Consider the following 57,671-nt stretch of genomic DNA (forward strand, 5'->3'; position numbering starts at 1 on the left):
GGTACATTTATTTCTGCATTTTTATCTGTTCCGTTTGCCTTTTGGGCGGCAACGAATATGAGTAGTGGAAAATTAACTTCAGGATCTGGGAAATTTGTACTTAGTTTTGTTCGTACGTTTCCTGAATTAGTTATGGCTCTTTTATTTATAAAAGCTGTTGGTCCAGGCTCTTTTGCAGGAGTATTGGCCTTAGGATTACATTCTATTGGAATGTTAGGGAAACTATATTCAGAAGGAATTGAAAACATAGATAATGGACCGACGGAAGCGTTACTAGCAACAGGAGCAAACCGTTTTCAAATACTTTGGTATGCAGTGTTACCACAAGTGTTACCGGATTTTCTATCGTATACGTTATACAGATTTGAAATTAATGTACGATCCGCTGCGATTTTAGGGGTTATTGGAGCAGGAGGGATTGGTACACCTTTAATTTTTGCGCTGAGTTCACGGAATTGGTCTCGTGTTGGGATTATTTTATTAGGTATCATTTTAATGGTAATTATAATTGATTGGATTTCAAGTTCGATTCGGAAAAGGATTGTTTAACTTATTTGAAAAGCATCGAAGTTAGATGCTTTTTTATGTTTTTAAAAACGTAAGTATAGAAGAAAATTGTATAAATATACAGATAATTCCCTTTCTTTTTAAAATAAAAATAATGAAAAAGTATGTCATATTGAATGCCCATACATTCCCGGAAACATTGATTTTTTTATAAAAAATCAAAAAAATATCAACATATTTGTCGATACATGTTGTATAATCTTGCGTGGGAAGCTATCATATAAATGTATAAAACGTTTACTAATATAAGCGAAGGGAAGAATAGCATGTCACATTCAATCGAACAACTTTCTATCAACACGATTCGCACATTATCCATCGATGCGATTGAAAAAGCAAACTCTGGTCACCCAGGAATGCCAATGGGTGCAGCACCAATGGCTTATACATTATGGACTCAATTTATGAAACACAATCCAAATAACCCAACGTGGTTTAACCGTGATCGTTTCGTATTATCTGCAGGTCATGGTTCAATGTTATTATACAGCCTACTTCACCTATCTGGTTATGATGTAACAATGGATGACTTAAAGAACTTCCGTCAATGGGGAAGCAAAACTCCAGGACATCCTGAGTACGGTCATACAGCTGGTGTAGATGCAACGACTGGTCCACTTGGACAAGGTATTGCAACTGCTGTAGGTATGGCAATGGCTGAAAGACATTTAGCTGCTAAATATAACCGTGATGCGTATAATGTAGTAGATCATTATACATACGCTATTTGTGGTGATGGAGATTTAATGGAGGGCGTTTCTGCTGAAGCATCTTCATTAGCTGCTCATTTACAATTAGGTCGTCTTGTTGTGCTTTATGATTCAAACGATATTTCATTAGATGGCGATTTAAATCGTTCATTCTCTGAAAGTGTAGAAGATCGTTACAAAGCATACGGATGGCAAGTAATCCGTGTTGAGGATGGAAACGATATTGAAGCAATCGCGAAAGCAATTGAAGAAGCGAAAGCTGACGAAAAACGCCCAACGCTAATTGAAGTAAGAACGACAATTGGTTTCGGTTCTCCAAACAAATCAGGAAAATCAGCTTCACATGGTTCTCCACTTGGTGTAGAAGAAACAAAATTAACGAAAGAAGCATATGCTTGGACTGCTGAGCAAGACTTCCACGTAGCAGAAGAAGTATATGACAACTTCCGTAAAACAGTACAAGATGTTGGTGAAACTGCGCAAGCTGAGTGGAACACGATGCTAGGTGAATATGCACAAGCATACCCAGAATTAGCAAACGAATTCCAAGCAGCAATGAACGGTCAACTTCCAGAAGGTTGGGAGCAAAACTTACCAACTTATGAATTAGGATCAAAAGCAGCAACTCGTAATTCTTCTGGTGCTGTAATTAATGCAATTGCAGAGTCTGTACCATCATTCTTCGGTGGATCTGCTGACCTTGCTGGTTCTAACAAAACATACATGAATAACGAAAAAGACTTTACAAGAGATGATTACAGCGGTAAAAACATTTGGTACGGTGTACGTGAGTTCGCAATGGGTGCAGCAATGAACGGTATTGCACTACATGGTGGTTTAAAAACTTACGGTGGTACGTTCTTCGTATTCTCTGATTACTTACGTCCAGCAATTCGCCTTGCAGCATTAATGCAATTACCAGTAACGTATGTATTCACACATGACAGTATCGCTGTTGGTGAAGATGGTCCAACACATGAACCAATCGAGCAATTAGCAGCGCTTCGTGCAATGCCAAACGTTTCTGTTATCCGTCCTGCTGATGGTAACGAATCTGTTGCAGCTTGGAGACTAGCTTTAGAATCTACAAACAAACCAACTGCTTTAGTATTAACTCGTCAAGACCTTCCAACATTAGAAGGTGCAAAAGATGATACGTATGAAAAAGTAGCAAAAGGTGCATATGTAGTTTCTGCAAGCAAGAAAGAAACGGCTGACGTAATCTTACTTGCAACTGGATCTGAAGTAAGCCTAGCTGTTGAAGCTCAAAAAGCATTAGCAGTAGACGGCGTTGACGCAGCTGTTGTCAGCATGCCATCTATGGATCGCTTCGAAGCTCAAACTGCAGAGTACAAAGAATCTGTATTACCAAAAGCAGTAACAAAACGTTTCGCAATCGAAATGGGTGCTACATTCGGATGGCACCGTTACGTAGGTCTTGAAGGAGATGTGTTAGGTATCGATTCATTCGGTGCTTCTGCTCCTGGTGAGAAGATTATGGAAGAGTATGGATTTACTGTAGAGAACGTTGTTCGTAAAGTAAAAGAAATGCTTTAATGATTTCAGAAAAATCTCTCCGGCATGGAGAGGTTTTTCTATGTAAATGAGTTTTTTCGACAGAAAAAGTTTTTTATCTCTCCGCAGTCAGACAATCATTGCAAATTTTCTTATATATAATGAAGAGAAAAGGTTGTCCAGATTGGGAGTGGAAAAATGAAAACGTATGAATTGTATTTAATTCAAGAGGATATTGCGAAAGCTTATTTTGGTCGTGAATATTTGTTTTTTGATTTATTTGCTCGATTTTCAGAATCTGGGTCCCTTTCGGAGAAAAAAGTGTTATATAAGCAAATGATGTATATAACGATGCCATTGCAAGTAATGAAAATTCATCATAAATTAGAACAAGCTTTGCGCGTTCTTGGTAAATATGATAGAACACATCATACACATACACTTTATACGGGAGCGGAGTACGGCGAAATAATGGTGAAACCGCACTATATTCGTATGAATACCTCTGGAAATGTCTCTATGGAAACGACATTCTTTGAGGTGTTAAGAAAGTGTGAATTAACATTTTTAGCTATGGATTATGAAAATACAAAGTACGGATGGCTGAATCCTCTAAAACAAGTACGAACATATGTGTAAAAAATGTCGAATTGTATCTTGTCTTATTGAAAAGGTTTTAGTACACTGTAAGGTAGACAACATGAAGGAGGAAAATATATGCCAATTTGGTTAGGTATTCTAGTGGGCGTAGTAGCACTAGTAGCAGGCGTGGCGTTAGGATTTTTCATTGCCCGCAAATATATGATGAATTACTTACAAAAAAATCCACCAATTAACGAACAAATGTTAAAAATGATGATGATGCAAATGGGACAAAAACCTTCCCAAAAGAAAATCAATCAAATGATGAGCGCAATGAACAAGCAACAAATGAAATAAGCGCTAAAAGACACTCGCTAAGAGTGTCTTTCTTTTTTGTTAGTTATAGTTTTTAAAACTTTTAAAAATTCTGTATTTTTGGTAAACTGAAAACATCGCTCATTTTAAGGGAGGAGGAAAAAAATGAAAGTGTTTATGAATTTAGCGTGGTTTTTTAAACAAGAAAAACGAGCGTACATAACTGGAATTATTTTATTGTTTGGCGTTGCACTTTTAGAACTTGTAGCACCAAAAGTAATTGGAATCGTTGTAGATGAAATTAATGATGGAACATTGACGACCAATAAGTTACTAAATTGGGTTGTACTATTAGTAATTGTAGGTATTACGATGTACATATTACGTTACATATGGCGTATTATGATTTTCGGATCTTCATTAAAATTAGCTCGCCAATTACGAAAAAATTTATATGAACATTTTACAAAGATGAGCCCATCTTTCTATCAGTCAAATCGAACAGGTGATTTAATGGCACATGCGACCAATGATATTCAAGCGATCCAGCAAACTGCTGGAGCAGGTGTTTTGACGCTTGTTGACTCATTAGCTGTCGGAGGATGTGTACTCGTAGCGATGGGTTTTACAATTAGTTGGAAGTTAACATTATTAAGTTTAATTCCAATGCCGATTGTAGCTATTTCGACAAATTATTATGGAACTTTATTACATAAAAGGTTTCATAAAGCACAGCAATCGTTTTCGGAAATCAATGATAAAGTGCAAGAGAGTATGAGTGGAATGAAAGTGATTCGCTCGCTTGGACAAGAGAAAGAAGATTTGCAGGCGTTTCGAAGAAAATCAGAAGATGTTGTACATAAAAATGTGTTAGTTGCACGTATTGATTCGTTATTTGATCCGACAATCTCTCTTATCGTTGGATTTTCTTTTTTAATCGCAGTATGTTATGGATCGGTATTAGTTGTAAGAGGTGAATTAACAGTAGGTGATCTCGTTACATTTACGACATATTTAGGTACCCTTGTTTGGCCAATGTTAGCGTTTGGATGGTTATTCAATATTATGGAGCGTGGGCGTGCTTCATATGACCGTGTAGAAAAAATTCTTTCACAAAAATCAGATGTAGTAAATAGCGAAAATGCTGTACATACAATAGCGAGCGGTAATGTTTCGTTTGCCGTTGATTCATTTTCGTATAAGAAAAATGAATTGTTACATTTAAACGATATTCACTTTGATTTGAAGAAGGGTGAAACGCTAGGAGTTGTAGGACGTACAGGCGCAGGGAAAACGACTTTATTAAAATGTTTAATCCGTGAGTATGATCATTTTAATGGTGAATTAAAAATTGGGGAGCGAGATATTCGAGATATAACACTTCATGGTGTCCGTTCTGCCATTTCATACGTGCCGCAAGATCATTTTTTATTTTCAGCAAGTATTGGTGAGAATATTGCCTTTGGAAAGGCGGATGCTACATATAATGAAATTACCCAAGCTGCAGAGATTGCTTGTATTCATAATGACATCCTCCAATTTTCAGAAGGATATGAAACAGTAGTAGGGGAAAGAGGTGTTTCGTTATCTGGTGGTCAAAAACAGCGAATCTCTATTGCTCGTGCTTTATTAACAAATGCTGAAATATTAATTTTGGATGATTGTTTATCAGCAGTAGATGCAAAAACAGAAGAGACGATTTTAAGTGCCTTAAAGAGGGAAAGAGCAGGGAAAACGACGATTATTACTGCACACCGATTAAGTGCAATTCAGCATGCCAATCTTATTCTTGTTGTTGATGAAGGTAGAATTGTACAAAGAGGTACACATGAGGAATTAATGAAGGAAAACGGCTGGTATAAGGAAATGTATGAAAGCCAGCAATTAGAAGCTTTAGTCGAGAAAGGAGGCGTATGATGGTAGAGAAGAAGCGAAGTGATTTAAGTAGATTGCTTTCTTATATGAAGCCATATAAAGGGTTGCTATCTTTAGCATTTATCTTTTTAGTTGGTGCGACAGTAACGGAAATGATGGGGCCTTTTTTAATTAAACAATTCCTCGATGAACACCTAGTACCGCGGGATTTTGAACGATCAGCGCTCGTTACTTTATTTGTAATTTACATAGTTGCTCATTTATTAAAAGTATTATTTACGTATTTAAATCTATTGTACTTTCAGAACATTGCTTTTAAGATTGTTCAAGATATGCGAGTCGAAGTATATGAACATGTTCAAAAGCTGTCATTAAGTTTCTTTGATCGTACGCCAATTGGTACGCTCGTATCTCGTATAACGAATGATACGGAAGCGATTAAAGATTTTTATGTTAGTGTATTATCAACATTTGTGAAAAATGTAGTCTTTTTAGTAGGTATTTTAATAGCGATGTTTTTATTAGATGTAAAATTAGCGCTATTTTCTCTCGTATTAATTCCGATCATGTTTGCGATTATGGTATTATATCGCCGGAAAAGTGCAGCTTTTTATTTAGAAGTACGTAATCAATTAAGCGTGTTAAATGCAAAATTGAACGAGTCCATACAAGGAATGAATATTGTTCAAGTGTTCAGACAAGAAAAACGTATGAGAAAAGAGTTTGAAGAAGTGAATAATAAACATTATAGTGCAGGGCGACGTACTTTGAAGTTAGACGCATTACTTTTACGACCGGCTACGGATTTAGTGCATATTGTAGCTATTGCGTTAGTACTAGGTTTATTTGGGATTGATGCTTTAAAGAGCCCTGTTGAAGTAGGAGTTTTATATGCTTTTGTTAACTATATACATCGTTTTTTCCAACCTGTAAATGAGATGATGATGAAATTGTCCTTTTTCCAACAGGCACTTGTTTCGTCATCACGTGTATTTCATTTAATGGACGAGAAAGATTTAGCACCGGTTCAAAAAGGCAATGAGAATCCTCAAGTTGTGGATGGGGATATTGAATTTAAAAATGTTACTTTTTCATATGATGGAAAGCGTGACGTTTTAAAAAATGTATCATTTCACGTGAAACAAGGGCAAACGGTTGCTTTTGTTGGGCATACTGGTAGCGGAAAAAGTACGATTATGAATTTGTTAATGCGATTTTATAATATTAAGTCAGGAAATATTGTAATAGACGGTGTAGATTTAGAAAAATTTGAAGAACGAGAAATTAGAAAGAAAATAGGACTCGTATTGCAAGATGCATTTTTATTTGCTGGAAATGTAAAGCAAAATATTCGTATGTATAATGAAGAAATTACGGATGAAGAAGTAAAAGAAGCTGCTCGATTTGTGCAAGCGAATACGTTTATTGAAAAGTTACCAAAACAGTATGAAACAGAAGTAGTAGAAAGAGGTGCAGCATTTTCAAGCGGTCAACGACAATTAATTGCTTTTGCTAGAACGATAGCAACGAATCCGAAAGTATTAGTATTAGATGAAGCAACAGCTAATATCGATACAGAAACAGAAGAGGCTATTCAAACAGCGTTGCAACAAATGCGAAAAGGTAGAACGACGATAGCCATTGCGCATAGGTTATCTACAATTCAAGATGCAGATCAAATTTTTGTGATGCATGATGGAGAGATAGTAGAAAGAGGAACACATCAAGAATTACTAAGTGAGCAAGGTTTGTATTATAATATGTACTTGCTACAAAATAAAGTGAGTTTGCAAAAGGCCTTGTAATACAAGGTCTTTTTTATTTTGTATACAAAATATGTTTACTCTTTGTTTCTATAGCATAAATGTTGTGTCCTCTTATGAAACTTGTACATATTGTATGTATACGAAGTAAAAAAAATGATAGGAGATTTTATATGCAAAACAGATCAGGTTCAAATGTTACGTTTATTGATGTGTCTCATTGGGAAGGGAATATTGATTGGAATGCAGTGAAGGCATCTGGAATTCCAGCAGCGTATGCAAAAGCGACAGAAGGTGTAAACTACATTGATCCTACTTTTACTAAGAATGTACAAGCAGCACGAAATGCGAATGTATTAATTGGTGCATACCATTTTGCACGCCCAGAACAAAATGATGCAATTTCAGAGGCGAAATATTTTGTGAGTATATTACAAAATAACCAGACAGACTTAATGCCAGTTCTGGATTTAGAATCACCAACAGATCCGAGCAACAGTAATTTAACTGGTAACGCTATATCGAATTGGGCAAGAAGCTTCATAAATTATGTGAAACAGGCTACTGGAAAAGATGTAATGTTATATACAGGAGTTTGGTATATTAATGAGTTCGGAATTAGCGGATTAAGTGATATACCGCTTTGGATTGCTAAATACTCGAGTACACCGCCTGCTGATGCGGGTGGATGGACAGCGTGGACAGCGTGGCAGTACACAGATTCTGGACAAATTTCAGGCGTAGGAAATTGTGATGTATCAGCTGCAGTTTCATTAGAAGCTTTAAAAGGGAATGGAGCAAGTGGTGGAGGTAATGTTTCCCCGCCTAATAATGCAACTCCAGTGTACGGGGTTGCTATAATTAATGGAGATAATGTGAATTTGAGAAGTGGACCATCTTTGCAGTCTAGTGTAATTCGCCAATTGAATCGTGGCGAAACATATGAAGTTTGGGGAGAACAAGATGGATGGCTTTGTTTAGGGACAAATCAGTGGGTATATAATGATCCGAGTTATATTCAGTATAAACATTATGTGGCGACTATTACTGGTGATAATGTAAATTTGCGTGATGCTCCATCATTAAATGGAAATGTTATAAGACAGTTACATCATGGTGAATCGTATCGAGTATGGAGTAAGCAAGATGGATGGCTTTGCTTAGGGACAAATCAATGGATATACTACGATCCGAGTTATATTCAGTATGGTGTACAATAGAGTGAAAATAAAAGGTGCCCCGTCAGAGGTGCCTTTTATTAAAAATATACAACTTTTACAAAGTCTATATCGAAACCATAGTATACTATAGTAGATATATTTATAAAAAATAATCGAAAATGAAATAAAGGGGTAAAAATATGAATTATGTGCTAATAGGTGCGGTTTTAATATTATTAGCTGTAGTATTTGTGCTGTTTTATAAAAATAAACAGTTAGAATCAGAGAGTCAGCAAGTAGAATTTGAAAAGAAACAAGCGATTGAAACGTATAAAAATGAAATTGCAGCTACGGTGATAGAGCATAAAGAACAACAAAATAATTTAAAAAATATGGAACAGAAAAAATACAATGATTTACAAGTAAGTGCAAATAGAGAAATTGAAAATATGCGTATGATGAAAAATCAATTAGCTGTGCAGCATAGTAAAGAACGTAGTGAAATGCAAAATAAACATAATAACGAAATACATATGTTTCAAAAATTAATTGCAAATTTACGAGAATATACTAAAAACGGTGCTGAAATGAATACGTACGAAACATTACATTATATGAAGCGAGGATTCATAGAGCAAGGCATCATATTAGATGCTGAATTTCAAGTCATGCCGAATGTTTTTATTAAAAACAATAGTGAAATAAACGATAATCGAATCCATCATCTTATCTTGTGCAAAACTGGTATTTATCTACTGGAGACGAAAGAATGGAACGAGAAATTAATTCATGGTTTAACGAAAGAAAATGCTGGTATATATTCATTTATGATTGATGAAATGGGTAAGTATCAACAAGAAGTTGATAAAGAAGAAACATTTGAATATATAGTAGGTAAAGATTCGTCAACTATACAAGTGAAAAATGAAGGGAATCCAGTATATAAGGCGAAGAAACTATCTCAAATTTTATACAATTGTTTGAATGAAATGCAGGCTAATAGTATAAAAGAAAAGGTAAAACCAGTTGTATATTTTTATAATAAAAATGGAAAAGCAATAGTAGACCTTTCTAGTGAGGAAACACCTAGATTAAAAGATCGGGAGCAAATTGTAATGTTCTTTAGAAATGAAATCTTAACAGGGAAAGTAGTATATACAGAGCAAGAATTAGAACAGATTCGAGAAATGATTAGCCTGATGAATTATATTGTGAGTTAAAAGGGGAGAGCTTTCTGAACGCTATGCTACGTGGCATTTTATATGTCTATTTTTGTTTGTATATAGTAATGTACATTGTATTTATATTCGTCATTGATAGGGTCCATATACCCTTAAGTGTAAGGAGCATTTTTGTAGTATTCATACCATTTGTTTTATTAGTTACGATTCAAAGGGTTATTTTATATGTTTCTAAAAATCGTAATGAAGAAAAGAAGCAAATGTTGGGGGTTTTAATAGTAGCACTCATACCATTAATAGTGTGCACTGTACAACTAAGTGTAAATGAATATACATCAAAGTTTAATCAAAATAGATGGTTAAATCATGCAGATAAGCGGGTACATATGGTAGATGATCTATTACAAAAATATAAATTAATAGGGAAATCAAATGAAGAAATTACACAATTGTTAGGAGCCCCAACGGAAACGAGAAGTGGGGAAGAAGGAGTTATCACTTTGTATTATCTTGGGACTGAACGTGGCTTTATTCCAATAGATAGCGAACAGCTTATTTTACAATTTGATAGAGATGGTAAAGTCATGGAATATACGGTGCATAAAGATTAAAGAAACGTAGAGGGAAGCTATATGTTATAGCTTCTTTTTTATTTTTCAATATATCACGGAAGGGGGAGAAGGTTTTTGAGTGGAATAAGGAATGAAAGCGGAGGTGATGCATATATATAGATGCATTGGGTGATTATTCGCCCGATTGGTGAGCGTTAATAATCAATAAGTACGGACAAAAACCCAATGATGAAAGTTTCACTTTATCATATTGTATAAATGAAAAGGAGGTAAGACGGTGAAAGCAATCCCGACTGATGTCCTGAGTAAAGAATTGATGGAAAGAGAAGGAGTTATATCTATTACAGTAAAGGAATTTGAAAAAATAGAAGTAGCTGGAGTAGTAGTAGCTGGTCCAGCGGTTATTTTGATTAATCAAGATTAAGTACATATTATTGAAATAAAAAGCATCCGTCTAGGATGCTTTTTATTTGTATGTAAGGATAAATATGATGGATAATTGTGTTACTGGAGGGAAAGTCTGTGGCAATTATTATAACAATGTTAGTAATGGGTATTTTATTAGGATTTGTTGGAGCTGGAGGAGCTGGGTTTATTATCGCGATACTCACTTTAGTATTTCATATTCCTATTCATGTTGCTCTTGCAACATCTTTAACTGCAATGGCATTTACGACATTATCAGGTGTTGTCAGTCATTACCGTGAAGGCAATGTTGCATTTATTATAGGCGGGATTGTTGGGGGATTTGGCGCAATTGGCTCTTATATTGGTTCTAAATTTGGTTCACTTATACCAGCACATCTTCTTCATTGGTTTACAGCTGGGATGTTATTTTTATCGGCAATTTTTATGTTTATTAAATTAATTATGTTCCAAAACAAAGAACAGTCATCTTTATATAAGCATAAAGAGTTTTCCATGAACTACTTGTTGAAATGTATATGCCTTGGATTAGTTACTGGAATGATGGCTGGTTCATTTGGGATTGGTTCTGCACCGTTTATTCAGCTTGGATTAATGGTTCTATTGGGACTAACGATTCAGCAATCTGTAGGGACAACAATGCTTGTTATATTACCGATTGCAATTGGAGGCGGGCTAGGATATAGTTCGGAAGGATATTTAGATTATATATTGTTATTGCAAGTATTAATTGGGACCATGTTAGGGGCATATATTGGCGCGAAGTTTACAAATTATGCACCGCGAATGCTTTTGAGGTTTTCGATGATTATGACACCGGTTTTAGCTGGATGTATGCTATTGATGGAATAAAGTGAAATTATAATAAGTAGGGGGTTACTGCTTACAAATAGCAGGATAAAATTAATATAGCAAACTATTAATATATTTTACGAATGAATTATGTAGGTAATTCATATTTCCCATATAAAAGGATTTGTTTTAATATTATGAGTGTAAAGTTCGAGTATTCGAAGTACTACTTGAATTATATCCCTATCCCTTTTCTAAAAATGCGAACAAGTTTTGCCCTATTCTATTCAATAGTTAATTGTATAGAAATATATTGTTCGATGACCATTATGGAACGTACATAATGGGAAAATCCCGATCCTTAAAGAGGATGCCCCTAATCTTCATGTGAAAATATGATCGGATATGAAAGCTGACCAATTTATGGTCAGCTTTCTTTTTGTTCGAAAATTATTTCTTCTTTAATTTCTGTTTGCAATAATACAGTTTTTCCGAAGCGACGTTTGCATTCCGCGCGCACTTTTTCAAGGGCTAGTAGCTGAGTAGTCGCGGGAACTGTGACAATAGCTTGGCGAGGCTTTCGATTTTCTTCACAAAAGACACATTCCACAACATAATTAGAAATCATATTTTCATCCTTCCAGTTTTAATTTCTAAGAAGGGATTGCCTATGAAGTTGATGTAATCTTTCGTCATTGTTTTATTTTTTTCCTCTTTTTTTCAAGGGGAAAATAAAAAAGAGGGCGAATTTTAGTAGGGGAGGGATGTTTATGGAGAGATGGATAGGTAGTGCAGCGGTATGTGTAAATGAAAGAAAGGAAGTTTTAATGGTACTGCAGGGCAAAGAGGGAGAAGAAAAAAGGTGGTCTGTCCCAAGTGGAGGACTTGAAAAGGGAGAGACACTAGAAGAATGTTGTATCAGGGAAGTTTGGGAAGAAACAGGTTACAATGTGGAAGTTGTAAATAAAATATATGAAAAAGAGGGTATTACATACGGTGTTCCAGTGTATGTCCATTATTATTTTGTTAAACAAATAGGCGGTAATATGAAAATCCAAGATCCTGATGAGTTAATACATGAAATTGCTTGGAAAGGGATACATGAAGTTGAACAATTGTGTTTAGCTTTTCCAGAGGATTATGAATTGCTGTGCCGATATATAGATAAAGAAGCAAGTATGTAAATACTTGCTTCTTTAATGTATCCAAGACAAGAAAAGCGGAACGATAACTAAACTAGCGCCTGCTGTTAAAAGCATGGATAAACTTGCGATTGTTCCTTCCACAGGACCGATTTCGAATGCTTTTGATGTACCGGTTCCATTTGCGCTCGTTCCTAACATAATACCTTTTGCGATTGCTGTTTTAATACGGCAAATACGTATGAGAGAAGGACCGAGCAATGCTCCTGTTAAGGCAGTTAAAACGACAAATACAGCAGTTAATTGTGACATACCACCAATCATTTCTGAAATAGCCATTGCGATTGGTGTTGTTACGATATGTGGCGCTAAACTATGTTCTAGTGATGAATCAATTTGAAAATAATTTGCTAGTAGTGCTGAAGTAATGACTGATAAAAACGAACCGACAATGACATTAAGTAAGATAGCCATTCCATGTTTCTTTAATAAATCAAAGTATTTATAGATTGGCCATGCAAAAGCAACTGTTGCGGGTTTTAATAATTCAGTTAACCAATGACCACCAGATTCATATGTTTCATAAGGTGTATCTAATCCGAGCAATAAAGCAATTAAAATAATGGGACAGACGAGAAGAGGAGAAAGTAGACTCCAATTCCAGCGTTGATACATTTTTTTTGATAGCCAATATGTGAATAGTGTTAATAGTAAACAAAGAAATCCGATCATTGCGTTGATCCTTTCCGCTTTAGTAGCAATTCTGTTAAAAGTCCTGTAACTAAGGTAACGCAAAGAGTGCTAATCATAATAATTAAAATGAGATCGATTCCATATTGTGTTAGTGTATCTCTGTAACGTATGACAGCGACTGCAGAAGGGATGAAAAATAAAATAAGTTCTTTTAATAAAAAATCTGCTCCGTCCTGTATCCATTCTTTTTTAACTAGGTTAAATTTTAATGAAATTAATAATAAGAAAATACCGATTATACTTCCTGGAACTGGGAGGTGTGCCTGTTTTGCAATCCATTCACCTGTCCAAGCGAAACAAAATAGTAATAAAATTTGTCCGCTTAACTTCCACCATTTCATACAGTAACCACCTCTTTCTTTTGTTACATAAAAATTGTAAAAAAGAATTAACAATTTCTACTATACGTTCATTCAAAATATTTGTCTAATATATAAATTATATGTTATTAATATATAAGACATATTAATCGAAAGTGAAAAGGGTGTCCAAAAATGGAATTACGGCATTTGCAATATTTTGTTGTTGTGGCAGAAGAGTTACACTTTGGACGGGCGGCTGCTCGTTTACAAATGACACAACCACCACTTAGTCAACAAATACAGCAATTAGAAAAAGAAATGGGAGTTACATTATTTTCAAGAACGAAAAGAAAGGTTGAACTAACAGAAGCAGGAGAAATGTTTTTAAAAGAAGTAAAAAAGGCGTTTGAACAAATTGAAAAAGCAGTAGAAGTTGCACAAAGTGCGCAAAGGGGAGAAGTAGGATCACTTTCAATTGGTTTTGTAGGTGCGGCGATATATGATATTTTACCATCAATTGTTAGGGAATATAGAAAGAAATTTCCGAGAGTGTCTGTTGCATTACATGAATTGTCAACACCAGATCAAGTTCATGCACTTCATGATAACCGTATCGATATTGGCTTTTTACGTCCACCAATTCCAACGCAATTATTAGAATTAGAGCCAATTCAAAGGTTATCTTGCACCTTATGTTTACCAAAGGCACATCCACTTGCAGAGAAAGATGAAATACATATAGAAGATTTACGAGATGAGCCGTTTGTATTTATTACGAGACCAGTATGGCCAGCTTTGTATGATACAATTTTATCTCTTTGTAGAGAAGTTGGATTTAGTCCACGTATTGTACAAGAAGCAACAGAGTATCAAACAGTTATGGGGCTTGTAGCAGCAGGGATTGGAATTACAGTAATACCCGTGTCGGCAAATAAGTTATATAAAACAGAAGTTGTATATAAAGAGTTATATGATTCTAATTTTGTTGCAGAAATGTCAGTGGCTTATAAAAAAATGAATAGTAATCCAGAGTTGCTAGAGTTTTTAAAAATTGCAAGAGAGAAGAAAAGAATAGAAGTAGAAGATGAATAATAGTAGTAGCAGAAAATGGATTTAATTCAAATCCATAAAAGTACACCTTATTAAACAATAAAGCGGAAATGCAACTTAAGTTGCATTTCCGCTTTATTGTTCTTTTTTTAGCTCGATACTAAATAGATAAACGTGTTCATTTTCTTTTAAGAGTAGATCAATACCTGTTTCTTCATCAATGGTAGGAACGCTTACAGTTTCTTTACTTGTTTGGATTACAGCAGCTAAAGTTGTTTTTTGATTGTATTTTAAATTTTTTATAGATGGGATTGTAGTAGTTGCGGAGCTATTTACGCTTGGTGGTGCTTCTTCATGAACAAGCGTTGAACCACCATCAATATTCATATACCACTGCCTTTTTTCTTGTATATCTTTATCGAATTGGAAATGTGGTGGTAAAAAAGAAAGCTTTACTTTCTTTTTTGAAAAATGTGATGTAGCTATATTAGCAATTTCTTTTGTTTTTTTACCATTGTTATAATAATCAATCGTAGCATTTATTTCATCTTTCTCATTTTTTAGCGTAACGTTATAAAATATGCTATTTCCTTCTTGAAAAGGAGTCATTTGTAAAATAGAAGCCTGCTCTGTTGTTAATTTGTATGGCTCAACAATGGCAACTTCATTGTTTTTTAGTTGGCTACAACTTGTGAATAATAATAAAGACAAGATTAATAGTAATTTTATACGCATGCAATCTCCTCCTTTTTACAATTATATTCTAAATGTGATTTTTATCATTTCGTTTTCTAGGACTAAAGACTTAGAAGAAATTCCGATTGTAGTGCGATGTTTAAAATGTCATATTTTTATACACTAGTAGTATAGAATGCGTATGTAATAAGGTAGGGGAAGAATTTTATGTCTTTATGTCGGTTAGCGAGAAAAAATATTAGAACATTTGCTACCAAAAGGATGAAGCAATTTATGTGGATTGCTATGAGTACTATGATTTTGTTTTTTATGATATCGTTACAATTTAATGAAGGAGCTATTTTGAAAGTAGGGGATGCATTTGTATTTCAAATGTATTTTTACACACTTTTTATTGTACTAATTTTCATATGTATTTTTACTACATATAAAATGATGTACTCCCTTTTGCATGTGAGGAGGGAGGAGTTTATATCTTATGTAGCAGAAAATATGAAAAGAAAAGAGGTACTATGTGTATTATGTCAGGAGCAATTATTCATTTATGGAGCAGCATTTGTTTTTGGATTAATTAATGGGATGCTATTTTTGAAATTATTCACGGTTATCTTTATGAAAGTCGCAGGGATACAAGGAATAAATAGTGCGCCAATTACAATATATGCAGTTGTAATTATTAGTATAATTATGATGACTGTCGTTTTAATATCGATGATGCAATGTTATCGATTTGTTCGAAGTTTAAAAGATGAAAATTCGTTGCGGTTTAGAGAAAGGGCATGAGAAATCATGCTTTTTTCTATTTTACACATAAAAATAATCATGTTACAGTGAAAAGACCTGACAAAGAATGGGAAGGAAAGGTTGTATAGAATGACAAATGAACAATCAATTGTAAAAGTCGATCGGTTAACGAAGCGAATCGGATCAAAGACACTTGTACAAAATATTAGTTTTGAAGTGAAAAAAGGCGAGGTTGTCGGTTTACTCGGACCAAACGGTGCTGGAAAAACGACTTTAATGAGAATGATGGTTGGTATGATCCGTATGACCGAAGGTGAAGTATGGATTGATGGTCAATCTGTGAAACAGCAATTCGAAAAAACCGCTGCGAAAATTGGAGCGGTAATTGAGACACCTGAATTTTATCCTTTTTTAAGCGGCTATGAAAATTTAACATATTTCGGACGAATGAATGGTAATGTGACCGAAGAACGTATCGATGAAGTAGTGAAATTGTTAGGGATGGGACAAGTAATTGATCGTAAAGTAAAAGCATATTCACTCGGCATGAGACAACGTTTAGGAATCGCTCAGGCGCTTATTCACGATCCAGATGTGCTGATACTAGATGAACCGACAAATGGATTAGACCCTAGTGGAATACATGAAATGAGAATGTACATAAAAAAAATTGCACATGAACAAGGAAAAGCTGTACTTGTATCAAGTCACTTACTTTCAGAAGTTGAATTAATGTGTGACAGAGTTATCATTATTCAGCACGGGCAATATGTGGCTACGCAAAATATTCAGCATAGCCAAAGCGAAGAGATGGAGACGATCCGTATACGTGTAGATGATGCGAATAAAGCAGCAGAAATATTAGGGCATGATGTTTTAGTAAAAGATAATGAATTACTTATTAATGTAAAAGATGAAGAAATCCCAAATGTTATTCGTACATTGCTTGAGAAAAATATTCAAGTGTATCGTGTATATGAAGAAAGAAAAACGTTAGAAGAGCAATTTTTAGAATTAACAGGGGGAAAAGATATTGTTTAATTTAGTATATAACGAACTGTATAAAATATTTAAGCGGAAGCGAACGATTATTCCATTTGCAGTTATTGCAGTATTAATAATCGGATTAGGATGGGTTACGGTAAAGTATTTTGAACCGGAAACAAAAGGATGGAAAGTAGATTATACAGAACGAACTGTAGAAATTGAGAAAAAGCTTGGCATGAAAAAAGAAGCTATTTTAGCAGAAAAATCAGGGGATGAGCTTGTAAAAGAATACCAGCTTAAGATGAAGCATTTAGATACGGATACAGCACCGGCAAGCAGTTCTCCACTTTCTTTCATGAGAGATACAGGTTTTATCGTATTTCCAATTTTGCTCCCATTTATCCTCGTGTATGCAAGTACAATTTTTGCGAATGAATATAGCTGGGGAACATATAAATTTTTAACGATACGACCAGCGAGTCGCTTTAAAATTTTAACAGCAAAATTTTTAGCAATCGTTATATTTGCAGCTTTATTATTTATATTTAATATGATCTTCTCCGCTTTATGTGGACTTGTTATTTATAAATTCCAACAGCCTGCATGGAGTGAGTTTATTTTCCAAGATGGAAATATAATAAAACAAAACATTTTTGTAGAAGCAAGTAAATATTATGTTTTATCGTGGTTACCAACGGTTGTGTACGCATCGTTTGCATGTATGATTTCTGTGTTAACGAGATCTAGTGGAGGTGCAATTGGTATTTCACTATTCCTTGCTTTATCAGGAAATATTGCGCTATTAGCAGCCACTAGATATAACTGGGCGAAATATTTATTGCCAGCAAACACAGATTTATATAGTATTTCAAAGAATGGAAGTTTTATTGATGGAGTAACATTCCCGTTTGCATCATGTATGTTGTTACTTTATTTGTTCGTATTTTTATGTATTTCATATACTGTGTTTTTAAAACGTGATTTAACTTAATAAGAAAAGCCGTTCAGGGTGCTGAGATGCACTTTGAACGGCTTTTTTTATGAGAATTGTTTAAGTGCTCTTTCGGCTAGTAAAGCAAAGTATTCTGCACTTATAGGCAGTGCCTCTTCATTAATTGTAAAAGCAGGATGATGCCATTCATGTGTACCACTCGTTCCCATAAAGACGAATGAACCTGGTATTTCCTGTTGGTAAAATGAGAAATCTTCTCCAGCCATTGACGGACTAGGCGAGATGATATTAAGATTCATCTTTGTGGCAACTTGAGTAGATAAGTCTGTAAGAGCTTTATCGTTGTGAACAGCAGGAGGACCTGAATAAAAACGGAATTTCGTTTTTACACCTAATGCATCAGATACACCTTTAATAATACGCTCCATGAGTGCTGGAATCTTTTCACGTGTTTCAGCTTGGAATGTGCGAATCGTTCCTTCTAACGTAGCTTTTTCAGGAATCACGTTCCACGTATTTCCTGCATGAATATTTGTAACACTAACAACTACATTTTGAGATGAACTTATATTTCGGCTTACAATTGTTTGCAGTGCCATCACAATTTGAGAGGATGCGACAATAGGATCTACTCCAGCATCTGGTACAGCCGCGTGTGTACCAACTCCGTGAATTTCAATTTCAAATCGATCAACTCCGGCCATCAGTGGACCATCTTTAATGCCAATTGTACCTACTGGTAAATCAGGTTTATTATGCATGCCGAAAATCGCTTGCACATTACGTAAATGTCCAGCATCAATAACTTTGCAAGCGCCATTACTACTTTCTTCAGCTGGTTGGAATATGAAGCGAACCGTTCCATTTAGGGAAGATTCTCTTTCTTTTAATAAGAAAGCAGTACCTAAAATAGCAGCTGTATGAAAATCGTGTCCACAAGCATGCATTTTCCCTCGTACTTTAGATGCATAGGACAAATGTGTTTCTTCTTGAATAGGAAGGGCATCAATATCAGCACGAACTGCTACAATTGGTCCGTTTTTATTACCAGACACTTCAGCGATAATTCCTGTTTCTAAATTGGAATCAATGATAGTAATGTTTTTTTCTTCTAACCAATTTTTTATTGCTTTTGTTGTTTCGAACTCTTCATATGATAGTTCTGGATACTCATGTAAATGTCGACGGATGGAAATAAGTTTTTCTTTTAGTTGATTTGAAATAGATACCATGTAGTATGCCTTCTTTCTTCAGCAAAATATTTATCATAAGTATACAACAATAAAAGAGAGGATTCTCAAATGAAAATCCTCTCTCGTTTATCCTGTATTAATGGGCAGTCCGATTGGTTCAACTAATTAAAGTTTCACTTTATGCTGCGACTTTTTTATGCGTATGATGTTTACGATAACGTCCACGCATTGCGTATGCAATTTGCGGGATTGCAATCCCAATTAAAATAAGTGATACACCGAACCATTGTGAAGATAGTACAGCCTCTTTTAAAACGAATACTGACATAATTGTTGTAACTGGTAGTTCCGCTGCACCAAGAATAGTCGCTAAGCCAGAACCGATTTTTGGAATCCCGATTGTAAAGGCAATAGATGGAATAACGATACTAAATGTTCCTAATCCTAAACCGTATTTCCAAAGACCTTGAGAAATGGCACCATTAAAAATAAATGTTGGTGGGAATACAATCATGACTAAAGTTAAAGCACCAGTCATTAAGAGAACACCGCGCGGTAATGAAGGTACTTCAACAGCAACTTTTCCGCTTACGAAAATGTATGTTGCGAATGTAACAGCAGATAATAAACCTAAAATGACCCCAGTCGTATCGAAAGCACCTACTGATTGTTCAAGTAAACCACTTGATAAAAATGTCCCTACAAGTAAGAAAATAACAGAAATAACTTTTTCTCTTGAAGGTAATGTTTTTGTTGCGACTGCTTCAATGATAATTCCGACCCAAACGAATTGGAATAAAAGAATAATTGCAATAGAAGCTGGTACAGTTTTTAATGAAGCATAATAAAAAATTCCGGTAAAACTTGCAGATGTTCCTGCAACGAATAAAAGTAATGCTTGCTTTAAAGGAACGCGATGTCTAGAAAATAGAAGTGTAATAGCAAGCAAAATAATCCAACCGAACAAATATTGGCTGCCAATTACCTCTCCAAGTGAAAATCCTTCTGCATATGCAAGCTTAACAAAAATAGCTAAAATTCCATAACTACACGCTCCTAATAAAACTAAAAGAGAATAACGAAGCATGAAAAATTCCTCCCATCTATATGAAGTTATTCCGTATCGAAAATATATAACTAGAGGGAAGTATACAAAATTAGAAATAAAGGGTCAAATGAAAGAAAAGTATGACATTTTATAGAATAATAATAAAAGTATGATATTTATGCATAATCTTGAAATTTTTAATAGTAGAAGTATTATAAAATAAACTTTGCATTGTATAGAGATAGCATTTGAAAAAAATATTTTTTAAACCAATATGTATATAGACGTACTAGTAACGTGCTAATTATTTGAGAAACTATGTTACCTTTGTTATGGTAATAACAATTAAAGGAGTTTTATAATCCATTTGGTTTTTTTCTATATAATAGAAGGAAATGAAAACGTTTTATTAGAAACTGTGAGGAAGTGCGGTTTTTCTTATTGCCACGTTGTAAAAGTGATTTCACGAATTGTTCATAGTATTTTTATGTGTTTTTGTTACAATATTTAGGGAGAGGAGTGGAATGATGCAAGATATTAGTATTTTTTTAGCGTTTGGCGCCGGGTTCTTATCATTTATTTCCCCATGTTGCTTACCGCTTTACCCGGCATTTTTATCGTACATAACAGGTATGTCGGTTTCTGAATTGAAAGAAGAAAATGCAATGCTTCGCAAAAGAAGTATGATACATACAGCGTTTTTCTTACTTGGATTTTCAATTATATTTATTGCAATTGGATTTGGTACAAGTTTTATTGGAGGAATCTTTACTGACTATAAAGATTTAATCAGACAGTTAGGTGGTATATTTATCATCGTGTTCGGCTTAATTATTGTCGGGGTGTTTAAGCCGAAATTTTTAATGCAAGACCGTAAATTTACATTTAAAAATCGTCCAAGTGGCTATTTTGGATCAGTACTAATAGGATTAGCTTTTGCAGCAGGATGGACGCCATGTACCGGACCAATTCTAGTGTCTGTAATTGGATTAGCAGCAACAAATCCAGAATCAGCAATGATATATATGATTGCTTACATACTTGGATTTGCAATCCCGTTTTTCGTACTGTCATTCTTTATTACGAAAATGTCTTGGATTAAAAGAAATAGTATGGCCTTCATGAAAGTCGGAGGATATATTATGATTGTTATGGGTGTCTTCCTATACTTTAACTGGATGACGAAAATTATCGTATATTTCTCAAGTTTATTTGGTGGTTTTACTGGTTTTTAGTATTATTCTGCGAAAATGTTGGAAATACTAACGGAAAAGCATATAATGAAAGTATATTTTGCATATAGCCACAAAAAAGGATGAGAAAATATGAACATAGTTCTTTTATCAAGTATCGTTGCTGTTTGTATGGCTGTCGGTGCGATGTTTATTCGTTTAAAAGCAGCTAAGAAACCTGCAACATTGAAAAAAATTATACTTCCACCATTTTTTATGAGTACGGGTGCATTGATGTATGTTTTTCCTGAATTTCGATTAACTCCAGCAGAAATGTTAGAAGCAATTGGTGTCGGTTTGATTTTCTCTATTTTTCTTATTAAAACATCTAAATTTGAAATTAGAGGACAAGAGATTTATTTGAAGCGTTCAAAAGCCTTTGTTTTCATATTAATTGGATTACTTGTAGTGCGGATTGTATTTAAAACCTACTTAAGTCAATCTCTTGATTTAGGACAACTTAGTGGCATGTTCTTCTTACTTGCGTTTGCGATGATTGTGTCATGGAGAATTGCAATGTATCGTTCCTTTACGAAATTACAGAAGGAAATGGAAAAAGAAGATGGTTTTTATAATGAAAAAGATATGAAGCTAACTTAAAAACTGTATATGTACCAAATAAAAAGACAGCGTCAAAGGCGCTGTCTTTTTTATCGAAAATAATATGAAGTTACTTTGCGAGTAAAGATCGATAGTTAGAATAATCAATCTTTTTTTCTTGTAGTTTTTTTATTAAAAATTTATGATCACGCTTTGGTGTGGCAATGATATATCCCTTAATAATTAAGTCTTGTGTAATTTGAGAGGCATTTTCTTGTAATGCAAGTTCTCCGATTTTTCCAGCAATCTTTGATTTTGCAACATCACGAAATAGTTCTGGAACAGGACTTACAAGCTCTTCTAACAATTGTTTTTGTTCATCAGCCCATAAATGTCTCGTTTTATTTATGTAGTGTTCTTCCCAATCCAAAATGGACATGCCGTCTTCTTTTGGTAATCGTTTCAGGAATTTTCTGAACATAAAGTATCCACCGATAGACATAAGCCCTAACAAAATAACCGTCCATAATACAATGAACCAACTGAACCATCCTTCGAGCAAGCATATCCCCCCTTAATGATAGCGGTTTTCTTTTATTCATATTATATACAGTGAGATTCATAGAAAGCAAGAACGCTTGGTCATTTTGACCAAGCGTTATAGTTTAAACGAAGTATAGTTGTTCAACACATAAATTATTATTATCGTCTTCAACATACTCAATAATAAGTGTGCCAACTTTACGATCTTTATCTTCAGTTGTGAAAATAGAGTAAGAAGTAAAACGTGTTTTTGATAGGCCGCTTATATGTGTAGGTAAAGAAATGTAGTCGTTATCGCGGAAGAATTCCATCAGTTCAATATCCTCAAATTCTTTTCGGTCAACTTGTTTGTGTGTATAGCGGCGTTGAAGTTGTTTTAAAGATTCATTCCAAGAAATTGCTTTTGTGTCGTATACCATTGTTCTATCTCCTTACTGTATGTAATTGCTAAGAACATACGTTCTAATCTAGTATACTCTTTTTATTAGAAAAGAGAAAGCAAAAAATAATGTAAGCTTGGATTTCCAAGCTTACATTATTGATGCGTCCGTCATAATCTCTATTTTTCATTATAAGTTAGATATGAATAAGAAACAAGATGATATATATAATGTTGAGAGTTTTCAAGATTCTGTATATTATAGGTGTACTAAAGTGTAAGGGAATGAGAGGTGTGGCATACGTAATTTCACTGCAAGGGCCGATGGCTAGCGGAAAAACAACATTAGCAAAAAGGTTAGAAAAGAGAGGGTTTCGAGTTATATATGAAAATCCATATCCAATTGTAGAGAAGCGAAAAAAATTGAATTTAGATATGAATTCAAAAGTAGGGTTTATTATGAATCAAAAAATGTTTATGGAAGCAAAAATAAAGGAGTTTCAAAATGTGAAAGATTCAGTCGTAATTTTTGATCGCGGACCAGAAGACATTGAGTTTTTTACACTCTTTTATCCAACGATTATAGGAGAAGAGTGGGATATAGAAACTGAATTGAAAGATGAATTATATAAATTAAGAGCATGCCGTTCGGATGTAATTTTTTACTTAGATGTTACGAAAAAGAATGTATATGATAGAAAAAATAATGATAGAACAAGAAACAGAAGTACGTTTGAGGAGCAATTTAAATTAGTAGAAACTGAAAAAGACTGGTATAAACAATTTCCTGTAAATTATGTGGACACGAATAGATTAACAGTGGACGATTTAGAGGTATATTTTATGAACTGGTTAAAGGAGAGAGGGCTATGAAAAAAATACTTTTATTTGTATACTCAACATTTGCAGAGTTTGAAATAACAGTAGCGACGGCATTGCTGAAAAATAAATATGAAATCATTACAGCGGGCTTAACTAAAGAATTGGTTATAAGTGAAACTGGATTGCAAGTGCAGCCGCATATAGAAGTAAGTGAAGTGCGTGTAGATGAGTATGAGGGGATACTTATTCCAGGTGGAGAAGAAGTACAGTTGAAAGATGCAAAACCTCTTTTTTCAATCATTCGTCAATTTCATGAACAAGAAAAATTAGTGGCAGCAATTTGTGCTGGACCGTATGCACTAGCAAAAGCAGGGTTATTTAAAGGGATTTCTTATACTGCGACTATAGATTATCAAAAATTCGATTGTTTTCCAGTAGAAAATTTCGTGTATGAAGAAGTTGTGCAACACTCAAATATCATTACAGCACAAGGGCATGCATTTGTACCATTTGGAATAGCAATTGCCTCTTATTTTGGAGTGGCAGACGAACATAATACAGATTTTTATTGTGGTAAAGGCAATGTAGTAATGGAGAAACTTTTACGAGAAAACGTGTAAAAGCTAGCAAATGCTAGCTTTTTTCTTTTTTACACCGATAAATTACTAACGTTTTTGGATCGCGCCATATACCGTTATGGAGAGATAATTCCTTGTTGATTTCTTTTGTTAGCCATTCTTTCATCTCGGCTTGAAGATACATATTATCGGGTATATTTAGCGATGGAAACATGCTGGAAATATAGCTTACTATTGGGGTAGCGTGATGAAAAACGAGCGCATTATGAATAACTGTTTCTTCAACCGTTGGAAAAGCAGATGCTACTATCACTTTACCATTTTCTAAACAAAATGGAGAGACTGCTGGTGATGTTTTCGGTAGATCAAATGCGTCAAGCATGTTGTTACACATTTCAACTATACGAGGTAATGAAACTTTAGAATTTGTTGTAGCTAAAAGTGTTCCGCCAGGACGAATGACTTTATAAAAGCCTTGAACTGTTTTTTCAACATCTTTCACATGGTATAACATATGTCTTGCAATTATTAGGTCATAACAATTTGTTTCGAAAGGAAGTTTACTAGCATCCCCTCGTTTCCATTCTATTAAGTTATTTGTTTTAGCAGCTTCAGCAAGCATAGCTTCGGATTGATCAAACCCGGTTAATGTGCCTTTATGACCATTTGTTTGTAAAAGGGAAAGGGATTTTCCACTAGCGCACCCAACCTCTAATATATTTTCTTCCCCTTGAAGTTGTAAATGTTCAATGAAGATCTTATCTAAATCTACGTGTTTTTCTTCGTAATGTGTATGTGTGTCGATGCGTGTTTGTAAATGGTTGCTAACGTTATACTGACGTTTTACATCATTCATTTTGTCACATTCCACCTTTGTGCAAAATTGTTGGATTGCATGTGTTAATATATCTGTTTTCTTTAAACCTTCGTAATGGAGTGCTGATTCAAACCTTTTAAGTAATTTCTCTTCAATTCGAAAATGAATATCTTTTCGTTTTGTCACTGAAATTTCGCCCCTTTGCATCTGTTAGTGAGACTATAGCATGCTTGGAAATTTTGTGTAAATCATTTGTGTACACAAAATTATGGGGATGAAAAAAATGTTTGAATATGATTTTAAACTATTGACGATTTAAACGTTTTCATATATTCTTAAATTAAGTAATATTCAAATAATTCAAAAGAAATGAGAGAGTCACATGCTTCTTCAAGGAACACATCGAATTGGTCGTATGGCCATGCTGTTGGCACTTGCGGATGAGAATGAAAGTCCTGTATTATCCATTCCAAAAGGTTGGAAGTATTGTACGGGGAAAGTGGGTTCGATGAATTCGCAAAAGGTTGTCGCAGCAATGGAAACAGCGGCTAAAAGCAACCAAGTTATTGAAACAGACGTTTACAGAGAAACACATGCACTTTATCATGCAATTATGGAAGCTTTGTACGGAGTGACGAGAGGTCAAATTCAGTTAGCAGACGTTCTTCGTACAGTAGGACTTCGTTTTGCGATTGTGCGCGGTACACCATACGACGGAAAAAAAGAAGGCGAATGGGTTGCTGTTGCATTATATGGAACGATTGGTGCACCTGTAAAAGGATCTGAGCATGAGGCGATTGGTTTAGGAATTAATCACATATGATTTGCCCATAGTCTATTAGTTAGAAGGGGGCCTTACTTTTTTAGGACAGAAGTCTGTCTTAAAAAGATAAGGTCCCCTTTTGCCTTTTTAAGGAGGAAAAATGATGATTACGTTAACAGGACATACATTGACAGTTGAAGAAATGAAGAAGTTATTAATGGAAGGAGAAGGTGTAACAGCTTGTCCAACTAGTATGCAAAAGGTAGCGGAGTGCCGCGAAGTAGTTGAGAAAATTGTAGAGGACGGAAAAGTCGTTTACGGTATTACAACTGGATTTGGAAAGTTTAGTGATGTGCTTATCCAAAAAGATGATGTAAAGGCACTTCAACATAATTTAATTCAGTCACATGCATGCGGTATTGGTGATCCATTCCCGGAAGAAGTATCACGCGGAATGTTAATTTTACGAGCGAACACGATGCTTAAAGGAGTATCAGGCGTAAGGCCGCTCGTTGTAAATATGCTTCTTGAGTTTGTAAACCGTAAAATTCATCCAGTCGTTCCGCAACAAGGCTCACTTGGTGCGAGTGGAGATTTAGCACCTTTATCTCATCTTGCGCTCGTATTATTAGGCGAAGGTGAAGTGTTCTATAAAGGGAAACGCGTTCATGCAATGGTTGCTCTTACAGAAGAAGGGCTTGAGCCAATTGAACTTGAAGCGAAAGAAGGTCTTGCGTTAATTAATGGTACGCAGGCGATGACAGCACAAGGAGTTCTTTCTTATATAGAAGCAGAAGCAACGGCGTATCAAGCTGAACTAATTGCTTCGATGACAATTGAAGGGTTACAAGGCATTATTGATGCATTTGATGAAAATGTTCATAAAGCACGTGGTTATAAAGAGCAAGTGGAAGTAGCGAGCAGAATTCGTGACATCCTTCACGATAGTAAATTAACAACAAAACAAGGAGAATTACGAGTGCAGGATGCCTATTCACTTCGTTGTATCCCGCAAGTACACGGTGCTTCTTGGCAAGTTTTAAATTATGTAAAAGAAAAATTAGAAATTGAAATGAATGCAGCAACAGATAATCCGCTAATTTTTGATGGCGGAGAAAAAGTAATTTCAGGTGGTAACTTCCATGGTCAACCGATTGCGTTTGCGATGGACTTCTTAAAAGTAGGAATGGCGGAACTTGCAAATATTTCGGAGCGCCGTATTGAGCGTTTAGTAAACCCGCAATTAAATGATTTACCACCATTTTTAAGTCCAGAACCAGGACTACAGTCAGGTGCAATGATTATGCAATATGCTGCAGCGTCGCTTGTTTCTGAAAATAAAACGTTAGCACATCCGGCGAGTGTAGATTCAATTCCGTCTTCTGCTAACCAAGAAGATCATGTAAGTATGGGAACAATTGCTTCACGCCATGCACATCAAATTATTCAAAATGCAAGACGTGTTCTTTCTATTGAGATGATTTGTGCAATGCAAGCAGCAGAATATCGCGGGATTGAAAACATGAGTACAGTGACGAAGAGCTTCTACCACCAAGGTCGTCAGCAGGTGCCATCTATTAAAAATGACCGTATATTCTCAACAGATATTGAAAATATTGCGCATTGGTTAAAAACGAATTATTCGATAAAAGAAAGATTAGATGTAAACGCAGCACTATAAAATGAGAAAAGGGAGAGATTGAAATGGAAAAAGTACAACAAACAATTCGCGCGCCAAGAGGTACAGAGTTACAAACGAAAGGATGGGTGCAAGAAGCTGCACTTCGTATGTTAATGAACAATTTAGATCCTGAAGTTGCTGAAAAACCAGAAGAATTAGTTGTATATGGCGGAATTGGCCGTGCAGCTCGTAACTGGGAAAGCTATCAGGCGATTGTAGATTCATTAAAAACGTTAGAAAGTGATGAAACGTTACTTGTTCAATCAGGAAAACCAGTTGCCATTTTTAAATCACATGAAGATGCACCTCGCGTTCTGTTAGCGAACTCAAACTTAGTACCGAAATGGGCAAACTGGGATCACTTCCGAGAACTAGAGAAAAAAGGTCTTATGATGTACGGACAAATGACAGCTGGTAGCTGGATTTACATTGGAACGCAAGGGATTCTACAAGGAACATATGAAACATTTGGTGAAGCGGCTCGTCAACATTTCGATGGTTCATTAAAAGGTACATTAACACTTACTGCTGGCTTAGGTGGTATGGGTGGTGCACAACCTCTTGCTGTAACGATGAATGGCGGTGTTGTCATTGCTATTGATGTAGATAAGCGTAGTATCGATCGTCGTATTGAAAAGAGATATTGTGACATGTACACAGAATCATTAGAAGAAGCATTAACTGTTGCGAACGAGTATAAAGAGAAGAAAGAACCAATTTCAATTGGCTTGTTAGGAAATGCGGCAGAGATTTTACCAGAACTAGTGAAGCGTAATATTACGCCAGATTTAGTTACGGATCAAACATCTGCTCATGATCCATTAAACGGTTATATTCCAGTAGGTTACACGTTAGAAGAAGCAGCGAAACTTCGTGAAGAAAATCCAGAACGTTACGTACAATTATCAAAAGAAAGTATGACAAAACATGTGGAAGCAATGCTTGCGATGCAAGAAAAAGGCGCAATTACATTTGATTATGGAAATAATATTCGCCAAGTTGCTTTCGATGAAGGTTTGAAAAATGCTTTCGATTTCCCAGGATTCGTTCCTGCATTTATTCGTCCATTATTCTGTGAAGGAAAAGGACCATTCCGCTGGGTGGCACTTTCTGGTGATCCAGAAGATATTTATAAAACAGACGAAGTAATTTTACGTGAGTTCGCTGATAATGAACATTTATGTAACTGGATTCGTATGGCTCGTGAGCAAGTTGAGTTCCAAGGACTTCCATCACGTATTTGTTGGTTAGGTTACGGTGAGCGTGCGAAATTTGGTCGCATCATTAATGAAATGGTTGCAAATGGTGAATTATCAGCACCAATCGTTATCGGTCGTGACCATTTAGATTGTGGATCAGTAGCATCTCCAAACCGTGAAACAGAAGCGATGAAAGACGGTAGTGATGCAGTAGCAGATTGGCCAATTTTAAATGCATTAATTAATAGTGTAAACGGTGCAAGCTGGGTGTCTGTTCACCACGGTGGCGGCGTTGGTATGGGATATTCACTTCACGCTGGAATGGTTATCGTTGCAGATGGAACAGAAGCAGCAGCAAAGCGTATTGAGCGTGTATTAACTTCTGACCCTGGTATGGGTGTTGTTCGTCACGTGGATGCAGGATATGACTTGGCAGTGGAAACTGCGAAAGAAAAAGGCGTTAACATTCCAATGATGAAATAAGGAGGAGAAAACATGCTGGACACTTTACTAATAAATATCGGTCAATTACTAACAATGGATCAAGAAGATGGCTTGTTAAGACGGGAAGCGATGAACACGCTTCCTGTTATCGAAAACGGTGCGGTTGGAATTGAAAATGGTGTAATCACTTTCGTTGGAACAGTGGAAGAAGCGAAAGGACTTCAGGCGAAAGAAGTTATTGATTGCGGCGGGAAAATGGTTTCTCCTGGTCTTGTTGATCCGCATACTCATCTTGTATTTGGTGGATCTCGTGAAAATGAAATCGCACTAAAATTACAAGGAGTTCCGTACTTAGAAATTTTGGAAAAAGGCGGCGGTATTCTTTCAACTGTAAATGCAACGAAACAGGCGTCGAAAGAAGAACTTGTTCAAAAAGCGAAATTCCATTTAGACCGTATGCTATCTTTCGGAGTTACTACTGTAGAAGCGAAGAGTGGTTACGGATTAGATGATGAGACGGAATGGAAACAATTAGAGGCAACAGCACAATTACAAAAAGAGCATCCGATCGATTTAGTTTCAACATTTTTAGGTGCTCATGCAGTTCCGAAAGAGTATAAAGGTAAATCGAAAGAATTTTTACAATGGATGTTAGACCTACTACCAGAAATGAAAGAGAAGCAATTAGCGGAGTTCGTTGATATTTTCTGTGAAACAGGTGTGTTCTCTGTCGAAGAGTCAAAAGAGTTTTTATTAAAAGCGAAAGAGCTTGGCTTTGATGTGAAAATTCATGCAGATGAAATCGACCCTCTTGGTGGTGCGGAAGCAGCGGCAGAAATCGGTGCAGCATCAGCAGACCATTTAGTTGGCGCTTCTGATAAAGGAATTGAAATGCTTGCAAACTCGAGTACAGTAGCCACTTTATTACCAGGAACAACTTTCTATTTAAATAAAGAAAGTTTTGCTCGCGGTCGTAAAATGATTGATGAAGGTGTTGCAGTTGCGTTAGCTACAGACTTTAACCCAGGTAGCTGTCCAACTGAAAATATTCAGCTTATTATGAGCATTGCGATGCTAAAACTGAAAATGACACCAGAAGAAGTTTGGAATGCCGTAACAGTTAACTCATCATATGCCATTAACCGCGGTGATGTAGCTGGGAAAATTAGAGTTGGTCGTAAGGCAGATTTAGTTTTATGGGATGCTTACAATTATGCTTACGTACCGTATCATTACGGCGTAAGTCATGTGAATACAGTATGGAAGAATGGTAATATTGCATATACAAGAGGTGAACAATCGTGGAGCACGGCCACTATTTAAAGAAAAATGCAAAGTTTATTGATCGTGAAGTGACAAAATGGAGTGAGATGATTAAAGATTGGGAGGAAGGCGTAGAAATATTCGGTGCTGCCTTAATTGGAGCACCCCTTTCTAAACCATCTATTAGTCATTCAGGAGCAAGTTTTGCTCCAAAGACAATTCGTGCGATGTTAGATGCATATAGCACATATGCAATTACAGAAGAACACGATATGAAAGAAAGTGTCTTATATGATTGCGGCGATATTACGATGCATGTGACGGATATAAAAGAAAGTCATAAACGAATTGCGAAAACAGTTGGGCATGTAACGAAAGTAAACCCGAACATGATACCAATCGTTCTTGGCGGTGATCACTCGATTAGTTTTCCGAGTATAACAGGTTTTGCAAACAGTAAAGGAAAGGTCGGAATTATTCAATTTGATGCTCATCATGATTTACGTAATTTAGATGATGGAGGCCCGTCAAATGGTACACCATTCCGTAGTTTACTAGAAAATGATGTCATTGCAGGGAAACAACTTGTTCAAATTGGAATTCGTAATTTTTCTAATGCACGTGCGTACCATGAATATGCAATAGAGCATGGTGTAACAGTGTATACAATGAAAGACGTACGAGAGCGAGAAATAAAAGATATTATCACGGAAAGTATTGAAGTATTAAGAAATCAAGGTGTGACTTCTATTTATATTTCTCTTGATATGGATGTGCTAGACCAAGCGTTTGCACCAGGTTGTCCAGCAATTGGGCCTGGTGGAATGGATAGTACGACTTTACTAGATGCGATTGAATTCCTTGGTAAAGAACCGCTCGTTCAAGGGATGGATATAGTAGAGATTGATCCAACTCTTGATTTCAGAGATATGACGAGTAGAGTAGCAGCGCAAGTGATTATGAGTTTTCTTTTAGCGAGGGAAACGGTTAGTAAGCAGGTTAGTATATAGACGGAAAAGTAGATATTTATTTATGCCTTATCAAAAACACATTACTACTGAAATGTAGTGATGTGTTTTTGTGTTAAAGGAGAATGAATGTGTGTGGAACCGTTAATGGAATTGCGATTTTTATAGTGTATTGTGTAAATTTAATTTCTTGCTTCTGAAGTGTTGACGCGTAAAATGATTTTATGATAAAATAAAAATTTTGCCAAAAAACTAAAAGTGTGTTAAACTTGATAAGGTTACCATATATGGAGGTGGATTATTTGTTTCAAATTGGCGATAACATTGTTTATCCAATGCAGGGAGCAGGTATAATTAAAGCCATAGAAGAGAAGGAAATCTCAGGAGAAAAACAACAGTATTATGTTATAAAAATGTCGGCTAGTAATATGGAACTAATGATTCCAACAGGGAGAATATTGAATTCGAATATACGACCAGTTACGGATATAACCGCATTAGCACACATAATGGATATTTTTCAACATGGGGAATCAGATAGATTACTTACGTGGAAACAAAGGTATAAATTGAACACTGATAAAATAAAGACGGGTAAAATGCAAGAAGGTGCTGAAGTTGTGCGTGATTTAATGCGTATACAGAAAGAAAAAGCACTTAATGCAAGCGAAAAGAAGATGTTAGATAACGCATATGAATTTTTGATTAGTGAACTGGGATTAATTGAAGGTATCACAGAAAATCAGATAAAAAGCTTTTGTTAAGGTTCATTACAAATAATGTATTATATCCCAAAAAAGATCTTGAATTTTTTGGGAACATAATTATAGAAAATTTATCATTTCAAAGACATTCAACTCTTTCAAACCACTTTTAGAGCATTACCTCTATTGTTATTACTACAATCAAATCCATTTTTATTTTTTAATTTCATTTATGAATGTTCGAAGTTTAATTGAATACTTCGATAAAATAGTTACTTGATTTTTGCAATCCTGATTCACACTGGCACGGACGAGGAGCCGTAAGGATGAAAGAGAGGTAGGGCTTTCATTGTTTTAGGTATATAAGTTATTATTTTTAGAAGAATACTGAACCATTTTCACTTCTATTGATAAGGTGTTTTTTACTAAAGAGATAAACGAATTGACAGCCATATATGGTCAACAAAAAAGGTTTCCTCCTAAGGAAACCTTTTTAATATTATTTACAGCATTTTATTTTTTGGATATTCGAATTTTTTATTGTAAATTCGTAAAAATTGACGTTACTATCTAAAAGTAAGTATGATGCGATTATAGTAAGATTTTTTAGGGGGGAAGAAAAATGACAAGTTCAAGTAATAAAGCAGCGAGTATTTATGAAGGAACAAATGTAAATGCTGGGGGATTTTTTGAAAACGTTGAAGAAACAAAGTTGTTTGATCCAATTCAAGTTGGAGCTTGGTCTCTTCGTAATCGTATAGTGATGGCGCCGATGACAAGATGCTTTGCAGATAATGAGACTGGAGTAGTTGGTGCTGATGTAGTGGAGTACTACAGAAAACGTGCTGCGGATGGAATTGGACTAATTATTACAGAAGGAATTGTCATTAGTCCGAGAGCAAAAGGAAACCCAGGAGTACCAGGTATTTATACAAAAGAACAAATCGATTCTTGGAAACCTGTTACAGAGGCAGTACATAAAGAAGGCGGGACGATTATTGCTCAAATATGGCATGTTGGGCGTATGAGTCATCATGAAATAATTGGTGGTCAAATGCCACAAGCACCATCGGCTATCGCTGCAGAGGGAAATGTTCCACGCTTTCGTAAACCGTTTGATACGCCAGCAGCAATGACGTTAGAAGAAATACAAGAAGTGATCGGTCAATACGCACAAGCTGCGAAAAATGCGATCGAAGCTGGATTTGATGGAGTAGAAATTCACGGTGCACACGGATATTTAATCGATCAATTTACGTATGAGTTTGCGAATAAGCGAACAGATAAATATGGCGGTGATTTAAAACAAAGGTTAACGTTTATGAAAGAAGTAACGGCGGCTGTAATAGAAGCTGTTGGAGCTAATAAAACACTTCTTCGTTTCTCTGCTTTCAAAGGTGATAATCCTACTTATATGTGGGAAGATCCTGAGTTTGCAATTGAAACGTTCATAAATATGTTTAAAGAGGTTGGGTTAACGATGATCCATCCTTCAACGATGAATTATACGCAAGAGATTGCTGATGGAAAGAATTTTCATCAACTAGTAAGAAAATATTGGGATGGTACGATTGTTGGGGTTGGTAATTTAAATCCGAAAGAGGCCGAAGAAGCGTTGCAAGAAGGAACGATTGATGTAGCGGCATTCGGAAGACCGTTAATTGCTAATCCAGACTTTGTTCATCGAATTAAACACGCTGAAAGTTTAGTTGAATATGACGTGAAAGAGCATCTTGCTACGTTAGTATGAATAAAGATAAAAGGAGAGCACATCGAGTGTTCTCCTTTTATTATGGAATTTCATAGGGGGAAGCGGGATGAGTGAAACGCTACTCGTTATTATTAGTATATTACTATTTTTAATGTTGCTTTTAATCGTCTTTTTTATCATTACATTTTTTATAAAAAAACGAACACACCATTCTATTTTAAAATTACATCCATACTTAGGAAGAATGCGCTACTTACTGGAAAAGATAGGGCCTGAATTTCGACAATATTGGTTTGATCATGATACGGATGGAAAGCCTTTCTCACGTTATGATTTTCAAAGTGTTATGTTTTTAGCGAAATATCGCTCTGAAATACTTGGTTTTGGATCAAAACGAGATTTTGAAGCTTCTGGATATTATATTGCTAATACATTATTTCCGATATTAACTGAGGAATTAAGTGTGAATCTCACGCAAGAGCGGGAAGGTAAAAAGTACGTGATTCATAAAGAAGGGTTATTTTCAAGAAGAGAAAAATTAACAGCGGATACAACGAATCTTTGGCTGTACGAAGAAGATGATGCAATTATAGTCGGTGAGAACCGTAAATATCCGTGGAAGCTACATGGCATGTTTGGTGCATCTGCGACTTCTTACGGTGCGATTGGAGAAAATTATATTTTAGCGAGTGGTTTTGGAGCAAAAATGGCAGGCGGATCGTGGATTAATACGGGTGAAGGTGGCGTTATTCCAGAACATTTACATACAGGAGCGAATATCGTTGCGCAAATTGGTCCAGGGTTATTTGGATACCGTGATGAAGACGGTAATTTTTCAATGGGAAAATTCATGGAGAAAGCGAAAGAAAGTAATATTAGAGCATTCGAATTGAAATTTGGGCAAGGTGCGAAAATACGTGGTGGTCATCTAGAAGGACAAAAAGTAAATGCAAAGATTGCTTTTGTCCGGAATGTACGAGAAGGCAAGACAATTAATTCACCGAATCGATTTTCATTTTTAAATAATGCAGCAGATACACTTTATTTTATTCAGCGTTTGCAAGAAAACGGCGGTAAACCAGTCGGTATGAAAATTGTAATAGGACAGCAAAAGCCGCTAGAAGACTTATTCAAAACGATGCAAGAGTTAAACATCTATCCAGATTTCATTACAATTGATGGTTCAGAAGGTGGATCAGGAGCAACGTATAAATCGATGGCAGATAGTATGGGGATGCCGCTTATTCCAGCGTTACTAACTTGTATTGATACAGCGAATCATTATGGTGTTCGGGACAAATTCAAGGTGTTTGCCTCAGGGAAATTAATTACACCAGATAAGGTGGCGATTGCTTTAGCAATTGGAGCAGATGCCGTAAATTCAGCACGCGGATTTATGATGGCAAGTGGCTGTATTATGGCGCTTCAATGTAATTCGGGGCAATGTCCATCTGGAGTTGCGACGACAAATCCGCATTATCAAAAAGCGCTAGATCCGTATGAGAAGAAATGGCGCGTAATGAATTATGTTGTTAGTATGAGGTACAGTTTATTCTCACTTGCAGCAGCAGCGGGGGTAAAGAGTCCGCGCCATTTCACGAGAGAGCATATTGTGTTTAAAGATGAGGTGGGACGGATCGTTCCTCTTTCACAATTGTTTCCTACTAGTAAATAGAAAATAAGCTATGTTTAATAGATTAAAAGTCATACATTCGTATGGCTTTTTTCTTTAAAAAATTTTTCTGATAAAAGAATGAAAACAAGGTATGAAAAAATGACGTTTTATTTCCTGAATATTTTTACTTTAATTTATTTTAAAACCCGGGTAATCCACTGGGATAAAGGCGTTTATAGAGGTTTTCACATGTAGTGAAAAGGGCTTGTTCACTTGAAAGAACAAAAAATGTTTGGTAAGGTAGGGAACCATAAGCGAAAACAAGAAAATAGAAAAAGTCATTTTTCGAAATTTTGAATGGCTTATGTAACTAAGGGAGAGATTCGGTGAAGATTGAGATTATGGTTTCGCTTGCTATTTATATGGCAGGTATGTTGTATATCGGTTATTGGTCTTATAAGAAGACATCCGATTTATCAGATTATATGTTAGGCGGGAGGGGACTCGGTCCAGCAGTTACAGCTTTATCAGCTGGTGCTTCTGACATGAGTGGTTGGATGTTAATGGGATTACCTGGTGCGATGTATGCAACAGGATTATCAAGTGTATGGATTGCGATAGGTTTATTAATAGGTGCGTATGCAAACTATTTAATCATTGCCCCGCGTTTACGAACGTATACAGAAGTGGCAAATGATTCAATTACGATTCCAGACTTTTTAGAGAATCGGTTTAAAGATCGTACGAAAATACTTCGTTTTGTCTCCGCTGTCGTCATTTTAGTATTTTTCACATTTTATGCGTCGGCTGGTTTAGTTTCGGGTGGACGTTTGTTTGAAAATTCTTTTAACCTTGATTATAAAATTGGTTTATTTGTAACTGTCGGTGTCGTTGTTGCGTATACACTATTTGGTGGCTTTCTAGCCGTAAGTTGGACGGACTTTGTGCAAGGTTGTATTATGTTTATTGCGCTTGTACTAGTGCCAATTGTTGCCTTTACGGATGTCGGTGGTATAACAGAAACATTTAATACCATTAAGCAAGTCGATGCATCGCATTTAGATATGTTTAAAGGAACCACAATACTTGGTATTATTTCATTTTTAGCATGGGGCCTTGGATATTTTGGTCAACCACATATTATTGTCCGCTTTATGGCAATTACCTCTATTAAAGATTTAAAAACTTCTCGTAGAATCGGTATCGGTTGGATGACGATTTCAATTATAGGTGCAATGCTTACTGGTCTAATTGGTATCGCCTATTATGCTAAAAATAATACGACATTACAAGACCCAGAAATGGTCTTTGTAACATTCTCAAATATTTTATTCCATCCGTATATTACAGGATTTTTATTATCAGCTATTTTGGCTTCGATTATGAGTAGTATTTCCTCACAATTACTTGTTATTTCAAGTGCAGTAACGGAAGACTTTTATAAAACATTTTTCCGTCGTAACGCAAGTGACAAAGAACTTGTATTTATCGGTAGATTATCAGTATTAGTAGTAGCTATGATCGCAGTTGTTTTAGCGTATCATCCAAGTGATACAATTTTAACACTTGTCGGTTATGCTTGGGCTGGATTTGGTTCAGCATTCGGACCAGCCATTTTATTAAGTTTATATTGGAAAAGGACAAACAAATGGGGTGTTCTTGCAGGGATGATTGTTGGTGCAGTAGTTGTTATAGCATGGGTACAAATTCCAAGTTTAAAAGCAATTATGTATGAAATGGTACCTGGATTCTTCTGTAGTTTATTAACTGTTATCGTTGTAAGTTTATTAACGAAAGAACCCGTTAAGGCAGTTCATCGTGAATTTAATGAGATGGAAGCAGTACTGGAAGAAGAAAAGAAATGATTTGCAAAAAGAGTAAACGGTGAATAGCGTTTACTCTTTTTACATGTAAAATGAAAGTAAGGACTTATTGACAATAAAAAATAAGTAACTTATAATAAATCTTAAGTTCGAGATAAAGAATGTTCATAATAAAAATTTATTATGGTTATAAATCGAACAAATATTTTTTACGAATTATCTTGAATTCAAGATAATTCAATAGATTAGACACCGATACGTAATTTTGTAATTAATATCTCGAATTCGAGATAAAATTATAATGACGGATTTTACTTTGTAGCATGGACAAAATTAATAATGAATTTAAATGTAAAAGAATTTTTATAATGAAATAAAAAAGGAGTGGAAGAAATGGAAAAGAAAACAATGGGAATCCATCATATTACAGCCATTGTAGGGCATCCACAAGAAAATGTAGATTTTTATGCTGGTGTATTGGGGTTACGTTTAGTGAAACAAACAGTGAATTTTGATGATCCAGGTACGTACCATCTTTATTTTGGAAATGAAGGAGGAAAGCCTGGAACAATTATTACGTTTTTCCCATGGGCAGGTGCTCGTCAAGGTATTATTGGAGATGGTCAAGTAGGAATTACGTCTTACGTTGTACCAAAAGGTGCAATGGAGTTTTGGGAAAATAGATTAGAAAAGTTCGATGTTTCGTATACAAAAATGACTCGTTTTGGAGAGCAGTATTTAGAATTTGATGATCCGCATGGTTTGCATATAGAATTAGTTGAAAGAGAAAAAGGCGAATTAAATAATTGGAGTTTTGGAGAAGTTACACCAGAAGTAGCAATTAAAGGGTTTGGAGGTGCTGTTCTTTTATCTACACAGCCTCAAAAAACAGCTGAATTGTTAGAACATATTATGGGTCTTGAGAAAATTGGAGAAGAGGGTGAATTTGTTCGATTCCGTTCTTCTGCTGACATTGGAAATATTATTGATTTGAAATTATCAACAATCGGTCGTGGCCAAATGGGCGTTGGCACAGTTCATCATATTGCCTGGAGAGCGAGTGACGATGCTGATCAGCTAGACTGGAAAGAGCATGTGTCGCGTTTTGGATATCACGTAACTCCTGTACAAGATCGAAATTATTTTAACGCGATTTATTTTAGAGAACATGGTGAAATCTTATTTGAAATTGCAACAGATCCTCCTGGTTTCGCTCATGATGAATCGTTAGAGACGATGGGTGAGGAATTAAAGTTACCGGAACAATATGAACAACATAGAAAACAGATTGAACAAACGCTTTTACCATTTGAAGTGAGAAATTTAGATTAAAGTGATTGAAGGGGGAACAGGATTATGATGAAACATGTTTTTCAAAAAGGAAAAGATACGTCAAAACCAGTGTTGTTATTACTTCATGGTACAGGTGGTAATGAATTAGATTTACTACCACTTGCAGAAATAGTTGATCCGGAAGCGTCGGTATTAAGCGTTAGGGGAAATGTGTTAGAGAATGGGATGCCGCGTTTCTTCCGCCGATTAGCAGAGGGCATTTTTGATGAAGAGGATTTAATTTTCCGTACGAAGGAATTAAATGAATTTTTAGATGAAGCGGCTAAAGAATATAAATTCGATAGAAATAACATTGTAGCTATCGGTTATTCGAATGGGGCAAATATCGCAGCAAGCTTATTATTCCATTACGAAAATGCATTGAAAGGTGCTGTACTTCATCACCCAATGGTACCAAGAAGAGGAATGCAATTAGCAAATTTAGCAGGTAAATTTGTGTTTATTGCTGCTGGGACAAATGATCCAATTTGTTCATCAGCAGAGTCAGAGGAATTGAAGATACTATTAGAAAATGCAAACGCGAATGTAACAATGCATTGGGAAAATCGAGGGCATCAATTAACGATGGGTGAAGTAGAAAAAGCAAAAGAGTGGTATGACAAAGTATTTTAAAAAAGAAGCATCTGCTAACGATTAGCAGATGCTTCTTTTTTATTTAAGACTGGATTGCAAGATGGGATGAAGAAAGTGGTAGCTCAATATCAACAATTGTACCTTTATTTAATTCGCTTGAAATGTGTAATTTACCATGATGTTCTTCAATTATTTTGTAACACATCATTAATCCTAGTCCTGTGCCTTTTTCTTTTAAACTATAAAAAGGTTCGCCTAGACGGGAGATACGATCTTCTGGAATGCCACAACCTTCATCGATAATTCGTATTAAGATGAAATTATCCTCTAATGGTTTTGTTTGGATGAAAATATTTCCGCCATTTGGCATCGCTTCTATCGCATTTTTTAATATGTTTATAAAAACTTGTTTTAATTGGTTGCCGTCACATTGAATATCATATACGTAATCAAAATGATCCATGATGATATGAACGCTATGCATAATTGCAGTCGGTAAAATAAATGTAACTACCTCTTCAATTAAAGTTTGTATGTTACAAGTTTGGATAGATAATACTTGTGGCTTAGACATCGCCATAAATTGACTCGTGATGGATTCCATTTGTGAAATCTCACTTAACATAACATCGATATACCATTTTTGCTCCTCATTTATTTCAGGGAGGAGCAATGTTAGAAAACCCTTTAGGGAAGTGAGTGGATTTCGAATTTCATGGGCAATTCCAGCTGTCAGTTGTCCAACTACTGCGAGTTTCTCAGATTTTCGTAGTAACTTTTCAGTTTCTTTTAGCTCAGTAACATCTCTCCCCATCACGATAAGACCTTTGCGAGAACCATCAGGATGATAAAGCGGAACTTTTGATATACTTAAGATTAGATCGAAATCATCTCTATGTATAATAAATTCCTCGCCATGAAGAATTTGTCTTTGTTGCCATGCTAGTTCATCGATTTCTTCACAATGTAAAAAAGCTTCTCGGTATGCTTCATTATATTGAATGAGTTCGCTATCTTTTTTCCCGTGGTAAGGTACATGATGGAAGTTGAAGCAAGAAAGTGCGTAGTCATTTGCCTCAAGCCAGCGCCCTTCATGATCTTTAAATATAACAAACGCAGGCATGGAGTTTACTAATGTACGTAATCTCTTCTCACTTTCTTTTAGCATATTCTCAATTCTTTCTGATTTTTCAAGTGGCTTCATAATAGCGTATACACCAGTAAGACGATTTTGAACAAAAATAGGAACTAGTTTTGTCACAACATCTAATAAGAATCCATTTTTATGATAAATAGATAAGATATACTCTTGTTGATTATCCGCTTCAGTATTCTTTATATTTTGTAATACTTGCTCAGAAATATGGGCTCCTAAAATAGAGGTAATATTTTTCTGTTCTAATTCTAAAGAAGTGTAACCTAATATTCTTTCGGCAGAAGGATTTATATGTAGAATAACTCCTTCTAAATTTAATGAAATAATACTATCAGGATTATGTTCGAACAGAGATGCGTACATTTCTGTTAATGAACGATCTTGTATATGGTTTCGCAAACGTCTAGAAATGTTCGGATGACGTTTTTTTTGAGTTGGTGAATATTTTTTACGACTCATAATAGTTCCTCCGTACAAATAGCATCTAAAAAGATTTGTCTATTCATAACTATAATATAGATGTGATGTGTATTTCTATAAAAAATGGAAGTTATAGAATAAATTTTGTTTTTTTATTTTTTTTGCAAAGTGAATGCAGGATGGTAATAAGGGGAGCTTATATTGTTTTATAACCCTTTTGTAAGTTACAGACGGCTGTTTTCCGTATAACATTAGGGTAGAGGAGGGGAAGAGAAAATGAAAAATTATATTCAAGGGATTGATCACGTGCAAGTAGCTGCACCTGTAGGGTGTGAAGAAGAGGCGCGTGATTTTTATGGGAATAAGGTTGGTATGGTAGAAATTCCAAAGCCAGAAGAGTTGAAAAAACGAGGTGGATGTTGGTTTAAATGTGGAAATCAAGAAATCCATATTGGTGTCGAGCGGAACTTTACACCAGCTAAAAAGGCTCATCCAGCTTTTTATGTGAATGAAATTAATGAATTTAAGCAAACACTTATAGAGCAAGGTGTAAAAGTGATTGATGATTATGCACGACCAGATGTAATTCGATTTTACGTATCAGATCCGTTTGGAAACAGAATTGAATTTATGCAAAATAAAGACTAGGTGTATTCCCACCTAGTCTTTAACTTCTTCTGAAAAGTCCTAACACTTCTACAGTTTCTGTAATATTAACGAATGCATTCGGGTCAATTTCAGAAATTGTAAGTTTCATACTTGCTAATTCTTCACGAGAAACGACCGTCATAAGTACACGCTTTTTCTCGCTTGAATAAGCGCCTTCGCCATCAAGTAACGTTATTCCACGTACAACAGTTGAAAGAAGCTGTTTTTTCATTTTTTCTGCTTCATTTGTTACAATCATAAGTGTAACTTTACGATGTTTTGTATGAACAGCATCAATTACTTTACCAGTTACATAAATTGAAAGTAAGCTTGTAAGTGCAACATCCCAAGTGAAGAAGAATCCTGCGATTATTACAACGACTGCATTTAAAACAATAAGGAATCCGCCAAGTTTAATGTCTCGCTTGCGGGATAAAAGCATACCGATAATATCAAATCCACCAGTGGATCCATTACAGTTAAAAACAAGACCAATACCAGCTCCGGCGATGACACCTCCGAAGATAGAAGATAACAATGGATCTGTTGCTACGACTTTTACTGGAACGTAGTATAATGCAACAGATAATACAACTACAGAGACAACTGTGTTAAAAATTACTTTTTTTCCAAGGCCTATGTACCCTAAAATAAGGATAGGTAAGTTTAATACAAAGTTAATAATACCTGTGTTTACAGGGGTTACAATCCCTAAAATAATAGCAATTCCGCCAATTCCACTACTTAAAATTTTGTGGGGGATAAGGAAAAGATTAAAGGCAACCGCAATAATAATAGAACCGATAATAACACCAAGGAATCTGACCATTTCTTTCCCGTCCTTCACTGAAAAATTCATATTATTTCAAGATTATATATGATATTGAAAGTTTTGGGTAAAAACAGTTTATTTTGGTAAATTAGATTAATCAAAAGAATTTGAGTATTTTATCATTTGAAAGGGGATACAGTTGTGAAGATAAAAACCTATCAACAGAAAAGCCCGTTGAAGCAAGAATGTGAGGATTCTTATTTTTGTAATAAAGAAAAAAAGATTTATGGTGTATGTGACGGTGCAACACCACTTGTCCCGTTTCGTGATGAAAAGGGACATAATGGAGCATACATCGCTTCGCATTTATTTGCAAGTTATTTTACTGCATTACGAGAGAATCATAGTTTACAATTTGCAGTTGCCAAAGCAAATGAAGCATTGCAAAGCAAAATGTTAGAATATGAAGTAGACACGGGAAAAAAAGAGCATTTGTGGTGCACATGTATCGCGGCAGTTCAAATAGTTGGTGAGAAAATTGAATATGCACAATTAGGGGACTGTATGATTGTCGCAACTTTTCAAAATGGAACGATGCAAGTATTAACGAAAGACACAGTTGAAGGAATTAGTAAACGAGCAAAAAGGAAGAGGGAAGAAGATCGTAAAAAAGGGTTATCTGTACCAGAAGAATATGTTTTTCAAGATGTGCGAGAACAGTTAAAATACAATCGTTATCTTGCAAATATGCCAAATGGTTATTCAGTTGCAAATGGAATGAAAGAAGCGATACATTATTTACAACATGGTGAATTACATATAGATGAAGTGAGTGGAATTTTTATTTGTTCAGACGGGTTATTCCACCCAGATTGGTCATTAGAACAAACTGTTGCATATATAAGAAAGAATAGTATAAACGAATATGTAGCAATCATTGAAGAGCTAGAAGCGGAAAAGAGAATAAGGCCAGATGATAAAACGATTATTATGATTGATTTTTAAGAGGAGGCAGTTCAAATGGAAATTAAATGTGTCAATCTAACATTTCAAGATGAATTAGTTCCTTTAGAAAAAGTAAATCAACTGATTATTCACCATACAGCTGAAGATGGATGGGACGTGTATAAAACGCATGAATTTCATCAAAAAGTACGGGGGTGGAGCGGGATTGGTTACAATTATTTTATTGAAGAAGATGGAACTGTAGTGGAAGGACGAGGTTTACATATTGGAGCGCATGCGAAAGACCATAACCGTTATACAATTGGAATATGTATGACGGGAAATTTCGATAAATACGATCCAATTCCTGCACAAGTGAATGCATTATATTCTTTATGCAAAATGTTTATGAAGCAATTTGCTATAAAGGAAAAAAATATACTAGGTCATAGGGAGTTAGAAGGAGTTACAAAAAGCTGTCCTGGTAATCGTTTTTCTATGGTAGAGTTAAGGAAGATATTATCTTAAATATAGAGGAGTAACAACGATGATGAATATAAAAATACCAAATGATAAAAAAGAAGAGCTTGTAGCGCAAATTCAGCAATTTTTCATGGAAGAAGATCTAGATGAAATTGGACGTTTCCAAGCAGAGCGTTTAATAGAAGAAATGATTAAATTAGTTGGACCATTTGCATACAATCAAGCAATTGGAGATGCAAGAAAGCTTGTAAGTGAGAAATTAACGAATATCGAAGAAGATTTATACGTGTTAGAGAAGAATGAAGGGAAATAAAAAAAGAGCCGATGGGCTCTTTTTTATTTTTCTTTCTTATGTTCCTTATATTCATGTACTTTTTCTTTCACATTACCAACTGTATCTTTGGAGGTGCCTTTCACCTTATCCCATTTTCCTTCAGCTTGTAATTTCTTATTGTCAGTTACTTTCCCGACAACTTCTTTTACTTCACCTTTTACCTTATCAATGGCACCTTCTACTTTTTCTTTTAAACCATGATCATGTTTAGTCATACATTTCTCCTCCTTGTAGTTTGATTAGAATTCTCTTTTCATATTGCAAGTTGAATGATGTATCTAGTAATAGCGTAACAAATCTAGTTGGAATATTCAAATGATTAATAGGATAGAAAAGGAATTGTCATAAAATGTTTAAAAATGTAACGGAAGGAGAAAGAAAGTAAATTATAATATGTCTTTTGCGGTCCATATTGATTTTGTATAAGCAATTTTCATATGGGCCCGTTCCATGTTATTTTGACTGCGGCTACCAAAGCGGGCTTGGCCAACTATTAAATGACAATTTGTCGCTATAGCTTTTTCTATTCTTTTTTGAATTAATGCAGTATGACAGCCGTTACGTTGAAATTCTGGCAAAGTAGCAGAAGCAGCTAATGATGCGACACCCTTATTTATATACAGGACACCAATACCGGCAGGGATATTTTGAACTTCAGCTATGAAAAAATGCCATCCTGGTTCATTGTAAAGAATTTCATTATTTTGGCGCACACCATCTGTTGTAAAGGATGGCATATTAAATCCACGTACATAAATGTCTGCAAAAATATCAAAATCATTTTCTTTTAGTTTTCGTATTGTAATATTAGAAGGAAGAAGTGATGAACCCTCTCTCGGTATACTATACAAAGCAGTATGGAAGCTAGATTGATAAAACCCTTTTTGAGATAAGTATTGAAATAATTCAGTTGTACCTTGTGCTGGGGTAATTTCAAAACGACAAGTGATTTGTAGTGATTGATAATAAGAGATAATTTCATCTAACTCATCTGTATTTGTAAATGTAATACCTTTTACCGTATTAAAAGCAGGACCAGCAATTATTTTTGATGAAAAGGCAGTGGCACTACCGAATTTTTTCATTTGCACTTGCATTGGGTTTCCGCTCATTGTTTGTAGTCTCTCTAATTTAGAAGAGAGCATATCAATTTCTGCATTTTCAATTTCTGTTGCCATATCGAGTGTCATAACAGTAGTCATAAAATTCCTCCGTTAATAAATATATTTCATAGTACATATACGATTTTTGTTTTGAGATTCCTGTTGAAATGTGAGAGAATAAGAGGTTTTTTGGAAGGGAAATGGAAGTGAACTGTCGAAGGGAGTAGAAACAGATTAAAGGTGGTGCTCTCATGAAACAAAAAGCCGTGCAGACATGCTCTAATTGTGGTTCTCAAAATATAGGAGAAGGTGAGTTTGTCGGATATGCACAAATACGGAAAAAGGAAACGATGTTCACATCTTCGCCGGTGGATGCTTATATTTGTACAGATTGTGGGAATATCCTTTTATTAAAGGTAAGGAATTATGAAAGGTTTAAACAGAAACCGTTATGATTATTGAGAAGTGGTCATATCCAACTTTGTATACGAAACGACTTATGTTAAGGAAAATGAATATGAGTGATAGTTTACATATATATGAGTATGCTACAGATAAAGAGATGACAACTTTTACTGTATGGGATGCTCATCGATCGTTATGTGACACATATAACTATATAGAAGAAATTGTGGGTCAGTACAATGGAGGGCAAGTAGCACCTCTTGGAATTGTATTAAAAGAGGAAAAAAAACTTATAGGCACGTGTGGATTTATAAAATATGATTTGGTCACACATACAGCAGAAATTGCATACGCCTTATCTCGAAAATATTGGGGAAGAGGATTAGCTACGGAGGCTGTGTTAGCTTTTTTCTACTATGGTTTTCATGAATTGCATCTTAATAGTATTGAAGCGGGATGTGATTCAGAAAATGAAGCATCTGAAAAATTAATGAAACGTTTGAATATGGAGTACAAATATACAATTCAGAAGGATATGTTTATTAAAGGTAAGAATCGTGATACAAAAAGGTATTTTATATCTAGAGAAAGATATATGAATCAATGAAATATCTTACATTGAAAACTCCTTTAAATGAATTAAGGAGTTTTTTTATTTTGATAACAACAAATGGACTATTAGGAAGCGCTATTTTTATTAACGTTCTAAGTATAGAAAAAAAACGCTATATAACACAATCGCAACCGCAAGTTGACAAAGTGCAACCGCAGGAAGATAGAGATAAGGGCAATGTTTACATACAATTTAGGTAAGAAAACAAAGGGGGACACACATATGGGATTTGGTGAAAAGCTTTTTAGATTAAGAAAGGAAAAGGGCCTTTCTCAAGAAGCATTAGCTGAAAAATTAAATACCACAAGGCAAGCAGTTAGTAAATGGGAAAACGGTCAAGGTTTTCCTGAAACTGAAAAATTAATAATGATTGGAAATGTATTTGAAGTATCACTCGACTATTTATTAAAAGAAACTGCAGAGCAAAGTAACGAAAAGGAAAATGGTTACTATGTAAGTAAGGAAATGGCAGAAGGGTATGTAGTGTATGGACAAAAAATTTCTAAATATATTGCGTTAGGATTTAGTTTGCTTATTTTATCTACAATACCGTACTTATTATTTAAAGAAAATGCGACAATGTCTACGTTTCTTGTCATTATCATTGCAGTGCTTGGGATTGGAGCAATGATGGCATCTGTAACGATAGAAGAGAGTCGATACAATGTATTGAAAAAGGAAGAACTACTATTTGATCAAAACTTTCTAAAAGAATTGACCAAAAGATATGCGACTATTAAGAAGAAGTATACGGCAGTAGTGATCGTTGGATTTTGTTTTATTGCAGCAGGAGCGATACCGTTTTTATTTGAGAAAAAACGAATTACCTCAGGAGAACTCGTACAGTATTATCCTTATTGTGTTGTACTTATTGCTATCGGAGTTTATCTTTTTGTTCGTGTGTTAGGGGTGTTAGAGACGTATCGGTTTTTAGTAGAAAATAAGGAATACAGTAATCGTTTTATTTTTAAATTGAAAAAGAAAGTAAGGAAAAAGGTAGATAGTTTATAAAAAATAAAAAACATGTTTCGAATCAATGTATTCAAAACATGTTTTTTATCGTTCTGAATTATTTCCAAAGAAATAATTCAGAAAATACAGAAAAATATCGTAATCATTTGTAGAAGTCTGTTATAATAAACGGAAAATGAAAACGTTTTAAAGGGGGACATAACCAATATGATGATGAATGTACCGCTAACAATTAGTTCTATGATGGAAAGAGCAGAGAAACTGTTTTCGAAGAAAGAAATTGTTTCACGGACGCATGATACAGTTACAACGTTAACGTATAAGCAATTAGGGGAAAGGACGAGAAGACTTTCCAGTGCGTTGAAAAGGCTTGGAATTAAAGTAGGTGAACGTGTAGGAACATTAGCGTGGAACCATCATCGGCATGTGGAAGCGTATTTTGCTATTCCAGGTATTGCTTCTGTTTTGCACACAATTAACATTCGTTTATCTCCTCAACATATTTCATACATTATTCAGCACGCAGAAGACCGAATTCTACTTATAGATGAAGATCTCGTACCGCTTGTTGAAAATATTCAATCACAATTATCAACTGTACAAGCTTACATTATTATGACTGATAAAGATGAACTCCCAAATACTACGCTGAAGCCTGTATATCATTATGAAAAGCTATTAGAAGAAGGCGATCCAAATTTCCAATTTGTAAAAGATATTGATGAAAATACACCAGCTGGTATGTGTTATACGTCAGCGACTACAGGAAATCCGAAAGGTGTTGTATATACGCATCGTAGTACTGTATTACACTGTATGGCACTCGGTTTAGCTGATACAGCTGCTTTATCGGAAAGTGATGCAGCAATGGCAATCGTCCCGATGTTTCATGTGAACGCTTGGGGACTTCCTTTTGCGGCTACTTGGTTTGGATCAAAACAAGTTCTTCCTGGACCGATGTTTACTCCGAAAATTTTATTAGAAATGATTCAATCAGAAAAAGTGACGTTAGCTGCGGGTGTGCCGACAATTTGGCTCGGCGTATTACAAGAGTTAGAAAATAATAGTTACGATTTATCTAGTATGACGAGAATACTATGCGGAGGTGCAGCGGCGCCGAAAAGTGTTATTAAAGCATTTGAACAGAAACATAATGTTCCGTTCATACATGCATATGGTATGACTGAAACGAGTCCACTCGTAACACTTGCACGTTTAAAAAGTTATGAAACGGAATTATCGTATGAAGAGCAACTAGAAATTCGCTCCAAACAAGGATATCTTGTACCTGGTGTCGAGATGAAAGTAGTCGGTACAAATGGTGAAGTGAAGTGGGATGGTACTGAGATGGGAGAATTATGTTTACGAGCACCTTGGATCGCTGAAAGCTATTATAACGATGATCGTACTGTTGAAGGTTTTCGCGATGGATGGTTATATACTGGTGATGTTGTCACAGTGGATGAGGAAGGTTGCGTGAAAATTGTTGACCGTACGAAGGATGTTATTAAAAGCGGGGGAGAATGGATTTCTTCGGTCGATCTTGAAAATGCTTTAATGGCACATGATGCTATATTTGAAGCGGCTGTCGTTGCAGTTCCTCACCCTCAGTGGCAAGAGCGACCAATTGCCTGCGTTGTTCAAAAGAAAAATAGTACGGTTACAAAAGAAGAAATATATGAGTTTTTAAAACCACAGTTTGCGAAGTGGTGGTTGCCAGACGATATTGTCTTTATGGAAGAAATACCGAAAACATCTGTTGGGAAGTTTTTAAAACAGGCGCTTCGGAAAGAACTGGAGCATTTGCATAGAGAGAAATAAGTGAACTCCTATTTGTAAACTCTAATACGTTAACGGTTGACAAAAGAGGAGTGGAAAGATAATATAATTTTTGTGATATGTTATCTAAAAACAATTTTAAGTTTACAAATAGGAGAAGCAAATATGAATACAAAAAATTTAGTTTTCGTCGCTTTATTTAGTTCTATTATGGGAGTGTTAGGGTTAATACCTCCGATTGCTCTTTCTATTACACCAGTTCCGATTACATTGCAATCACTCGGTGTTATGCTTGCGGGTGGGTTGTTAGGGTCACGCCTTGGTGCATTAAGTCAGCTTATTTTCTTACTTATTGTAGGAGTTGGAGCACCATTACTTGCTGGTGGCCGCGGTGGCCTTGGTGTATTTGTTGGGCCAAGTGCAGGATATTTACTTGGTTACATCATTGGAGCGTTTGTTATTGGTTATTTAATTGAGCGTTTACGTGAAGTTTCTATTATAAAAGTATTATGTATTAATATAATTGGTGGTATTTTCGTAGTTTATGTATTTGGTATTATTGTACAAGCGTTTTTAATGGATGTTTCTGTATGGGAGACAATGAAAGTGAGTGCTGTGTTTTTACCAGGGGATTGTATAAAAGCAATTATTGCGGCAGTTCTCGTAACAAAATTACATCGTTCATTGAAACATATTATTACACCCGCTTTAAAGAATGGAAAATATACAAATGCGGGATGATAAAGGGAAGAAACACGTACATTGCGTGTTTCTTTTTATTATTTTTGTAAAGAAAGGACGTCTCATATGGGTGTTACAAAAAAATACAAAAAGCAAGCCTCTTTACAACCAAATAAAATAGCGATAAAGGAAAATGATAGAGTTTTAACATATAAAGAGTGGTTCGAATCAGTTTGTAAAGTAGCCAACTGGTTGCATGCAACAGAATCAAAAAATAAAACAATAGCAATCCTATTAGAAAATCATATAGAGTTTTTACAACTATTTGCTGGTGCTGCTATGGCCGGGTGGGTTTGTGTTCCGTTAGATATAAAGTGGAAACAAGATGAGCTCAGAGAAAGAATTGAAATCAGTAATCCGGATATGATTGTGACAGAAAGATATAAGGTAAATGATTTACCGCATGAAGAAGGAAGAGTAATTGAAATTGATGAGTGGAAAAGAATGATGGAGAAATATCTTCCTACACATTCCACTGTAGAAAGTTTACGAAATGCTCCCTTTTATATGGGATTTACATCAGGATCAACTGGAAAAGCAAAAGCATTTTTACGCGCACAGCAATCGTGGGTTCATAGTTTTGATTGTAATGTACATGATTTTCATATGAAAATGGAGGATTCAATTTTAATAGCTGGGACGCTCGTTCATTCTCTTTTCTTATACGGGGCAATAAGTGCATTATATGTAGGACAAACGGTGCACATTATGAGAAAGTTCATTCCGAATCAAGTATTAGATAAGTTAGAAACTGAAAATATATCGGTTATGTATACAGTTCCGACAATGCTTGAATCTTTATATAAAGAAAATAGATTAATAGAAAATAAAATGAAAATTATTTCATCAGGAGCGAAATGGGAAGCTGAAGCGAAAGAAAAAATAAAGAATATATTTCCTTATGCGAAAAGATATGAATTTTATGGTGCATCAGAGTTAAGTTTTGTAACAGCACTAGTCGATGCAGAAAGTGAAAGAAGGCTAAATTCAGTAGGAAAACCTTGTCATAATGTGCAAGTTCGAATATGTAATGAAGCAGGCGAAGAAGTACAAAAAGGCGAGATAGGAACTGTTTATGTGAAAAGTGATCAGTTTTTTATGGGATACATAATAGATGGGGTTTTAACACAGGAGTTGAATGCAGAAGGCTGGATGACAGTGCGAGATGTAGGCTATGAAGATGAAGAAGGCTTTATATATATTGTTGGTAGAGAGAAGAATATGATTTTATTTGGAGGAATCAATATTTATCCAGAAGAAATAGAAAGTGTATTACATGAACACCCAGCTGTTGATGAAATAGTTGTAATTGGTGTGAAAGATAGTTACTGGGGTGAAAAGCCCGTCGCGATCGTAAAAGGAAGTGCTACGAAACAACAATTAAAGAGTTTTTGCTTACAACGATTATCCTCGTTTAAAATACCGAAAGAATGGCATTTTGTAGATAGAATACCTTATACAAATAGTGGGAAAATCGCTCGTATGGAAGCAAAAAGTATGATTGAAAACAGGGAGAAAATATATGAATAGAGCAGTTATTGTAGAGGCGAAAAGAACACCTATCGGTAAGAAGAATGGGATGTTAAAAGAGTATGAAGTTCAGCAATTAGCAACGCCGCTTCTTACGTTTTTAAGTAGAGGAATTGAGAGAGAGATAGACGATGTTATATTAGGTAATGTTGTTGGGCCAGGAGGGAATGTTGCGAGACTATCTGCTTTAGCGGCAGGACTTGGCTATCATATTCCTGGTGTAACGATTGATCGGCAATGTGGTGCTGGTTTAGAAGCAATTCGAACTGCGTGTCATCTCATTCAAGGAGGGGCAGGTAAGTGCTATATCGCCGGAGGAGTAGAGAGTACAAGTACGTCACCTTTTCAAAAAAGAGCACGATTTTCACCTGAAACAATTGGTGATCCTGACATGGGAGTAGCGGCTGAATATGTTGCGGAGCGTTATAACATAACGAGAGAAATGCAAGACGAGTACGCTTGTCTTAGTTATAAGCGGACACTGCAAGCGTTAGAAAAAGGCTATATACATGATGAAATATTTTCTTTTAATGGATTATTAGATGAATCTATAAAGCTAGAAATGAATTATGAACGAATCATTAAAAGAACAAAACCCGCATTTTTACAAAATGGAACAGTGACGGCAGGTAATTCATGTGGTGTAAATGATGGGGCATGTGCTGTTCTTGTAATGGAAGAGGGACAAGCCCTAAAGTTAGGTTATAAACCTGTCCTTCGTTTCGTTCGTAGTGCTGTAGTGGGAGTGAATCCAAATCTTCCAGGAACTGGTCCGATATTTGCGGTGAACAAATTATTAAATGAAATGAATGTAAAAATAGAGGACATCGATTATTTTGAAATAAATGAAGCATTCGCCTCAAAAGTTGTTGCTTGCGCAAAAGAGTTACAAATTCCGTATGAAAAATTAAATGTAAATGGTGGGGCAATTGCGCTCGGTCATCCGTACGGTGCATCTGGGGCTATGCTTGTAACACGTTTGTTTTATCAGGCACAAAGAGAGTCTATGAAATATGGAATTGTTACATTAGGAATTGGAGGCGGGATAGGGATTGCGCTATTATTTGAGAAAGTAGAAAATTAGAATGTTTGAAGTGTAGGGCAGGCGTATTCATTTATATCTATCTTATTTTAATTCTCATTGAAAGCCTCTTATCAAATATAGAGAATAATAGGAGGTTTGGATGTTTTATTGTCTACAATTGATATGAAACTGTGATGCAAAATTCACCTTGATGTAGACCAGATCCAGTTGTTATTTGGATACTAGTAAAATTTTTTATTGTAAAATTACTAGTACTTCCAGGTTGAATTATGATTGAGTTTAAGACATTTGTATCTTGAAAGAAAGTAACACCTATTTCTTGAACACCTGTCTCGTATTTGATATATCCAGTTGAAGAAATATGATTTAACAAATTGTTAGTATATATAGTCTGTATTCCCATCTCTCCACCTGTGATAGACCAAGGAATGCAAATTTTATCTTTTATTATTGCTGATGGAGTGCAACAAATAACTTTATTCATGGTATATCCCAGCCTTTCATATAAAGGTATATTTAAATATATGTTGTTGTTTATGAGTATGCTTGTATGTTTTTGCTATATAGGATTATGTCCTTAATTTTAGAAGCTGTATTTGCTAATAAGGAGCATACAAATGGAGAATAAATACTTCTCTTCGTCATTGGAGGAGAAAAAGTTTGGAGAAGATAAAGGACTTAAGGTATTAGAGAAGATATGTGATGAGAAAATGAAGAAAGGGAAGGATAGTGCACCGGATAAATCGATTTGTATGATTAGTTATATTGTATATTCACTCCTAAAACATATATATAATGTCCTAGGAGTAAATTTAAAATTTGTTTTAGAATTTGATTTTTAATGAATTCACTCTAGTTTTCTACTTTTTGAGGAACATAAGCATTGCTACCAGGTTTTGTTTTTATTTCATTCCAAGCAGCAATCGCATCAGCTTTTGCTTTTCCTTTATTATTTGGATCTTCGAAAAAGTCCCGAGTAAAGCGATTGTATTCAAATTGCGCGCTGATCGTTGTTTTATAAGTAGGATCTTTTTTTCGTTCGTTTTCTTCATACCAAAATGTTATCGCATCTTCATATGTTTTTCCAACATTCTCTTTAAAAAACTTTTGAAGAGCTACTGTAAAGCGGAAGTTTGTTCCGATTTTTTCTTTGAAAAAAGCACGAACACCTTCGCTACAGCGGTGATTTTTAGTAATAATCGTTTGAAGAGAAAGGTCTTTATAAGAGAGGGGAGCTTTGCTCACTTTTTGCACAGAGCTGTTTTTTAAGACTTTCCCCGTAGTTAAATAATGTGAGATACGCTCGGTTATTTCGGTCTTAGAGCCACTAGCTGGCAAACCATGCTCGCGACAAAATGTTTGCAGTTCTGCTTTTAACCAATAATAGTTTTGAAAATCTTCAAGTGATATAGATTTTGTTAAAGGTGGACGCATGAATATAACAACTTCTTTCTTCCATAATTTTCTTTAATTATAAAACGTATGTTCTCTTTGTGGAAGGATTAATTTGTAAATATAACAGGAAGAGGAGATTACATATGGAAAATGTAATGCAAGTTCGTGTTACGGGAATTTTAATTGAAGATGAAAAAGTATTGCTAGTAAAGCAAAAAGTGGCTAATCGCGATTGGTCTTTACCTGGAGGAAGGGTAGAGAATGGTGAAACGTTAGAAGAAGCGATGATTCGAGAAATGAGAGAAGAAACGGGATTAGAAGTTAAAATTAAGAAGCTACTCTATGTTTGTGATAAACCAGATGCTAGTCCATCTTTGTTACATATTACGTTTCTGCTTGAAAGGATTGAAGGTGAAATTACACTACCTTCTAACGAGTTCGATCATAATCCGATTCATGATGTGCAAATGGTACCGATTAACGAATTAAGTTATTATGGTTTTTCGGAAACTTTTATCAATCTTATAAGTGGCGGTTTTGCAAATGCAGGAAGTTATCAAGGGTTGAAACAACATATAGGCCTGTAAATATAGTTGAAGGATAGCCGTTAGCTATCCTTCATAAACATGTTTTACACTGCTGACTGTAAAGAAGAGACAAGCTGATTTAAAAACTCGTCCCCGTTCATCACCGCTTTTCCGCCGCCGCGTGCACTCTTTTTATTTCCGCCACCTTTTCCTTCAATTGCAGGAAGAGCATCTTTTAAAAGAGCATTCATATCGAGCGTTACTGTTTTTCCGCAAGCGAGAATACATTGTAGTTTGTCATCATTTTCGATGACGAAATACGTAATTGCATGCTCTTGTTGTTCTGTAATGATAGCTGATAGTTTTGCAATTTCTTGCATAGAACGATCTGTAAATGCTTTAGAAATAAGTAACCCAGCATGTATTTCGGTGGGCTGTTGCAGTAATTCATTTGCCTCTGCAAATAATAATTTTTCATTCATTGTTTGTATTGTTTTTTCGTTTTCCTTTTGAGAGGTAAGAAGCTGTGCTACTTTTGCTGGGATATCAGTTTCGCTACTGTTTAATTGTTTGGAAACATCTTTCATAATTTGTTGCTGTTGCCCCATTAATTTAAGTGTACGCCAACCAGCGATAAAGGTTAAGCGTATACCACCTTTATTGCGCTCCCATCCTAGTACTTGAATAGGACCAACTTCACCAGTGCATTTCGGATGGGTTCCACCACAGCCATTGTAGTCGTAATTTTCGATAATAACAACACGTATATTCTCTGTCATAGTTGGTTCTTTACGAAGAGGTAATGTTTTTGCTTCTTCTAAGTTCATCCACTCTATACGGATTGGGTGGTTTTCAAAAACGATTTTATTGGCAATTTGTACTGCCTTTTCAACCGTTTCTGCATGCAGATTTTCTGTTTCTAAATCAATTGTTATCGTTTCTTTTCCAAGATGGAATCCAATCGTAGGTATGTTGAAATAGTCCCAAAAAGCAGCAGATAAAATGTGCTGAGCTGCATGTTGCTGCATATGATCAAACCGGCGCTCCCAATTGATTTTACCTTCTACGTCTTCTGTGTGTAATTGTTCTGCAATGAAGTGGCGGATTTCTTCGTCGACTTCTTCAACATCAAGTACAGCAATACCATTTAAAGTTCCAGTGTCATGTGGTTGTCCGCCACCAGTCGGATAAAATGCGGTTTCGTTTAAAACAACGTATAAGTTACCGTCTTTATCATAATCTTGCTTTATAATTTTAGTAGTAAATTCTTGCTTATAAGCGTCAGTGTAATATAATTTGTGCTCCAATTTTCTTTCTCCTCTCGCATTAACTAGTTTCATTGTAAAGCAATTGAAATTAGTTTCCTAATATTTCAGAAGAAAGAAACTATTTTTAGAATTTTCTTGCTATAATAAGAAGAAAATGCGGGGGTGGAATAAATATGTTATATGAAAATGGCGTAGATAAACTGCTTAGTTTAAGCAAAAATATTTCTGAATTGTATCGAGAATTAAATGAAATGACCCGGATTTTAACGGATTGTAATCGAGAAAGTGTGAAGTTTGATCGGTTATATGTAAAAGAGTTACTTTGGAAGAAAGAAGATGTAATAGAGAAATATGACCAGCTACTTGTACAACTTTGTATTAACGAATGCTTTGATCTAAAAAGTGTCATTACAGGCGAATATAAGTATACATATGAAGAAGTGGAGAACATCGTTTTACAATTTAATGAGAAATATAATGTTGCAATATTAATTAAAGATGTTTGTAAAGAATTACAGTTTACATATGGCATAGATATGGATATAACGAGAACAGCGCGGGTATCAACAGCGCAAGTATAAAAAGGGAAAAGAAAGCAGATCCTTTGCTTTCTTTTTTTATGTAAGAACAGGGAGAGTAGGTTTTTAAGATGAAGGGGAAGTTGCAAAATATTCATCCGTTAGGAATGACAATTATAATAGGGACTTTATTTGCGAGGTTCGCCACGTCAATGAGTATTCCTTTTTTAGCAATTTATTTAACGACTGTGAAAGGTGTATCAGCTGGAATGACAGGTGCTATTATCGGAACGAGTGCACTTGTTGGAGTGTTTGCTAGTTTTATCGGAGGGAATTTATCAGATCGATTCGGTCGAAATATGATTATAATATGGTCCATGATCGTTTGGGTCTTTGTATTCATTGGTTTTTCACTTGCAGATCATGTTTTAAGTTTCTTTTTATTAAATGCTTTGAATGGAGTATGTAGGTCATTTTTTGAGCCAACATCAAGAGCGTTATTATCAGATTTAACGAAACCTGAGTATCGTTTACTCGTATATAATTTGCGTTACGGTGCAATCAATGTTGGAGTAGCGATTGGCCCACTTGTCGGGTTACAGATTGGAAGCGCAAAATCAACAATTCCATTTTTAGTAGCAGCTGGAGTATACATTTTATATACAGCTATATTAGCGTTCCAATTTAAGAAGTATCCGATTGAAAAAAAGAAAGTAAATACAGAAAAGCCTGTCACAATGTTAAAGGCAATTCGTATTTTGCGAAAGGATGTCGTATTTTTAGTTGCACTAGTTGGTATTATTTTGAGTAATTGTGGTTTTTCTCATTTAACGACAACAGTATCTCAATATTTTGCAAATGCACATATATTTCAGGATGGAGTGAAATTATTTTCATATATGCTAGCTTTAAATGCGATTGTTGTAGTCGTAATTCAATACCCTGTTATTCAAATTTGTAAAAAGTATACACCGTTAGTATCCATTATGGTGGGAACTTTATTTGTGAGCGGAGGATTATTTGGATTTGGAGTAGTAGAATCTCTGCTAGGTGCTGCCGTTTGTACAATTATTTTTACAATTGGAGAAGTCTTAATGTTTTCAATGACGGATGTATTTATTGATGATATTGCTGTTGCGCATCTAAAAGGAACATACTTCGGTGCGATGGGTTTTTCGGGAATTGGAGCAGTAATAGGTCCGTGGTTTGGAGGAGTACTTCTCGATTACTACGGGTACCAAAATGGGTTTGCAGTATTTTCAGCACTAGCTATATTTTCAACTGTGGCATTTCCTGTGCTTTTAGTTACAAAAGGTTTATCGAAAAAAAGATATGATAGAAATTCTAATATAGAGATGCATGCGAAATAACATAAGCCCCAGTAACCAACTGGGGCTTATGTTTGTATTATATTAACTCTTAATTTGAAAAAAGAACTTTCTTTTCATGTTTATCAGCAACTTCATTTTTGGAAATATGAATGGCCAAAAAACCATTCTCTAAGCAGGCTAGCATCTTCTTATAAATAACATTAGCGGGTAAAGGAATAGTTCGCTGCAAAGAAATGTTTTTATGAAGTATGCAAATGTTTAGGCCTGTCTCCATCTTTTTAATGACTACATTTTGTTCATTGGCATTTGGTACATCTGTTTCCAAAATGTATTCTTGTTCAGTTTCGCAAAGG

At 35.3% G+C, this 57,671-nt stretch carries 64 protein-coding genes (2 of these 64 cut by a window edge); 47 read left to right on the forward strand and 17 right to left on the reverse strand.

Annotated features, from left to right (window positions below):
• From phnE to ACTFRY_RS06175, 11 genes are all read left to right on the forward strand, one after another.
• A protein-coding gene (gene phnE / locus ACTFRY_RS06125) for a phosphonate ABC transporter, permease protein PhnE (protein ID WP_016118477.1) crosses the window boundary here: on the forward strand, window positions 1-549 show its 3' portion. It extends 255 nt beyond the left edge of the window; 549 of the gene's 804 nt are visible here — the last part of the coding sequence; the start codon falls outside the window, past its left edge; it ends in the stop codon at window positions 547-549.
• Between the two features lie 284 nt (window positions 550-833).
• A complete protein-coding gene (tkt, locus tag ACTFRY_RS06130; protein ID WP_098617172.1) occupies window positions 834-2,834 on the forward strand; it encodes a transketolase in 2,001 nt (666 codons plus the stop codon).
• A 156-nt stretch (window positions 2,835-2,990) separates the two neighbouring features.
• Window positions 2,991-3,431, forward strand: a complete 441-nt coding sequence (gene sirA, locus ACTFRY_RS06135; protein ID WP_000860645.1) for a sporulation inhibitor of replication protein SirA — start codon at window positions 2,991-2,993, stop codon at window positions 3,429-3,431.
• Window positions 3,432-3,509: 78 nt separating this feature from the next.
• Window positions 3,510-3,731: a YneF family protein gene (locus ACTFRY_RS06140; RefSeq protein ID WP_001123317.1), complete on the forward strand. Its 222-nt coding sequence runs from the start codon at window positions 3,510-3,512 to the stop codon at window positions 3,729-3,731.
• Between the two features lie 123 nt (window positions 3,732-3,854).
• A complete protein-coding gene (locus tag ACTFRY_RS06145) occupies window positions 3,855-5,606 on the forward strand; it encodes an ABC transporter ATP-binding protein (protein ID WP_098617171.1) in 1,752 nt (583 codons plus the stop codon).
• Window positions 5,606-7,369 (forward strand): ABC transporter ATP-binding protein, encoded by a 1,764-nt coding sequence (locus ACTFRY_RS06150; RefSeq protein WP_000229517.1) that lies wholly within the window; start codon window positions 5,606-5,608, stop codon window positions 7,367-7,369. Before ACTFRY_RS06145 ends, ACTFRY_RS06150 begins: the two co-directional genes overlap by 1 nt.
• Before the next feature lie 131 nt (window positions 7,370-7,500).
• Window positions 7,501-8,547 carry a GH25 family lysozyme gene (locus tag ACTFRY_RS06155; RefSeq protein ID WP_001181384.1) on the forward strand — a complete coding sequence of 349 codons (1,047 nt, stop codon included), beginning with the start codon at window positions 7,501-7,503 and terminating at the stop codon, window positions 8,545-8,547.
• Window positions 8,548-8,687: 140 nt separating this feature from the next.
• Complete coding sequence (locus ACTFRY_RS06160; protein ID WP_001110277.1) at window positions 8,688-9,707, forward strand: NERD domain-containing protein; 1,020 nt, start codon at window positions 8,688-8,690, stop codon at window positions 9,705-9,707.
• 23 nt (window positions 9,708-9,730) lie between these two features.
• Window positions 9,731-10,279 (forward strand): hypothetical protein, encoded by a 549-nt coding sequence (locus tag ACTFRY_RS06165; protein WP_098617170.1) that lies wholly within the window; start codon window positions 9,731-9,733, stop codon window positions 10,277-10,279.
• Between the two features lie 238 nt (window positions 10,280-10,517).
• Window positions 10,518-10,664, forward strand: coding sequence for a BC1881 family protein (locus ACTFRY_RS06170; RefSeq protein ID WP_000644411.1), 147 nt, complete (start codon window positions 10,518-10,520; stop codon window positions 10,662-10,664).
• Window positions 10,665-10,762: 98 nt separating this feature from the next.
• Window positions 10,763-11,518 (forward strand): sulfite exporter TauE/SafE family protein, encoded by a 756-nt coding sequence (locus ACTFRY_RS06175; RefSeq protein WP_016118474.1) that lies wholly within the window; start codon window positions 10,763-10,765, stop codon window positions 11,516-11,518.
• 367 nt (window positions 11,519-11,885) lie between these two features.
• On the opposite strand, the gene ACTFRY_RS06180 is transcribed toward ACTFRY_RS06175, so the two are convergent.
• On the reverse strand, window positions 11,886-12,086 hold the full coding sequence (locus tag ACTFRY_RS06180) for a DUF3903 domain-containing protein (protein ID WP_000625226.1): 201 nt from the start codon (window positions 12,084-12,086) through the stop codon (window positions 11,886-11,888).
• 142 nt (window positions 12,087-12,228) lie between these two features.
• On the opposite strand from ACTFRY_RS06180, the gene ACTFRY_RS06185 reads away from it, so the two are divergent.
• Window positions 12,229-12,642, forward strand: a complete 414-nt coding sequence (locus ACTFRY_RS06185) for an NUDIX hydrolase (RefSeq protein ID WP_000442979.1) — start codon at window positions 12,229-12,231, stop codon at window positions 12,640-12,642.
• A gap of 12 nt (window positions 12,643-12,654) precedes the next feature.
• On the opposite strand, the gene ACTFRY_RS06190 is transcribed toward ACTFRY_RS06185, so the two are convergent.
• Window positions 12,655-13,332 (reverse strand): LrgB family protein, encoded by a 678-nt coding sequence (locus ACTFRY_RS06190; protein WP_000578965.1) that lies wholly within the window; start codon window positions 13,330-13,332, stop codon window positions 12,655-12,657.
• Entirely contained in the window at window positions 13,329-13,694 is a 366-nt protein-coding gene (locus ACTFRY_RS06195; protein ID WP_000872365.1) for a CidA/LrgA family holin-like protein, read from the reverse strand. Before ACTFRY_RS06195 ends, ACTFRY_RS06190 begins: the two co-directional genes overlap by 4 nt.
• Before the next feature lie 153 nt (window positions 13,695-13,847).
• Between ACTFRY_RS06195 and alsR the strand changes: the two genes are divergently transcribed.
• A complete protein-coding gene (gene alsR, locus ACTFRY_RS06200; protein ID WP_000423234.1) occupies window positions 13,848-14,747 on the forward strand; it encodes an acetoin biosynthesis transcriptional regulator AlsR in 900 nt (299 codons plus the stop codon).
• Window positions 14,748-14,840: 93 nt separating this feature from the next.
• Here alsR and ACTFRY_RS06205 read toward each other — a convergent pair whose 3' ends face one another.
• Window positions 14,841-15,440 (reverse strand): hypothetical protein, encoded by a 600-nt coding sequence (locus ACTFRY_RS06205; protein ID WP_044795305.1) that lies wholly within the window; start codon window positions 15,438-15,440, stop codon window positions 14,841-14,843.
• Window positions 15,441-15,608: 168 nt separating this feature from the next.
• Between ACTFRY_RS06205 and ACTFRY_RS06210 the strand changes: the two genes are divergently transcribed.
• The 3 genes from ACTFRY_RS06210 to ACTFRY_RS06220 all read left to right on the forward strand — a co-directional run bounded on the left by ACTFRY_RS06210 (window position 15,609) and on the right by ACTFRY_RS06220 (window position 18,123).
• A complete protein-coding gene (locus ACTFRY_RS06210; RefSeq protein ID WP_033694193.1) occupies window positions 15,609-16,184 on the forward strand; it encodes an FtsX-like permease family protein in 576 nt (191 codons plus the stop codon).
• A gap of 90 nt (window positions 16,185-16,274) precedes the next feature.
• Complete coding sequence (locus ACTFRY_RS06215; RefSeq protein ID WP_000180623.1) at window positions 16,275-17,186, forward strand: ABC transporter ATP-binding protein; 912 nt, start codon at window positions 16,275-16,277, stop codon at window positions 17,184-17,186.
• On the forward strand, window positions 17,179-18,123 hold the full coding sequence (locus ACTFRY_RS06220; protein ID WP_086424236.1) for an ABC transporter permease: 945 nt from the start codon (window positions 17,179-17,181) through the stop codon (window positions 18,121-18,123). Before ACTFRY_RS06215 ends, ACTFRY_RS06220 begins: the two co-directional genes overlap by 8 nt.
• 47 nt (window positions 18,124-18,170) lie before the next feature.
• Here ACTFRY_RS06220 and ACTFRY_RS06225 read toward each other — a convergent pair whose 3' ends face one another.
• Window positions 18,171-19,316 carry a M20 peptidase aminoacylase family protein gene (locus ACTFRY_RS06225; RefSeq protein ID WP_000253679.1) on the reverse strand — a complete coding sequence of 382 codons (1,146 nt, stop codon included), beginning with the start codon at window positions 19,314-19,316 and terminating at the stop codon, window positions 18,171-18,173.
• 139 nt (window positions 19,317-19,455) lie between these two features.
• Window positions 19,456-20,364: an EamA family transporter gene (locus tag ACTFRY_RS06230; protein WP_000947046.1), complete on the reverse strand. Its 909-nt coding sequence runs from the start codon at window positions 20,362-20,364 to the stop codon at window positions 19,456-19,458.
• Window positions 20,365-20,686: 322 nt separating this feature from the next.
• On the opposite strand from ACTFRY_RS06230, the gene ACTFRY_RS06235 reads away from it, so the two are divergent.
• From ACTFRY_RS06235 to ACTFRY_RS06245, 3 genes are all read left to right on the forward strand, one after another.
• A complete protein-coding gene (locus tag ACTFRY_RS06235) occupies window positions 20,687-20,836 on the forward strand; it encodes a peptidase T (RefSeq protein WP_080008939.1) in 150 nt (49 codons plus the stop codon).
• Between the two features lie 16 nt (window positions 20,837-20,852).
• Complete coding sequence (ccdA, locus tag ACTFRY_RS06240; RefSeq protein ID WP_001152676.1) at window positions 20,853-21,560, forward strand: cytochrome c-type biogenesis protein CcdA; 708 nt, start codon at window positions 20,853-20,855, stop codon at window positions 21,558-21,560.
• 90 nt (window positions 21,561-21,650) lie between these two features.
• Window positions 21,651-22,157 (forward strand): CcdC family protein, encoded by a 507-nt coding sequence (locus tag ACTFRY_RS06245; RefSeq protein ID WP_001028440.1) that lies wholly within the window; start codon window positions 21,651-21,653, stop codon window positions 22,155-22,157.
• A 70-nt stretch (window positions 22,158-22,227) separates the two neighbouring features.
• Here the strand turns inward: ACTFRY_RS06245 and ACTFRY_RS06250 are convergent, their stop codons facing one another.
• Window positions 22,228-22,659 (reverse strand): DUF2621 domain-containing protein, encoded by a 432-nt coding sequence (locus ACTFRY_RS06250; RefSeq protein ID WP_000889373.1) that lies wholly within the window; start codon window positions 22,657-22,659, stop codon window positions 22,228-22,230.
• Window positions 22,660-22,762: 103 nt separating this feature from the next.
• A complete protein-coding gene (locus ACTFRY_RS06255) occupies window positions 22,763-23,059 on the reverse strand; it encodes a hypothetical protein (protein WP_000262397.1) in 297 nt (98 codons plus the stop codon).
• A 245-nt stretch (window positions 23,060-23,304) separates the two neighbouring features.
• Here ACTFRY_RS06255 and ACTFRY_RS06260 point away from each other — a divergent pair, with 245 nt between their 5' ends.
• Together ACTFRY_RS06260 and ACTFRY_RS06265 are read left to right on the forward strand one after the other, a co-directional pair.
• The gene (locus tag ACTFRY_RS06260) at window positions 23,305-23,892 is read left to right on the forward strand and encodes an AAA family ATPase (protein WP_044795300.1); all 588 of its coding nucleotides are present in this window, start codon (window positions 23,305-23,307) and stop codon (window positions 23,890-23,892) included.
• A complete protein-coding gene (locus tag ACTFRY_RS06265; protein ID WP_044795299.1) occupies window positions 23,889-24,461 on the forward strand; it encodes a DJ-1/PfpI family protein in 573 nt (190 codons plus the stop codon). Before ACTFRY_RS06260 ends, ACTFRY_RS06265 begins: the two co-directional genes overlap by 4 nt.
• Window positions 24,462-24,474: 13 nt before the next feature.
• Here the strand turns inward: ACTFRY_RS06265 and ACTFRY_RS06270 are convergent, their stop codons facing one another.
• Window positions 24,475-25,422, reverse strand: coding sequence for a class I SAM-dependent methyltransferase (locus ACTFRY_RS06270; protein ID WP_141541511.1), 948 nt, complete (start codon window positions 25,420-25,422; stop codon window positions 24,475-24,477).
• Between the two features lie 196 nt (window positions 25,423-25,618).
• Between ACTFRY_RS06270 and hutP the strand changes: the two genes are divergently transcribed.
• The 11 genes from hutP to ACTFRY_RS06325 all read left to right on the forward strand — a co-directional run bounded on the left by hutP (window position 25,619) and on the right by ACTFRY_RS06325 (window position 39,372).
• Entirely contained in the window at window positions 25,619-26,059 is a 441-nt protein-coding gene (gene hutP / locus ACTFRY_RS06275) for a hut operon transcriptional regulator HutP (protein WP_000926516.1), read from the forward strand.
• Window positions 26,060-26,162: 103 nt separating this feature from the next.
• A complete protein-coding gene (gene hutH / locus ACTFRY_RS06280; protein WP_000631860.1) occupies window positions 26,163-27,680 on the forward strand; it encodes a histidine ammonia-lyase in 1,518 nt (505 codons plus the stop codon).
• 23 nt (window positions 27,681-27,703) lie between these two features.
• Window positions 27,704-29,362, forward strand: a complete 1,659-nt coding sequence (gene hutU, locus ACTFRY_RS06285) for a urocanate hydratase (RefSeq protein ID WP_000416947.1) — start codon at window positions 27,704-27,706, stop codon at window positions 29,360-29,362.
• A gap of 12 nt (window positions 29,363-29,374) precedes the next feature.
• Window positions 29,375-30,646 carry an imidazolonepropionase gene (gene hutI / locus ACTFRY_RS06290; RefSeq protein ID WP_016118465.1) on the forward strand — a complete coding sequence of 424 codons (1,272 nt, stop codon included), beginning with the start codon at window positions 29,375-29,377 and terminating at the stop codon, window positions 30,644-30,646.
• Entirely contained in the window at window positions 30,625-31,596 is a 972-nt protein-coding gene (gene hutG / locus ACTFRY_RS06295; protein WP_000399826.1) for a formimidoylglutamase, read from the forward strand. Before hutI ends, hutG begins: the two co-directional genes overlap by 22 nt.
• Before the next feature lie 260 nt (window positions 31,597-31,856).
• Entirely contained in the window at window positions 31,857-32,318 is a 462-nt protein-coding gene (locus tag ACTFRY_RS06300; protein ID WP_000486328.1) for a CarD family transcriptional regulator, read from the forward strand.
• Between the two features lie 562 nt (window positions 32,319-32,880).
• Window positions 32,881-34,008 (forward strand): alkene reductase, encoded by a 1,128-nt coding sequence (locus ACTFRY_RS06305; RefSeq protein WP_098617168.1) that lies wholly within the window; start codon window positions 32,881-32,883, stop codon window positions 34,006-34,008.
• Window positions 34,009-34,075: 67 nt separating this feature from the next.
• A complete protein-coding gene (locus tag ACTFRY_RS06310; RefSeq protein WP_000005160.1) occupies window positions 34,076-35,644 on the forward strand; it encodes an FMN-binding glutamate synthase family protein in 1,569 nt (522 codons plus the stop codon).
• Window positions 35,645-35,970: 326 nt separating this feature from the next.
• Window positions 35,971-37,449, forward strand: a complete 1,479-nt coding sequence (gene putP / locus ACTFRY_RS06315) for a sodium/proline symporter PutP (protein ID WP_000687597.1) — start codon at window positions 35,971-35,973, stop codon at window positions 37,447-37,449.
• Between the two features lie 351 nt (window positions 37,450-37,800).
• Window positions 37,801-38,739, forward strand: a complete 939-nt coding sequence (locus ACTFRY_RS06320; protein WP_000412731.1) for a ring-cleaving dioxygenase — start codon at window positions 37,801-37,803, stop codon at window positions 38,737-38,739.
• Between the two features lie 24 nt (window positions 38,740-38,763).
• On the forward strand, window positions 38,764-39,372 hold the full coding sequence (locus tag ACTFRY_RS06325; protein WP_000975483.1) for an alpha/beta hydrolase: 609 nt from the start codon (window positions 38,764-38,766) through the stop codon (window positions 39,370-39,372).
• Between the two features lie 43 nt (window positions 39,373-39,415).
• On the opposite strand, the gene ACTFRY_RS06330 is transcribed toward ACTFRY_RS06325, so the two are convergent.
• Entirely contained in the window at window positions 39,416-40,948 is a 1,533-nt protein-coding gene (locus ACTFRY_RS06330; protein ID WP_000087656.1) for a BA3702 family sensor histidine kinase, read from the reverse strand.
• A gap of 237 nt (window positions 40,949-41,185) precedes the next feature.
• Between ACTFRY_RS06330 and ACTFRY_RS06335 the strand changes: the two genes are divergently transcribed.
• Complete coding sequence (locus ACTFRY_RS06335) at window positions 41,186-41,557, forward strand: VOC family protein (protein WP_000800770.1); 372 nt, start codon at window positions 41,186-41,188, stop codon at window positions 41,555-41,557.
• Between the two features lie 19 nt (window positions 41,558-41,576).
• On the opposite strand, the gene ACTFRY_RS06340 is transcribed toward ACTFRY_RS06335, so the two are convergent.
• Window positions 41,577-42,386, reverse strand: coding sequence for a YitT family protein (locus tag ACTFRY_RS06340; RefSeq protein ID WP_000251347.1), 810 nt, complete (start codon window positions 42,384-42,386; stop codon window positions 41,577-41,579).
• A 126-nt stretch (window positions 42,387-42,512) separates the two neighbouring features.
• Between ACTFRY_RS06340 and ACTFRY_RS06345 the strand changes: the two genes are divergently transcribed.
• The 3 genes from ACTFRY_RS06345 to ACTFRY_RS06355 are packed head-to-tail and all read left to right on the forward strand — an operon-like array spanning window position 42,513 to window position 44,070.
• Entirely contained in the window at window positions 42,513-43,334 is an 822-nt protein-coding gene (locus tag ACTFRY_RS06345) for a protein phosphatase 2C domain-containing protein (protein ID WP_002000458.1), read from the forward strand.
• Between the two features lie 15 nt (window positions 43,335-43,349).
• A complete protein-coding gene (locus ACTFRY_RS06350; protein ID WP_098617167.1) occupies window positions 43,350-43,802 on the forward strand; it encodes a peptidoglycan recognition protein family protein in 453 nt (150 codons plus the stop codon).
• Window positions 43,803-43,821: 19 nt separating this feature from the next.
• Window positions 43,822-44,070: a DUF2164 domain-containing protein gene (locus ACTFRY_RS06355; RefSeq protein WP_000981064.1), complete on the forward strand. Its 249-nt coding sequence runs from the start codon at window positions 43,822-43,824 to the stop codon at window positions 44,068-44,070.
• 23 nt (window positions 44,071-44,093) lie between these two features.
• Here the strand turns inward: ACTFRY_RS06355 and ACTFRY_RS06360 are convergent, their stop codons facing one another.
• Window positions 44,094-44,306, reverse strand: a complete 213-nt coding sequence (locus ACTFRY_RS06360) for a CsbD family protein (protein WP_000160416.1) — start codon at window positions 44,304-44,306, stop codon at window positions 44,094-44,096.
• Window positions 44,307-44,477: 171 nt separating this feature from the next.
• Window positions 44,478-45,293, reverse strand: coding sequence for a GNAT family N-acetyltransferase (locus ACTFRY_RS06365; RefSeq protein ID WP_000214347.1), 816 nt, complete (start codon window positions 45,291-45,293; stop codon window positions 44,478-44,480).
• A gap of 152 nt (window positions 45,294-45,445) precedes the next feature.
• Here ACTFRY_RS06365 and ACTFRY_RS06370 point away from each other — a divergent pair, with 152 nt between their 5' ends.
• From ACTFRY_RS06370 to ACTFRY_RS06400, 7 genes are all read left to right on the forward strand, one after another.
• Complete coding sequence (locus tag ACTFRY_RS06370; RefSeq protein WP_000810193.1) at window positions 45,446-45,649, forward strand: hypothetical protein; 204 nt, start codon at window positions 45,446-45,448, stop codon at window positions 45,647-45,649.
• The gene (locus ACTFRY_RS06375) at window positions 45,646-46,206 is read left to right on the forward strand and encodes a GNAT family N-acetyltransferase (RefSeq protein ID WP_000582841.1); all 561 of its coding nucleotides are present in this window, start codon (window positions 45,646-45,648) and stop codon (window positions 46,204-46,206) included. The genes ACTFRY_RS06370 and ACTFRY_RS06375 overlap by 4 nt, the downstream gene beginning before the upstream one ends.
• A 228-nt stretch (window positions 46,207-46,434) precedes the next feature.
• A complete protein-coding gene (locus ACTFRY_RS06380; RefSeq protein WP_332278264.1) occupies window positions 46,435-47,223 on the forward strand; it encodes a helix-turn-helix domain-containing protein in 789 nt (262 codons plus the stop codon).
• Window positions 47,224-47,391: 168 nt separating this feature from the next.
• A complete protein-coding gene (locus tag ACTFRY_RS06385; protein WP_000980211.1) occupies window positions 47,392-49,005 on the forward strand; it encodes a long-chain fatty acid--CoA ligase in 1,614 nt (537 codons plus the stop codon).
• 123 nt (window positions 49,006-49,128) lie between these two features.
• On the forward strand, window positions 49,129-49,704 hold the full coding sequence (locus ACTFRY_RS06390) for a biotin transporter BioY (RefSeq protein ID WP_001093332.1): 576 nt from the start codon (window positions 49,129-49,131) through the stop codon (window positions 49,702-49,704).
• 66 nt (window positions 49,705-49,770) lie between these two features.
• A complete protein-coding gene (locus tag ACTFRY_RS06395; protein ID WP_000539233.1) occupies window positions 49,771-51,234 on the forward strand; it encodes an acyl-CoA synthetase in 1,464 nt (487 codons plus the stop codon).
• Window positions 51,227-52,318 carry an acetyl-CoA C-acyltransferase gene (locus ACTFRY_RS06400; protein WP_086392628.1) on the forward strand — a complete coding sequence of 364 codons (1,092 nt, stop codon included), beginning with the start codon at window positions 51,227-51,229 and terminating at the stop codon, window positions 52,316-52,318. The genes ACTFRY_RS06395 and ACTFRY_RS06400 overlap by 8 nt, the downstream gene beginning before the upstream one ends.
• Before the next feature lie 112 nt (window positions 52,319-52,430).
• Here ACTFRY_RS06400 and ACTFRY_RS06405 read toward each other — a convergent pair whose 3' ends face one another.
• Entirely contained in the window at window positions 52,431-52,763 is a 333-nt protein-coding gene (locus ACTFRY_RS06405) for a DUF3992 domain-containing protein (protein ID WP_080451558.1), read from the reverse strand.
• Window positions 52,764-52,896: 133 nt separating this feature from the next.
• On the opposite strand from ACTFRY_RS06405, the gene ACTFRY_RS06410 reads away from it, so the two are divergent.
• Entirely contained in the window at window positions 52,897-53,121 is a 225-nt protein-coding gene (locus tag ACTFRY_RS06410; RefSeq protein WP_000428982.1) for a hypothetical protein, read from the forward strand.
• A 10-nt stretch (window positions 53,122-53,131) separates the two neighbouring features.
• Here the strand turns inward: ACTFRY_RS06410 and ACTFRY_RS06415 are convergent, their stop codons facing one another.
• Complete coding sequence (locus ACTFRY_RS06415; RefSeq protein ID WP_001247745.1) at window positions 53,132-53,713, reverse strand: DUF6434 domain-containing protein; 582 nt, start codon at window positions 53,711-53,713, stop codon at window positions 53,132-53,134.
• Between the two features lie 104 nt (window positions 53,714-53,817).
• On the opposite strand from ACTFRY_RS06415, the gene ACTFRY_RS06420 reads away from it, so the two are divergent.
• Window positions 53,818-54,261, forward strand: coding sequence for an NUDIX hydrolase (locus ACTFRY_RS06420; protein ID WP_000432562.1), 444 nt, complete (start codon window positions 53,818-53,820; stop codon window positions 54,259-54,261).
• 44 nt (window positions 54,262-54,305) lie between these two features.
• Here the strand turns inward: ACTFRY_RS06420 and ACTFRY_RS06425 are convergent, their stop codons facing one another.
• A complete protein-coding gene (locus tag ACTFRY_RS06425; RefSeq protein ID WP_000400387.1) occupies window positions 54,306-55,508 on the reverse strand; it encodes a serine-tRNA(Ala) deacylase AlaX in 1,203 nt (400 codons plus the stop codon).
• A 134-nt stretch (window positions 55,509-55,642) separates the two neighbouring features.
• Here ACTFRY_RS06425 and ACTFRY_RS06430 point away from each other — a divergent pair, with 134 nt between their 5' ends.
• Together ACTFRY_RS06430 and ACTFRY_RS06435 are read left to right on the forward strand one after the other, a co-directional pair.
• On the forward strand, window positions 55,643-56,050 hold the full coding sequence (locus tag ACTFRY_RS06430) for a hypothetical protein (RefSeq protein ID WP_000965133.1): 408 nt from the start codon (window positions 55,643-55,645) through the stop codon (window positions 56,048-56,050).
• Between the two features lie 68 nt (window positions 56,051-56,118).
• Window positions 56,119-57,357, forward strand: a complete 1,239-nt coding sequence (locus tag ACTFRY_RS06435; protein ID WP_098617165.1) for an MDR family MFS transporter — start codon at window positions 56,119-56,121, stop codon at window positions 57,355-57,357.
• 49 nt (window positions 57,358-57,406) lie between these two features.
• Here the strand turns inward: ACTFRY_RS06435 and ACTFRY_RS06440 are convergent, their stop codons facing one another.
• A protein-coding gene (locus tag ACTFRY_RS06440; protein WP_000516730.1) for an Hsp20/alpha crystallin family protein crosses the window boundary here: on the reverse strand, window positions 57,407-57,671 show its 3' portion. It continues 116 nt past the right edge of the window; the window shows 265 of its 381 coding nt (coding positions 117-381); its start codon lies beyond the right edge, outside the window; it ends in the stop codon at window positions 57,407-57,409.

This window comes from Bacillus cereus group sp. MYBK195-1 (assembly GCF_051916605.1).
GTDB classification, from domain to species: domain Bacteria; phylum Bacillota; class Bacilli; order Bacillales; family Bacillaceae_G; genus Bacillus_A; species Bacillus_A cereus.

Coding starts and splice junctions, on each gene's coding strand:
- tkt (WP_098617172.1), top strand. CDS start 834: ATGTCACATTCAATCGAACAACTTTCTATCAACACGATTCGCACATTA.
- sirA (WP_000860645.1), top strand. CDS start 2,991: ATGAAAACGTATGAATTGTATTTAATTCAAGAGGATATTGCGAAAGCT.
- ACTFRY_RS06140 (WP_001123317.1), top strand. CDS start 3,510: ATGCCAATTTGGTTAGGTATTCTAGTGGGCGTAGTAGCACTAGTAGCA.
- ACTFRY_RS06145 (WP_098617171.1), top strand. CDS start 3,855: ATGAAAGTGTTTATGAATTTAGCGTGGTTTTTTAAACAAGAAAAACGA.
- ACTFRY_RS06150 (WP_000229517.1), top strand. CDS start 5,606: ATGGTAGAGAAGAAGCGAAGTGATTTAAGTAGATTGCTTTCTTATATG.
- ACTFRY_RS06155 (WP_001181384.1), top strand. CDS start 7,501: ATGCAAAACAGATCAGGTTCAAATGTTACGTTTATTGATGTGTCTCAT.
- ACTFRY_RS06160 (WP_001110277.1), top strand. CDS start 8,688: ATGAATTATGTGCTAATAGGTGCGGTTTTAATATTATTAGCTGTAGTA.
- ACTFRY_RS06165 (WP_098617170.1), top strand. CDS start 9,731: ATGCTACGTGGCATTTTATATGTCTATTTTTGTTTGTATATAGTAATG.
- ACTFRY_RS06180 (WP_000625226.1), bottom strand. CDS start 12,086: ATGATTTCTAATTATGTTGTGGAATGTGTCTTTTGTGAAGAAAATCGA.
- ACTFRY_RS06185 (WP_000442979.1), top strand. CDS start 12,229: ATGGAGAGATGGATAGGTAGTGCAGCGGTATGTGTAAATGAAAGAAAG.
- ACTFRY_RS06190 (WP_000578965.1), bottom strand. CDS start 13,332: ATGATCGGATTTCTTTGTTTACTATTAACACTATTCACATATTGGCTA.
- ACTFRY_RS06195 (WP_000872365.1), bottom strand. CDS start 13,694: ATGAAATGGTGGAAGTTAAGCGGACAAATTTTATTACTATTTTGTTTC.
- alsR (WP_000423234.1), top strand. CDS start 13,848: ATGGAATTACGGCATTTGCAATATTTTGTTGTTGTGGCAGAAGAGTTA.
- ACTFRY_RS06205 (WP_044795305.1), bottom strand. CDS start 15,440: ATGCGTATAAAATTACTATTAATCTTGTCTTTATTATTATTCACAAGT.
- ACTFRY_RS06210 (WP_033694193.1), top strand. CDS start 15,609: ATGTCTTTATGTCGGTTAGCGAGAAAAAATATTAGAACATTTGCTACC.
- ACTFRY_RS06215 (WP_000180623.1), top strand. CDS start 16,275: ATGACAAATGAACAATCAATTGTAAAAGTCGATCGGTTAACGAAGCGA.
- ACTFRY_RS06225 (WP_000253679.1), bottom strand. CDS start 19,316: ATGGTATCTATTTCAAATCAACTAAAAGAAAAACTTATTTCCATCCGT.
- ACTFRY_RS06230 (WP_000947046.1), bottom strand. CDS start 20,364: ATGCTTCGTTATTCTCTTTTAGTTTTATTAGGAGCGTGTAGTTATGGA.
- ccdA (WP_001152676.1), top strand. CDS start 20,853: ATGCAAGATATTAGTATTTTTTTAGCGTTTGGCGCCGGGTTCTTATCA.
- ACTFRY_RS06245 (WP_001028440.1), top strand. CDS start 21,651: ATGAACATAGTTCTTTTATCAAGTATCGTTGCTGTTTGTATGGCTGTC.
- ACTFRY_RS06255 (WP_000262397.1), bottom strand. CDS start 23,059: ATGGTATACGACACAAAAGCAATTTCTTGGAATGAATCTTTAAAACAA.
- ACTFRY_RS06260 (WP_044795300.1), top strand. CDS start 23,305: ATGAGAGGTGTGGCATACGTAATTTCACTGCAAGGGCCGATGGCTAGC.
- ACTFRY_RS06265 (WP_044795299.1), top strand. CDS start 23,889: ATGAAAAAAATACTTTTATTTGTATACTCAACATTTGCAGAGTTTGAA.
- hutP (WP_000926516.1), top strand. CDS start 25,619: ATGCTTCTTCAAGGAACACATCGAATTGGTCGTATGGCCATGCTGTTG.
- hutH (WP_000631860.1), top strand. CDS start 26,163: ATGATTACGTTAACAGGACATACATTGACAGTTGAAGAAATGAAGAAG.
- hutU (WP_000416947.1), top strand. CDS start 27,704: ATGGAAAAAGTACAACAAACAATTCGCGCGCCAAGAGGTACAGAGTTA.
- hutI (WP_016118465.1), top strand. CDS start 29,375: ATGCTGGACACTTTACTAATAAATATCGGTCAATTACTAACAATGGAT.
- ACTFRY_RS06305 (WP_098617168.1), top strand. CDS start 32,881: ATGACAAGTTCAAGTAATAAAGCAGCGAGTATTTATGAAGGAACAAAT.
- ACTFRY_RS06310 (WP_000005160.1), top strand. CDS start 34,076: ATGAGTGAAACGCTACTCGTTATTATTAGTATATTACTATTTTTAATG.
- ACTFRY_RS06320 (WP_000412731.1), top strand. CDS start 37,801: ATGGAAAAGAAAACAATGGGAATCCATCATATTACAGCCATTGTAGGG.
- ACTFRY_RS06325 (WP_000975483.1), top strand. CDS start 38,764: ATGATGAAACATGTTTTTCAAAAAGGAAAAGATACGTCAAAACCAGTG.
- ACTFRY_RS06330 (WP_000087656.1), bottom strand. CDS start 40,948: ATGAGTCGTAAAAAATATTCACCAACTCAAAAAAAACGTCATCCGAAC.
- ACTFRY_RS06335 (WP_000800770.1), top strand. CDS start 41,186: ATGAAAAATTATATTCAAGGGATTGATCACGTGCAAGTAGCTGCACCT.
- ACTFRY_RS06340 (WP_000251347.1), bottom strand. CDS start 42,386: ATGGTCAGATTCCTTGGTGTTATTATCGGTTCTATTATTATTGCGGTT.
- ACTFRY_RS06350 (WP_098617167.1), top strand. CDS start 43,350: ATGGAAATTAAATGTGTCAATCTAACATTTCAAGATGAATTAGTTCCT.
- ACTFRY_RS06355 (WP_000981064.1), top strand. CDS start 43,822: ATGATGAATATAAAAATACCAAATGATAAAAAAGAAGAGCTTGTAGCG.
- ACTFRY_RS06360 (WP_000160416.1), bottom strand. CDS start 44,306: ATGACTAAACATGATCATGGTTTAAAAGAAAAAGTAGAAGGTGCCATT.
- ACTFRY_RS06365 (WP_000214347.1), bottom strand. CDS start 45,293: ATGACTACTGTTATGACACTCGATATGGCAACAGAAATTGAAAATGCA.
- ACTFRY_RS06370 (WP_000810193.1), top strand. CDS start 45,446: ATGAAACAAAAAGCCGTGCAGACATGCTCTAATTGTGGTTCTCAAAAT.
- ACTFRY_RS06375 (WP_000582841.1), top strand. CDS start 45,646: ATGATTATTGAGAAGTGGTCATATCCAACTTTGTATACGAAACGACTT.
- ACTFRY_RS06380 (WP_332278264.1), top strand. CDS start 46,435: ATGGGATTTGGTGAAAAGCTTTTTAGATTAAGAAAGGAAAAGGGCCTT.
- ACTFRY_RS06385 (WP_000980211.1), top strand. CDS start 47,392: ATGATGATGAATGTACCGCTAACAATTAGTTCTATGATGGAAAGAGCA.
- ACTFRY_RS06390 (WP_001093332.1), top strand. CDS start 49,129: ATGAATACAAAAAATTTAGTTTTCGTCGCTTTATTTAGTTCTATTATG.
- ACTFRY_RS06395 (WP_000539233.1), top strand. CDS start 49,771: ATGGGTGTTACAAAAAAATACAAAAAGCAAGCCTCTTTACAACCAAAT.
- ACTFRY_RS06400 (WP_086392628.1), top strand. CDS start 51,227: ATGAATAGAGCAGTTATTGTAGAGGCGAAAAGAACACCTATCGGTAAG.
- ACTFRY_RS06405 (WP_080451558.1), bottom strand. CDS start 52,763: ATGAATAAAGTTATTTGTTGCACTCCATCAGCAATAATAAAAGATAAA.
- ACTFRY_RS06410 (WP_000428982.1), top strand. CDS start 52,897: ATGGAGAATAAATACTTCTCTTCGTCATTGGAGGAGAAAAAGTTTGGA.
- ACTFRY_RS06415 (WP_001247745.1), bottom strand. CDS start 53,713: ATGCGTCCACCTTTAACAAAATCTATATCACTTGAAGATTTTCAAAAC.
- ACTFRY_RS06420 (WP_000432562.1), top strand. CDS start 53,818: ATGGAAAATGTAATGCAAGTTCGTGTTACGGGAATTTTAATTGAAGAT.
- ACTFRY_RS06430 (WP_000965133.1), top strand. CDS start 55,643: ATGTTATATGAAAATGGCGTAGATAAACTGCTTAGTTTAAGCAAAAAT.
- ACTFRY_RS06435 (WP_098617165.1), top strand. CDS start 56,119: ATGAAGGGGAAGTTGCAAAATATTCATCCGTTAGGAATGACAATTATA.